The following is a 50,696-nucleotide window of genomic DNA, read 5'->3' as shown; positions in this document are numbered from 1 at the left end:
CCCCGGCGTCAAGTAGTCACCCGCAGTTTGCACACAGGGTGGGGGCACCGGGCTCACTGTGTTCAGTGTGCGCGGTGCCCCCACCCTGTGTGCAAACTGCGGGTGACTACTTGACGCCGGGGTACAGCGGGAACTTCTCGGCCAGCGCGGTGACGCGGGCCTTGAGGTCGTCGGCGTCGTACGCGGGCTTCAGCGCGGCCGCGATGATCTCGGCGACCTCCGTGAAGTCCTCGGCCTGGAAGCCGCGGGTGGCCAGGGCCGGCGTACCGATGCGCAGGCCGGAGGTGACCATCGGGGGCCGCGGGTCGTTCGGGATGGCGTTCCGGTTGACCGTGATGCCCAGCTCGTGGAGCCGGTCCTCGGCCTGCTGCCCGTCCAGCTCGGAGTTGCGCAGGTCGACCAGGACCAGGTGGACGTCAGTGCCGCCGGAGAGGACGGATACGCCCACCTCGGTGACGTCCGGCTGCACCAGGCGCTCGGCGAGGATGCGGGCGCCGTCCAGGGTGCGCTGCTGGCGCTCCTTGAACTCGTCGGTCGCCGCGATCTTGAAGGAGACGGCCTTGGCCGCGATCACGTGCTCCAGCGGGCCACCCTGCTGACCGGGGAAGACCGCCGAGTTGATCTTCTTGGCGAGCTCCTGCGTCGACAGGATCACACCGCCGCGCGGGCCACCGAGGGTCTTGTGCGTGGTGGTGGTGACGACGTGGGCGTGCGGCACCGGGTTGGGGTGCAGACCCGCGGCCACCAGGCCCGCGAAGTGCGCCATGTCGACCATCAGGTAGGCGCCGACCTCGTCCGCGACACGGCGGAAGGCGGCGAAGTCCAGCTGACGGGGGTAGGCGGACCAGCCGGCCACGATGAGCTTCGGCTTCGACTCCTTGGCGAGGCGCTCGACCTCGGCCATGTCCACGACACCGGTGTCGTCGACGTGGTACGGGACCACGTTGTAGAGCTTGCCGGAGAAGTTGATCTTCATGCCGTGGGTCAGGTGACCGCCGTGGGCCAGGTTGAGACCCATGATCGTGTCGCCCGGCTTCAGCAGCGCGAACATCGCGGCGGCGTTGGCCTGCGCACCGGAGTGCGGCTGGACGTTCGCGGCCTCGGCACCGAAGAGCGCCTTGATGCGGTCGATCGCGATCTGCTCGACCACGTCGACGTGCTCGCAGCCACCGTAGTAGCGGCGGCCGGGGTAGCCCTCGGCGTACTTGTTGGTGAGGACGGAGCCCTGCGCCTCCATGACCGCGACCGGAGCGAAGTTCTCCGAGGCGATCATCTCGAGGGTGGACTGCTGGCGGTGGAGCTCGGCGTCGACGGCGGCGGCGACGTCCGGGTCCAGCTCGTGGAGGGAGGAGTTGAGAAGCGACATCAGTGGGTCCCTAGGGTCTCAGTTGCCGGAGAACGCGTTGTACTCGTCGGCGGAGAGAAGATCCTTCGGCTCCTCCGCGACGCGCACCTTGAACAGCCAGCCGCCCTCGAAGGGGGCGGAGTTCACCAGCGACGGGTCGTCCACGACGTCCTGGTTGGCCGCGGTCACCTCGCCGGTCACCGGCGAGTACAGGTCGCTGACCGACTTGGTCGACTCCAGCTCACCGCAGGTCTCGCCCGCGGTCACCGTGTCACCGACCTCCGGGAGCTGGGCGTAGACGACGTCACCGAGCGCGTTGGCCGCGAACTCGGTGATGCCGATCGTGGCCACGCCGTCCTCGAGGGCCGACAGCCACTCGTGCTCCTTGCTGTACCGCAGCTGCTGGGGGTTGCTCATGACCTGAATTCTCCTGTACGCGGGGGAGTGCTGATGAACGGTGGTCTTACGGTGTGAGACACGAATGCGTCACGTGCGGGGCGCTCCGTGACGCTCACGGCGTCACTTACGGCGCTTGTAGAACGGCAGCGCCACGACCTCGTACGGCTCGTGCGTGCCCCGGATGTCGACCCCGACACCCTCGGTGCCGGGCGTGGCGTGCGCCGCGTCCACGTAGGCCATGGCGATCGGCTTGCCCAGGGTGGGCGACGGGGCACCGGAGGTGACCTCGCCGACGACCTCCCCGCCGACGACGACGGAGAAGCCCGCGCGCGGCACCCGGCGACCCCCGGCGACCAGGCCGACGAGCTTGCGGGGCGGGGCGGTCTCCGCGCGGGCGGCCGCGGCGGACAGCGCCTCGCGCCCGACGAAGTCGCCCTCCTTCTCGAACTTCACGACCCTGCCCAGGCCCGCGTCGAACGGCGTCAGCGCGGTGGTCAGCTCGTGCCCGTACAGCGGCATGCCCGCCTCCAGGCGGAGCGTGTCACGGCAGGAGAGACCGCAGGGGATCAGGCCGTACGGCGCGCCGGCCTCGGTCAGTGCCTTCCACAGCTGCTCGGCGTGGCCCGGGGCCACGAAGAGCTCGAAGCCGTCCTCGCCGGTGTAGCCGGTGCGGGCGATCAGCGCGGGGACTCCGGCGACCGTGCCGGGGAGCCCGGCGTAGTACTTCAGTCCGTCCAGATCGGCGTCAGTGACCGACTTCAGTACGGCGGGGGAGTCGGGGCCCTGTACGGCGATCAGCGCGTAGGCCTCGCGGTCGTCCCGCACCTCGGTGTCGAAGCCCCCGGCGCGCTCGGTGAGGGTGTCGAGGACCAGCTGGGCGTTGCCCGCGTTGGCGACGACCATGTACTCCGCGTCCGCCAGCCGGTAGACGATCAGGTCGTCGAGGATCCCGCCGTCCTCCGCGACGATCATCGTGTAGCGGGCCCGGCCCACGCCCACGGTGGCGATGTTGCCGACCAGCGCGTAGTTCAGGAAGGCCGCCGCCTGCGGGCCGGTGACGGTGATCTCGCCCATGTGCGACAGGTCGAAGAGACCGGCCCGGGTGCGTACGGCGTTGTGCTCGTCGCGCTCGCTGGCGTACCGCAGCGGCATGTCCCAGCCGGCGAAGTCGGTCATGGTGGCGCCCAGCGACCGGTGCAGGGCGTCGAGGGCGGTGAGTCGGGGGGCGGCGCTCGGGGCAGTGCTCATGGACTTGGCTCCAGGGCATGACGACAGAGGGTTGATCCCTCCCCATCTGTCATCGGAACCTGAGAGGTTCGCCGAGAGCCCCTGAAAGGGTCCTGACCGGGTCAGCCCTGTCAGGGTCGGCTTGCACCTTGGGTGGGACCGCGGAGCGGCCCGCTTTTCAGATCTGCCTCATCCACGCGGTACGGGGCCTGAGAGATTCAAGGGAGGAACTTGCTCCTTCGGCGCCCGGCGCACACAGTGACCGGGACTCTCCCGCGCGGATTCAAACGGCCGGTATGCAGTTGGCGGGGTCATCATCGCACGCATTGGGGGAGAGTGGGGCGCCCCGGCCGCACCGGCGCCGGACGCGACACGTGCGGACGGAAGCGGTTGTGCCGCATTACCTTTTCTTTACACTTCATGGGCAGGTCAGTGGGTGGAATCGGCAGGGGGAAGGCGATGACGTTGCAGCGCTACGCGACTACCGCGGGGGCGGCAAGCGGTGCGATGCCCCAGCAGCCGGGCGTGCCCGCCCGGGAGGCGACGGGCGGGCACGCTCCGGTGGTGCGTGATCTGCGGGGTGGGGGCGGGCCGGACGGCCTGGACTTCGCGGCGGGTGACGTGGTGGTGGTCTCCGGGCTGCCCGGCAGCGGTAAGTCCACGCTGATCCGGCGCGCGGTCGAGGAACACGCGATCGACTCCCAGGACACCAGGGACCGCTGGGAGGCCGCCCTGCCCGGATTACTCCCGTACGCGGTGTACCGGCCCCTGGTGCGCGCCGCGCACTACGCGGGGCTGTGGCGGGCTCTGCGGTCGGGCGCATCGGTCGTCGTGCACGACTGCGGCACGCAGGCCTGGGTGCGGCGCTGGCTGGCGCGTGAGGCCGGACGCCGGGGCACTGCCCTCCACCTCCTCCTGCTCGACGTGACCCCCCTGGTGGCCAGGCAGGGGCAGCGCGAGCGGGGGCGCGGCGTGTCCGGATACGCGTTCGCCCGGCACAGGCGTGCGGTCGGCCGGCTGCTGCGCGACACCGAGAGCGGTCTGCTGCCGCCGGGGTGTTCCTCGGCGGTGCTGCTCGACCGGGAGACGGCGGCGGCGATCGGACGGATCTCGTTCCCGGAGGCACGGATCCCGCGCGAGTAGCCGCGAGTGGTCCCGTAGGGGTTCCCCGGGCTCGGTCGCGGGCGTCACCGTTCGCATACGCACAGTTCGCGCCCCTCCGGCAGGCTGTCCGGAATCTGGACGGTCCGGTGGGCCCGGACGACGCTCCAGCCTGCGGCACTGCCCTCGCGGCCCGAGCCGGTCTAAGGTTTCTGCCGCACAGCATGGCGAGAAAGGGACACAGACACGTGGACATTCCGGCTCAGGCGCAGGCACCGTCGTATCCGTCGCAGGGATGGCCGGCCAACGAGCTCGAGGAAGTGCTCAGCGCCTCGCTGGGCGTAGCCGGGGCGGGCGGACGGCTGGTCGAGGTGCTCGGCCGCAGTCATGTCTGGGTGCCCCTGCCGAACGGCGGCGGCCCCGACAGCGCGGACCTCGACCTGCCGACGGTCGACATCGGCGGCGGCGCGTACGTCCCCGTGTTCAGCTCCGAGGCGCAGTTCCTGCAGTGCGTCGGTTCGCATCTCTCCTTCACCGTCGCACCCGCACGCGAGTTCGCCCGGGGGCTGCCCCCGCAGCTCGGGATAGCCGTCAACCCGGGCGGTGCCGTCGGGGTCCCTCTGCCGCCCCCGGCCGTCGCCGAGCTCTGCCGGGCAGGGCGCACCCCGCTGGACGGCCCCGCGAGCGGTGGCCGGGTGCGGCTGTACGAACCGGACTGGAAGGAGGACCCCGTGGACTTCCTCTCAGCGGTGTCCGCCGAGTTCCAGGAGTCCGGTGTGGTGGGCACCGCGCGCCGGGCGCTGGCCAGCATCGAGGGCGACAGCCCGGTCCTCTTCGTCGGCGTCGAGTTCGCCGTGCCGGAGGCCGCGGGGCAGAGCGCGCCGATGGACGCCCTGGGCCGCGCGCTGGGGCAGGTCCAGGTTCCCTGGCCGGTCAACCTCCTCCTGCTCGACGTCGCCCAGGACCCGGTCGGCGACTGGATGCTGGAGAAAGTGCGCCCGTTCTACCGGCGCGACGGGCACTGAGGGCAAAAGCCCTCCTGTCACGTGGCGTCGAGCCGGTGTCAGGGGCGGCGCATAAGCTGGTTGGATGACGAGGCCGCCCCGTGTGCCCGGGAGTGGCACGACAAGCACCGTGAAGCATGCGGAACAGCGGATCGAAGAGGGGCGGGACCCAGGGTGAGTGCGTCAGGCACCGCGGCGGCCGGGCAAGTCGAGCACATGCTGCGCCAAGTGACCCCCGGGCGCCTCGACGCCTACGAGGCGCTGCTGCGGTCCCTCGCGGACGGACAGGTCTGGATGCTGCTCTGGCACGGCACGGCGGGCTCCCCCGAGGCCCAGTACGGCAACATGGAGGTCGAGGGCCTGGGTTACGCCCCGTGCGTGACCTCGGCCCAGGAGCTCTCGGCCAGCGGGTGGAACAGGGCCCACGAGGTGACCACGGGCCGCGACATCGCCCGCGCCCTCTTCCCCGACCGCTGGGGCATCTGGCTGAACCCGCACGCCCCCGACGGCGGTGTGGGTATCCCCTGGCTGGACCTGCGCCGCATCGCCACCGGACTCGACCGGATGCCCGCGGGGCCGCTGAGGCTCTCCGAACCCGCCATCCCGATCCCGCAGTTCTACGCCCTGCTGTCGCAGAACGCCCACCGCACCCCGGCCGTCCGCGCGCTGCGCCGCGCCTGGGTGCAGCCCGCGCTCGGTGTCCCGTACCTCGCTATCGGGCTCGACCTCTACGACACGGGCCGGCCGTCCGTCGACGCGGTCCGCGCGATGATGCAGCAGTCGATCGGTGTGGTTCCCGACGGACTGCCCGTCTCCACGGTCTCGTTGTCCGACGAGTACGACCCGGTCGCCATGTGGCTCAACGCCAACTCCAGGCCGTTCTACGACCGCGAGGCACACGCCCCGGCCCCCGCGGCTCCCGGTTACGGCTACCCGCCGGCGACCGGTACGGCCCCGCAGGCGTACTGAGGGCCCGTCAGCCGACGCCGGTCGCCGAGGGGTGATTGGTGATCAGTTCTGATCAGTTGTGCGCCATGTCCGGTATCGGGGATTAGTGACCGAGAGGTCCGCTCAGAAAGCACAGCTGTCCGGATAACGGAAGCCCCTTGGCAGCATCACGTTTGAGCAAACATTCCCCGTCAGGTCTGGCGGGTGATCGCAAAGTGGTTGAAGACTCCCTACAGCAGGTCCTCCATGCCCGGAGAAACCCTCTTTCAAACAGGGTCGGTTCGGTCGTACATGGTCACACCTGTCATGTTTTGTAAGAGCCGCTACAGCGGCGGTCACAGGCCGGCCACCGTCGGCCGAGAGGGGTCTCCAGCGCAATGACGGCACCGATCGAGACCACCGGGGCGGACGCGCGGCCCGAAACGGTGCTGGAAGGCGCCGGGCGCAAGGAGATCGAGGGCCGTTCGCTCGGCCGCATCGCCTGGACGCGCTTCAAGCGGGACAAGGCTGCGATGGCCGGTGGCATCGTTGTCGTGCTGCTCATCCTCACGGCGGTGCTGTCCAAGCCGCTCCAGTCGCTCCTCGGGCTCGACCCCAACGCGTTCAACCAGAGCCTGGTCGACCCCGTCCTGCTGGCACCCAAGGGCGCCCTCGGCGGAATCAGCTGGGACCACCCCCTCGGAGTCGAACCGCAGACCGGGCGAGACATCCTGGCGCGCATCCTCGAAGGCTCCTGGGTCTCCCTCGTGGTGGCCGTCGGCTCCACGCTGCTCTCCGTCGTCATCGGCGTCGTGATGGGTGTCGTGGCCGGGTTCTACGGTGGCTGGGTGGACAGCTTCATCAGCCGGATGATGGACACCTTCCTCGCCTTCCCGCTGCTGCTCTTCGCGATCTCCATCTCCGCCTCCCTGCAGGGTGAAGCGTTCGGAATGCAGGGGCTCACGCTGCGGATCGCGGTCCTGATCTTCGTGATCGGTTTCTTCAGCTGGCCCTACATCGGCCGCATCGTCCGCGCGCAGACCCTGTCGCTGCGTGAGCGCGAGTTCGTCGAGGCCGCCAGGTCGCTGGGCGCACGCGGACCGTTCATCCTCTTCCGCGAACTGCTGCCCAACCTGATCGCGCCGATCCTCGTGTACGCGACGCTGCTGATCCCCACGAACATCCTCTTCGAGGCATCCCTGTCCTTCCTCGGCGTCGGTATCGCTCCGCCGCAGGCGTCGTGGGGCGGCATGCTCACGCAGGCGGTCGACCTCTACGAGGTGGACCCGATGTTCATGGTCATCCCCGGCATGGCGATCTTCATCACCGTGCTGGCCTTCAATCTGCTGGGGGACGGGCTGCGCGACGCACTCGACCCTCGTGGCAAGTAATCGCGGCAGTGCCGCACCGGACTAGCGAGGGGGCTTTCCTCAGCATGCAGAACAGAAAGACAGCAGCGGCGATAGCCGTGGCCGTAGCGGTTTCGCTCGGCGCATCGGCGTGCAGCGGCAGCGAATCGGGCGGTGACAGCAACGGCGGTGGGGGCAACGCCAAGGCTGACGCGGCGATGTCTGCCATCGTCAACCCGACCGACAAGAAGGGGGGGACGGTCACGTACGAGCACTCCAGTGGCCCGGACTCCCTGGACCCGGGTAACACGTACTACGGCTGGGTGCAGAACTTCTCCCGCCTGTACGCCCGTTCCCTGGTGACCTTCAAGCCGGCCGCCGGCAAGGAGAGCCTGGAGGTCGTCCCCGACCTCGCCACCGGCCTCGGCAAGGCCAGCGAGGACGCCAAGACCTGGACGTACACGCTCCGCAAGGGCGTGAAGTTCGAGGACGGCACCGAGATCACCTCGAAGGACGTCAAGTACGCCGTCGAGCGCTCCAACTTCGCGCCGGAGGCACTCTCCAACGGCCCGACGTACTTCAAGGCGTACCTCGAGGGCGGCGACAAGTACAAGGGCCCGTACAAGGACAAGTCGGCCGAGGGTCTCAAGTCCATCGAGACGCCGGACGACCACACGATCGTCTTCAAGCTGAACAAGCCGTTCGCGGACATGGACTACCTCGCCGCCTTCTCGCAGACCGCTCCGGTCCCGAAGAAGTCCGACACGGGTGCCAGCTACGTCCAGAAGATGGTCTCCTCGGGCCCGTACAAGTTCTCGGCGTACGACGAGAGCAAGGGCGCGACCCTCGTCCGCAACCCGGAGTGGGACCCGAAGACGGACCCGATCCGCAAGGCACTGCCGGACAAGGTCGAGCTGAAGCTCAACGTCAACCCCACCACGGTCGACGACCACCTCCTCAACGACGTCAGCACCGCGGACATCGCCGGTACGGGTCTGCAGTCCAAGACCCAGCCGAAGGTCCTGGTCAAGGCCGCGGAGAAGGCGAAGACGGACAACCCGTACGCCGGTGCCCTGCAGTACATGGCACTGAACGTCAACGTGAAGCCGTTCGACAACATCGACTGCCGCAAGGCCGTCCAGTACGCCGTCGACAAGCAGAGCCTCATCGACTCGATCGGTGGCTCGGTCAAGGGCGACCCGGCCAGCACGGTCATCCCGCCGACCGTCGCCGGATACAAGAAGTTCGACCTGTACCCGACCGAGGGCAGCAAGGGTGACGTCGCCAAGGCGAAGGAGCACCTGACCAAGTGCGGTAAGCCCAAGGGCTTCAAGACCACGCTGACGGCCCGCTCCGACCGTCCTGACGAGATCACCGCCGCCACGCAGCTCCAGGGCAGCCTGAAGGCGATCGGTATCACCGCCGAGATCAAGCAGTTCCCGTCGGACAAGTACTTCACGGACTTCGCGGGTGTCCCCGAGTGGGTCCACAAGAACAACGCGGGCATGATGATGATGCAGTGGGGCGCCGACTGGCCCACCGGCTTCGGCTTCCTGGACCAGATCGTGAACGGCTCGGCGATCAAGCCGTCCGGTGGCACGAACCTCATGGAGCTCGACGACAAGGGCGTCAACGAGGCCCTCGTCAAGGGCATCGGCACCGTGGACACCACGGAGCGCAACGCCGCCTGGGGCGAGGTCGACCAGAAGGTCATGGAGAGCGCTTCGCTCGTTCCCCTCGTCTACCGCAAGAACCTGCTCTACCGCCCGGACTCCGCGGCGAACGTCACGGTCACGGACGCGTACCTCGGCATGTACGACTACGTGCTGATGACGTCCAGCAAGTAACACCTGTTCATCGACAGCATCCCTTGAAAGGCAGGTGAAGGCGCCGGGCCGGCGGGCGTACCCCGTCCGCCCGCCCGGCGCCGCACGGCTGTGGCTGCGTACATCATCCGACGCGTATTCGCCGCGGTGTTGCTGCTGCTGGTGGTCAGCGCAGTCACGTTCGCGATCTTCTTCCTCGTGCCCCGCCTCGGCGGGCAGACACTCGACTCGATGGCCGCCCAGTACGTCGGCAAGAGTCCCGACCCCGACGTCATCGCCGCGGTCAAGAAGAACCTGGGGCTCGACCAGCCCCTGTACCTTCAGTACTGGAACTTCGTCAAGGGCATCGTCGTCGGCGCCGACTACCAGTTCGGCCCCGACCCCGTCACCTGCAGCGCCCCGTGCTTCGGTTACTCCTTCAAGACCCACACCGAGATCTGGCCGCAGCTCGTGGACCGTGTCCCGGTCACGCTGTCGCTGGCCGTCGGTGCCGCGGTCATCTGGGTCATCTCCGGTGTCGCGATCGGCGTCCTCTCGGCTCTGAAGCGGGGCTCGTTCTTCGACCGCGTCTCCATGGGCGTCGCTCTCGCGGGCGTCTCGCTCCCCATGTTCTTCACCGGTCTCGTCGTCCTGGCGCTGTTCGGCAACGGTGAGTACGTCCCGTTCGCCGACGATCCGGTCGCGTGGGCGAGCAGCCTGGTCCTGCCCTGGTGCACCCTGGCCCTGCTGTACTCCGCGCTCTACGCCCGGCTCACCCGGGCCGGGATGCTGGAGACGATGGGTGAGGACTACATCAGAACCGCGCGGGCCAAGGGCCTCAAGGAACGCAAGGTGGTCGTCAAACACGGGCTGCGCTCGGCGCTCACCCCGCTCGTCACGATCTTCGGCATGGACTTCGCGCTGCTGCTCGGCGGCGCGGTCATCACCGAACGGGTCTTCTCCTTCCAGGGGCTGGGTGCGTTCGCCATCCAGGGTGTGACCACCGCCGACCTGCCCAAGGTGATGGGCGTGACCCTGGTCGCCGCCTTCTTCATCGTCATCTGCAACCTGCTGGTGGACCTCGTGTACGCCGCGATCGACCCCCGGGTGAGGCTCTCATGAGCGACGCAATCAAGAAGGACTCCCCGGCTGCGGCCGCCGTCCCGGCCCCGCGCGCCGGTGACGACAAGGAATTCCTGTCGGTACGCAACCTCAGCGTCCACTTCGACACCGACGACGGTCTGGTCAAGTCCGTCGACGGCGTCAGCTTCGACCTGAAGGCCGGCCAGACCCTCGGCATCGTCGGCGAGTCCGGCTCCGGCAAGTCCGTGACCTCCCTGGGCATCATGGGGCTGCACACCTCGGAGCGCGCACGGATCGGCGGTGAGATCTGGCTCGACGGCGAGGAGCTCATCGGCGCCGGCCCCGAGCGGGTACGCCGGCTGCGCGGCCAGAAGATGGCCATGATCTTCCAGGACCCGCTGTCCGCCCTGCACCCGTACTACACCATCGGCGCGCAGATCGTGGAGGCCCACCGGGTCCACAACAAGGTCGACAAGAAGACCGCGAAGAAGCGCGCGATCGAGATGCTCGACCGCGTGGGTATCCCCGAGCCGCACCGCCGGTACGAGGACTATCCGCACCAGTTCTCCGGCGGTATGCGCCAGCGCGCCATGATCGCGATGGCCCTGGTCAACAACCCGCAGCTGCTCATCGCCGACGAGCCGACGACCGCCCTCGACGTCACCGTCCAGGCGCAGATCCTCGACCTCATCCGCGACCTGCAGAAGGAGTTCGGCTCCGCGGTCGTCATGATCACCCACGACCTCGGTGTCGTCGCCGAGATCGCGGACAACCTGCTCGTCATGTACGCGGGACGCTGCATCGAGCGCGGCAGCGCCGAGAAGGTGTTCTACGAGCCCCAGCACCCCTACACCTGGGGCCTGCTCGGCTCGATGCCGCGCATCGACCGGGAGCAGACCGAGCGGCTCATCCCGGTCAAGGGCTCGCCACCCAGCCTCATCAACGTCCCGTCGGGCTGCGCCTTCCACCCGCGCTGCCCGTACGCCGACGTCCCGCCGGACAACATCACCCGTACCGAGCGTCCGGAGCTGCAACAGGTCAGCGACGGGCACTACTCCGCGTGCCACATGTCGCGTGAGAAGCGCGACCGGATCTGGACCGAAGAGATTGCGCCGAAGCTGTGACTGATCGAGACAAGAAGACTCCCGCGCCCGCCGCGGCCGGGTCGGACGGGTCCGGGTCCGAGCCGCTCCTCAAGGTCGAAGGACTGGTCAAGCACTTCCCGATCACCAAGGGCGTGCTGAAGCGCAAGGTCGGCGCGGTCCAGGCGGTGGACGGGCTGACCTTCGACGTGCGTCCCGGGGAGACCCTCGGTGTCGTCGGCGAGTCGGGCTGCGGCAAGTCGACCATGGGCCGGCTCGTGACCCGGCTCCTGGAGCCGACCGGCGGCAAGGTCGAGTTCCAGGGCCGCGACATCACCCACATGTCCGCGGGGCGGCTGCGGCCGATGCGCCGTGACATCCAGATGATCTTCCAGGACCCGTACGGCTCGCTGAACCCGCGCCACACGGTCGGCGGGATCGTCGGCACCCCGTTCCGGCTCCAGGGCGTCAAGCCCGAGGGCGGTGTGAAGGCGGAGGTCCAGCGGCTGCTGGAACTGGTGGGGCTCAACCCCGAGCACTACAACCGCTATCCGCACGAGTTCTCCGGCGGCCAGCGCCAGCGCATCGGCATCGCGCGGGCGCTCGCACTGAAGCCGAAGCTCGTCGTCGCGGACGAGCCGGTCTCGGCGCTGGACGTGTCGATCCAGGCGCAGGTGGTGAACCTGCTGGACGACCTCCAGGACGAGCTCGGGCTCACGTACATGATCATCGCGCACGACCTGTCGGTCATCCGCCATGTCTCGGACCGGATCGCGGTCATGTACCTCGGCAAGATCGTCGAGCTCGCGGACCGCAACTCGCTGTACGAGGCGCCCATGCACCCGTACACCACGGCGCTGATGTCCGCGGTGCCGGTGCCCGACCCGCGCCGGCGCGGTGCCAAGAGCGAGCGCATCCTGCTCAAGGGCGATGTGCCGTCGCCGATCTCGCCGCCGACCGGCTGCCGTTTCCACACCCGGTGCTGGAAGGCGACGCAGGTCTGCAAGACGACTGAGCCGCCGCTGCTCCAGCTGAAGACCGGGCACCAGGTGGCGTGCCACCACCCGGAGAACGGCGAGGACCAGGCACCGGGGGACGCGCCGCTCGTCGCGGACGTCATCACGGTGAAGTCCGCGGGTGCCGCTGAGCCGGTCGCCGAGCCGGTGGCCGAGCCGGTCGCGCCGGTCGCGAGTGACGAGCCCGGCGGGCCGGACGCGTCCCCGGAGGCGCCCGGTTCCGTGGCGTCGGAAGGGCCGGAGAAGTCCGCCGTGCCCGCCACCGACGACGAGGGCGACGGCTCCGCCGCACCGTCCACGGGTGCGGAGGGCAAGCCGAAGGAGTAGTACCGGCACAATTGCCCGGTGCTCAACGAACTCTTCACCCCCTCCGTCCAGCATGCACTCGACATCGTCGGAATCTTCGTCTTCGCGATCTCGGGCGCCCTGCTCGCCGTACGCAAGAACTTCGATGTCTTCGGCATCGCGGTCCTCGCCGAGGTGACAGCGCTGGGCGGAGGGATCTTCCGTGACGTGATGATCGGCGCGATCCCTCCGGCGGCCTTCACCGATCTCGGCTACTTCCTGACTCCGCTGCTCGCCGCCGGCCTGGTCTTTTTCCTGCACCCGCACGTGGAGCGGATCCAGGTCGGCGTCAACGTCTTCGACGCGGCGGGGCTCGGCCTCTTCTGCGTATCGGGAACGATCAAGGCCTACGAGTACGGCCTCGGCCTCACCTCGTCCGCCGCCCTCGGGCTGGCCACCGCGGTCGGCGGCGGTGTCCTGCGTGACGTTCTGGCCAACGAGGTTCCCTCGCTGCTGCGCTGGGACCGCGATCTGTACGCCGTGCCCGCGATCGTCGGGGCCGTGACGGTGGTGCTCTGTATCCGCTTCGAGGTGCTCAACGCCTACACCAGCGGCACGGCCGTGGTCACGGCGTTCGTCCTGCGCCTGCTGGCCATGCGCTTCCACTGGCGGGCCCCGCGCGCGTACAACAGGCGCTCGGCGACGGCCGAGGAGAGCCCGTCCGTCATCTGACGGCAACAAAAAGCTACCGCTCAGTAATACGATCGGTGTAGCGTGCAGGCCATGGCACAGGCAGCAGCGCAGGAGTCGCACGCAGTACAGGCGACCATCGGTGACAGCGAGTTCGACCGCGACACCGCGGTCACTCTCCGCGAGGAGGGTGTCTACGACGCGGAACTCTCCGCGGGCTGGACGATCATCCACGCGGTCAACGGCGGCTATCTGCTCGCCATGCTCGGACGCGCGCTCGGCGAGGCGCTCCCGCACTCCGACCCCTTCTCCGTCTCCGCGCACTACCTCACGGCCTCCGTCCCCGGACCTGCCGTGATCCGCACCCAGGTCGTCCGCACCGGCCGCACGCTCTCCACCGGCCAGGCCTCGCTCTTCCAGTTCGCGGAGGACGGCGCGGAGGTCGAACGCATCCGGGTGCTGGCCACCTACGGCGACCTTGACGGCCTGACCGGCGAGATCCGTACCTCGGCGGAGCCGCCGGCCATGCCGCCCCTGGAGGAGTGCCTCGGGACGAGCGACGGGGCCCCGGCGATCCCGGGCAGCTCCGCGATCACCGAACGGCTGGACATCAAGCTCGACCCCGCGACGGTCGGCTGGGCCGTCGGCGCACCGTCCGGCAAGGGCGAGATGCGGGGCTGGTTCGGTCTCGCGGACGGACGTGACGCGGACCCGCTCTCGCTGCTCCTCACCGTGGACGCCCTGCCGCCGACCTCCTTCGAGCTCGGTCTGAAGGGCTGGACGCCCACCATCGAGCTCACCACCCACATCCGCTGCCGCCCGGCCCCCGGGCCGCTGCGTGTCTCCATCACCACCCGCAACCTCGCGGGCGGTTTCCTGGAGGAGGACGCGGACGTCTGGGACAGCGCCGGCCGTCTCGTCGCGCAGTCCCGCCAGCTGGCCCGCGCCCCCCGCGGCTGACTCCCGCCGGCAGGCCGGCCGAGCGCCTCGAAGTCTCCGTACGCACTCTCTGCCGGGACGCCGAGGCGCCGGGACGCCGAGGCGCCCCCGGTCGCCGATGGTGCCGGACCCTACGGCCTGTCCAGCCAGTGGGTCCGGCCGAGCGTGACCAGGCGGAGCCTGCGCCGTGCCACCCGGACGACCTCCCGTTCGCCCTCCGGGCCGGCGTCCAGCAGTGCCGATGCCGTGAGCACCATGTGGTCGACGTACAGCCCGCCCAGCATCAGCAGGTCGTCCCGGTCCCAGCCCGCCGACTCCGGCTCCGAGCCGAGGACGTGGGCGACCTCCTCCGCGAAGCCGCGCAACTGTGCGGCGATGGCCGCGCGGACCTGCCCGACACCGCCGTGCTGCTCACGGGCGATGAAGCGGAAGTGGGCCGGCTGCGCCGTGACGTGACGGGCTATCAGCCCGACGCTCCGGTCGAGCCGCTCCTCGCTGTCCCCGGTGTCGGCGAGGATCGCGCCGATCATGCCGTGCAGGCTCCCCAGGGTCTCCTCGACGAGGGCGACGCCCAGTGCCGCCGTGCCGTCGAAGTGCCGGTAGAAGGCCGTCGGGGTCACGCCCGCGGCCCGTGTCACCTCGCGCAGGCCCAGGCTGCTGAGGCTCTGGTGCTCCAGCAGCTCCAGGGCCGCGTCGAGCAGTGCCTGACGCGTCTTCAGCTTCTGGGCCTGGCGGATGCCGATGGTGTGACTCATGCCATTCAGTAAACAACCGTTCTCCGAGCCCTGGAAGGGATGAAGGGTCTAGACTCAAAAGTCAGTGAACAGTTGTGCTCTCAAAGCTCGCAGAAAGGCCGGACATGTTCGTCCTCGTCGCCGCCCTGCTCCTGCTGGGGGTCGTCCTCGGAGCGGTCGCACACCTCCCGCTCCCCGTGGTCCTGGCCGCCGCGGCCGTGATCGGCCTCTGGCTGGCGCTCTTCGGTGTCCGTGAACGCCTCTCCCACCGCACCCGCTGACGAAGGAGCCGCACGATGACACTCACCACTGCACGCACCGCACGCACCGCACCGCGCGAGGTCCGCTCCGACGCCCGGGAGGCCGACGGGCTGGCCGTCGCCTCGTTCGTGCTCGGCCTGCTCGGCCTCCTGGTGATGAACATCCTGCTCGGCCCGGTCGCCATCGTCATGGCGATCGTCGCCCTCGCCCGCTCCACCACCCGCAGGGGTCGCGCCCTCCTGGGCCTGGCGCTCGGCGTCGCCGACCTGGTGGTCCTCGCCGTCCTGGTCACGAGCAACGGAACGGTCTCCTGGAGCCTGACCGGCTGACCCCGCGCCTGCCGCCGCACGGGCCGGCGCCCGCGCGCGAACCTACGCGCGAACCGACCGCCAGATCTGCTCCGGCAGCAGACGCGCTGCCTCGTCGAGGCCGACGTCGTCGATGCCCGACAGCACCCGGCGGGCGACGGCGACGACGGGGCCCATGACCAGGGACTCGATCAGGGGCGGCGGGAGCGGAGCGAGCTCCCCGGAATCGATGCCGAGCTGGATCCAGAGGCCCACTTCCGAGACCCTGGCCTCCTGGGCGTCACGGAACTCCCTGCCGCGTGCCATGCCCTTGCGGTCGGCGAGGGGCGAGTGCAGGAGCAGGGCGGGCCCGCGGTGCTCCTGGACGAAGTGCAGATACGCCCCTACGGCCCCGGCGATGCCCGCGCGCGCCGTTTCCGCGCCCTGCAGGGCCTTCGTCAGCTCGCTCAGCAGCCTGTTCAGCCAGCGGTGGCTGAGGGCGCCGATCAGGCCGTCGAGGCTGCCGAAGTGGTGGTAGAGGCTGCCCAGGCTGACGCCACTGGTCCGGACGACTGCGCTGACCGTGAGGCCCTGCTCGCCCGATTCGACGAACACGCGCAGCGCGGCGTCCAGAAGCAGATCGGAAGTGACCTCGCCGCGACGCTGCTTGGGGCTCATCGAGTGGCCGTCCCTGTGGTTCGTGCCTGTGGTCCGTGACGCGGGCTCCTGCGCGGTGAACTCCAGGAGTGATCTTCCGGAAACGCTTCCGCCCCAGTATCCACTGGTCAGATTTCCCGTGAACGGTACAGGCGTGGCACAGGGGACGGTGCGGGCGTGTGGGACGGGATCGGCAGTGCGGCCGGTGCCTGTCCGGCAGGGCCGGCGCTGCCCGCGCGGCCGGTCCTGGAGCGGCCGCGCGGCTCGTGGCGCCATGCGCCCGGCACGCGCCGCTCCACGGGCTCGTAGAATCGTCACCACCATGGCCTACCTCGACCACGCCGCGACCACGCCGATGCTGCCGGAGGCGATCGCGGCGATGACCGCGCAGCTCGCCGTCACCGGCAACGCGTCCTCACTGCACGCCGCCGGCCGCCGGGCCCGCCGTACCGTCGAGGAGTCCAGAGAGACCCTCGCCGACGCGCTCGGAGCACGCCCCAGCGAGGTGGTCCTGACCTCCGGCGGCACCGAGGCCGACAACCTCGCCGTGAAGGGCCTCTACTGGGCCCGCCGCGACGCCGACCCACGCCGCACCCGGGTCCTCGCCAGCCCGGTGGAGCACCACGCCGTCCTGGACGCCGTGGACTGGCTCGCCGAGCACGAGGGCGCCACCGTCGACTACCTCCCGGTCGACTCGTACGGACGTGTGCACCCTGACGCGCTGCGCGAGGCGCTCGTCCGCAACCCCGACGACGTCGCGCTGGTCACAGTGATGTGGGCGAACAACGAGATCGGCACCATCATGCCGATACGTGAACTCGCCGAGGTGGCAAGTGAGTTCGGCGTCCCCATGCATTCCGACGCCGTGCAGGCGTTCGGGCAGCTGGAGGTCGACTTCGCCCGCTCCGGGCTGGCCGCCATGACGGTCAGCGCGCACAAGATCGGCGGGCCGTTCGGTATCGGCGCTCTGCTGCTCGGCCGTGACCAGAGTCCCGTACCCGTCCTGCACGGCGGCGGCCAGGAGCGGCACGTGCGCTCCGGCACGCTCGACGTACCCGCCGTGGCCGCGTTCGCCGTGGCCGGACGGCACGCCGCCGACGGTCGCGAGAACTTCGCCCGCAGCATCGGTGCACTCCGGGACGAGCTGGCGGGCGCCGTGCTGAAGGCCGTCCCCGACGCCCTTCTCGGTGGCGACCCGGCCCCCGGCGGACGGCTTCCCGCCAACGCCCACTTCACCTTCCCCGGCTGCGAGGGCGACTCCCTCCTCCTGCTGCTCGACGCCCAGGGCATCGAGTGCTCCACCGGTTCGGCGTGCACCGCGGGCATCGCCCAGCCCAGTCACGTGCTGCTGGCCACCGGCACCGACCCCGCGCTGGCCCGGGGCACGCTGCGCTTCTCGCTGGGCCACACCTCGACGGGCCAGGACGTCGAGGAGCTCGCCCGGGCGATCGGCCCCGCGGTCGAGCGGGCCAGGACGGCTGGGCTCAGCTAGCCTGCGCCCCCTCGGCCGCCGCCGTGGACGCCGCGCGGACCAGCTTCATGTAGCGGGTCCAGTCCCAGTGCGGTCCGGGGTCGGTGTGGTCCGTGCCGGGCACCTCGACGTGCCCGATGATGTGCTCGCGGTCCACCGGAATCCCGTACCGCTTGCATATCGCCGCCGTCAGCCGCGCGGAGGACTCGTACATCTCCGCCGTGAAGTCCTGCGGGCGGTCCACGAAGCCTTCGTGCTCGATGCCGACGCTGCGCTCGTTGAACGAGCGGTTGCCCGCGTGGTACGCCACGTCGAGCTCCCGGATCATCTGCGTCACCCGGCCGTTCTGCCCGACGATGTAGTGCGTCGCCGCCTGGTGCGCCGGGTCCTGGAAGACCTTGACCGCGCTGGCGTAACTGCCCTGGGTGACGTGGATGATCACCCGGTCCACGCCGAAGTCGTCGGGGCGGTCGGCCCGCCGCCAGTTCCCCTCGGAGGCCGCGATCCAGCGCGCCGGGGTGTAGTCGAGCTCACCTTCTTTGCGCGGCTTCTCCACACCCGGCATCCGCCACCAGACCCGCCGGACGTCGTCCACGGCCAAGGCGGCCGTGCCCGCCGCGGCGACCCCGCCGCCGATCAGCAGCGTGCGCCGGCTGATGCCGCGGCCAGGACCTTTCCCCGGCGATCCGGCACTCCCGTTGTTCCCCATGTGCTGCTCAACGCATATCCGCGAGCATTCGGTTCCCGGCGCCCCGTACTCTGGATGAGCTATGACTCAGACCTCCCAGCGCCCCCTCCGTGTGCTCGCCGCCATGTCCGGCGGAGTCGACTCCGCCGTCGCGGCGGCACGAGCCGCCGAGGCAGGCCACGACGTGACCGGTGTGCACCTCGCCCTCTCCGCGAACCCGCAGTCCTTCCGTACGGGCGCGCGCGGCTGTTGCACCATCGAGGACTCCCGGGACGCCCGCCGTGCGGCGGACGTCATCGGTATCCCGTTCTACGTCTGGGACCTCGCGGAACGCTTCCGTGAGGACGTCGTGGACGACTTCGTCGCGGAGTACGAGGCCGGGCGCACGCCCAACCCCTGCCTGCGGTGCAACGAGAAGATCAAGTTCGCCGCCCTGCTCGACAAGGCGCTGGCCCTCGGCTTCGACGCCGTCTGCACCGGCCACTACGCCACCGTCGTGCTGAACGAGGACGGCACCCGGGAGATGCACCGCGCCTCGGACATGGCCAAGGACCAGAGCTACGTCCTCGGCGTCCTGGACGAGAAGCAGCTCGCCCATGCCATGTTCCCGCTCGGCGACACCCTCACCACCAAGGACGAGATCAGGGCCGAGGCCGAGCGCCGGGGCCTGGCGGTCGCCAAGAAGCCCGACAGCCACGACATCTGCTTCATCGCGGACGGCGACACCCAGGGCTTCCTGGCGGGCCGCCTCGGCGGCCCGGCGGAGGGCGACATCCTCGACGAGTCGGGGTCGAAGGTGGGCACCCACGAGGGCGTGTTCGGCTTCACCATCGGCCAGCGCAAGGGGCTGCGCATCGGGCACCCCGCCCCTGACGGCAAGCCGCGCTACGTCCTGGACATCTCCCCGGTGAACAACACGGTCACGGTCGGCCCGGTGGAGGCCCTCGACGTCACCGCCCTCACCGCCATCAAGCCCCGCTGGTGCGGCACCGCCCCGTCCGGGCCCGGGACGTACACGGCGCAGCTCCGTGCCCACGGCGGCGAGACCGAGGTGACGGCGGAGCTGGTGGACGGCACCCTGACCGTCACCTTCGCCGAGCCCGTGCGGGGCGTGGCCCCGGGCCAGGCCGTCGTGCTGTACGACGGCACGCGGGTCGTGGGCTCGGCCACCATCGCGACGACGGTGCGCAAGGAGAGGGCCGTGGCGTCCGGCTGACCCCCTGGGCCGAAGAGCCGGGGCGATGACCGCCTCGGTGCCATGCTCCCGGTCGGCAGGGCCATGAAGCCCCGCCCGTCCGTACCCGTCCCCCGAATGGCGCGGCCCGGGTGCATGCCGGTCGCACAGCTCCAACACTGAAGCGGCCCGCCGCCGAGAGAAACGGGGCCGCTCATGAGGACGATGCTCGTGATCCACATGGACACGCAGAAGGCCAGCCGGATGATCGACAACAACGAGATGGCGCAGTTCATGCAATCCGCGCTGGAGCGGCTGCGGCCGGAGGCAGCGTACTTCGGGCCGCACGGTGGAGCACGTACCGCGTTCGTCGTCATCGACCTGGAAGAGCCTTCGCAGCTCCCCAGCATCACCGAGCCGTTCTTCTCGCAGCTCGGCGCCACGATCGAGATGTTCCCGGTGATGACCGCCGACGACGTGCGGACGGGCCTGCAGCAGCTCGCCTCGTCCTGAACCGGGAAGGCACCGGAGTGTGCCCCGCGCGGTCACGTCCGACCCCTGTACGGGCGTGGCCGCGCGGGGTGGTTCAGGACGCCTGGCGTGCGAACACGTGCTTGCCGAAGAAGTCCGCCAGGACCGGTGCGATCACATGCGGTGCCAGTTCACGGTTCTGGCCCGTCAGGGTCCGGTGCCGGGCACGTGGGACCGCGGCGGCCAGGGCCACGGCCGTCGCGCGCGCCTGTGCGGTGCTGAACCCCCCGGTCACCACCAGCGTGCGCGCGGTGACGGACGCGAGTCTCCCGGCGGGCACCGAGCCGTCGCCCAGCAGGGCGTCGTCGTAGGCGAGGGTGTGCGCCACCGTTTCGAGACCTGACCACAGCGGTGCCCGGCGCATGCGGGCGATCGTCTCCTCAGGGACTCCGGTCCGGGACAAGTACAGCTCCACGGCGCCACCCCTGTCACCGCTCGCCAACAGCCGGTGCAGCAGCGTCGTGCAGCGCGACTTGTACAGCAGGCCGGCGGTGCCCGGGGTGTACGGCGGCTCGTAGACCGCGAGCAGGGCCACGGGCAGCCCCGCGGCCTGCGCCTCCAGCGCCAGTGCCCCGCCCGACAGCATGCCGAACAGTGAGACGTGCTCACCCGCCACCGCCGCGACCGCCGCCAGGTCCTCGATCTCGCGGCGGGGCGTGTACGGCCCGCCGTCGCCGCTCTCCCCGCGGCCCCGGCGGTCGTACGTGACGACCGAGAAGCGCGGGGCCAGCAGAGCGGCCAGCGGCGCCAGGTCCGCAGCGGTGCTCAGGGCCCCGCCGACCAGGACCACCGGCGGCCCGTCGCCGTGGCGGCGATACGCGATCGACGTGCCGTCACGGGAGAGAGTCTTGTCCATGTGAGGGTGGACCGCCGAGCCGCACAGAACTCATCGCCGGTGCCGGGAAAAGTTTCTGATGGTCATCCGGATACGACGTCGGTCGCGTAGAAGCAGAAGTGGCCCTCGATCGCCGCGACCTGTTCCTTCGGTTCCGGATAGGCCCAGACGAGGTCCGCCGCACCGGGCAGCGACCAGTACGAGGCGTCCCCCTTGAAGGGACAGTGTGTACGGGTCTCCGAGGGCGTCAGCAGCTCGGTACGGACATCCTCGGGCGGCAGGTAGTAACGGTCGGGGCAGCCCGTCTCGCGCAGCACCAGCGGGCGGTGGCTCTCGGCGAGCACCTGCCCGTCGTGCACCGCGCGCACATGCACGGCGGCGGGTTCGACGGTGATGGTGTGTCCTGCGGTGGAGGTCATACACGGTTCAGCCGTGCGGGAGGCCGGTTTCTTCCCGCGCCCCGGACCGGTCGTACGGTGTCCGCATGAACATCTGTGTCTTCCTCTCCGCCGCCGACCTCGACGACCGCTACACCGTGCCCGCGCGCGAGTTCGCCGAGCTGCTGGGCAGGGGCGGACACACCCTGGTCTGGGGCGGGTCGGAGAGCGGGCTGATGAAGGTCGTCGCCGACGGTGTCCAGGAGTCCGGCGGCAGGCTCGTCGGGGTGTCGGTGGACTTCCTGGCGGCGAAGGCGCGGACGAACGCCGACGAGATGGTGATCGCCGGAGACCTGGCCGAGCGCAAGGCGCTGCTCCTGGAGAAGTCCGACGCCGTCGTGATCATGGTCGGCGGTACGGGGACGCTCGACGAGGCGACGGAGATCCTGGAGCTGAAGAAGCACGGCAAGCACGCCAAGCCCGTCGTGCTGCTGAACACCGCCGGGTTCTACGACGGCCTGCGCCAGCAGTTCCAGCGCATGGAGGACGAGGGCTTCCTGCCGCTCCCGCTGACCGAGCTGGTCTTCTTCGCCAAGGACGGCGTCGGCGCGATGGCGTACCTGGAGGAGTCGGCCGGCCTGCGGTGACCGGGGCGCCGGGCCGCCCGGAGGAGTCGGCCCGCCCGCGGTGATGCGAGCATGAGCGCATGCCTACTCATCTCATCACCGGCGCCGGTTCCGGCATCGGCGCGGCCGTCGCCCGTCGTCTGCTGGAGCGCGGCGACGAGCTCGTGCTGCTCGCCCGGGACGCGGGACGCGCCAGGGAACTGGCCGCGCTCCACCCCGGGGCCCGCACGCTCGTCGGCGACCTCGGCAACCCCGACCGGCTCTCGTGGGCGTTCGGGCAGCAGCCGATGCCCGAACGCCTCGACTCACTGCTGCACATCGCGGGCGTCGTCGAGCTCGGCACGGTCGGCGACCTCACTCCCAAGGCCTGGCACTTCCAGCTCAACGCCAATCTGGTCTCGCCGGCCGAGCTGACGCGGCTGCTGCTCCCGCAGCTGCGTGTCGGCCAGGGGCACGTCGTCTTCGTGAACTCCGGCGCCGGGCTCGCGGCGCACGCCGGATGGGGCGCGTACGCCGCGAGCAAGCACGGGCTCAAGGCTCTCGCCGACTCGCTGCGCCACGAGGAGCACGGCAACGGCGTCAGGGTCACCTCCGTCTACCCGGGCCGCACAGCAAGCCCCATGCAGGCCAAGGTCCATCAGCAGGAGGGCAAGGACTACGACGCCTCGCGCTGGATCGACCCGGAGTCGGTGGCCACCACGATCCTGCTGGCGCTGGATCTTCCGCGCGACGCGGAGATCAACGACCTGACGGTCCGCCCGGGCCGCTGAGAGCCCGCGTCAGGCCCGTAGGCTTTCCGCGTGAGCGAGAAGAGCGGGTTCAGCGCGAGTGCAGCCACCGGGATCGGGTCCATGCCGGGGGGAGACGCCCGGGAGGCGGCCAAGACCGTCACCGGGTCGTTCGCCGACGGGCAGGGCATGCCGTATCTGGCGGAACTGCCCGCCCGGGGCCCCGGCGCGGACATGACCGGGCGGACCGTCGGTCTGCTCGTCGAGATGTACGGCCATGTCGAGCCCAGCGGCTGGCGGATCAGCGACCGCCCCGGCCGCGACACCCGCCGCGCCCGCTCCTGGCTCGGGGAGGACCTCGACGCCCTGGAGGAGTTCACCCAGGGCTACGAGGGACTGCTCAAGGTCCAGGCCGTCGGCCCCTGGACCCTGGCCGCGGGACTGGAACTGCGGGGCGGCGAGGCCATGCTCGGCGACCCGGGAGCCTGCCGCGACCTGGCGGGCTCGCTGGCCGAGGGACTGCGCTCCCACCTCGCGGAGGTACGGCGCAGGATCCCCGGCGCCGAGGTCGTGCTCCAGCTCGACGAACCCTCCCTGACCGCCGTACTGCAGGGGCGTATCAGGTCGGCGAGCGGCTACCGCACCTACCGTGCCGTGGACCGTCAGGTCGTCGAGGGGGCACTGCGCGACCTGCTGGCGGTGAACGGTGAAAGCCCGACGGTCGTCCACTCCTGCGCCCCCGAGGTGCCCTTCGCGCTGCTGCGCCGCGCCGGGGCGGACGCGGTCTCCTTCGACTTCTCCCTGATCACCGAGCGTGAGGAGGAGGCGATCGGGGAAGCCGTCGAAGGCGGGACCCAGCTCTTCCTCGGCATGATTCCCGGTCTCGACGCCGCCTCGGCCGCATTGTCGGACCCGGGCGGTAGCGTCAAGGAGGTCAGGACGTTGTGGAGCAGGCTGGGGCTGAATCCGGGGACTCTGAGCGAGTCCGTCGTGGTCACCCCGTCCTGCGGGCTGGCGGGAGCGTCACCCGCGTACGCGCGCGCCGCGCTCGCCCACTGCGCCCGGGCCGCGAGGTCGCTCGCGGACAACCCTGAGTAACGGGTCGAAGAGTCAACGGGGCAACGGAGGAACACGCGATGGCCGGCGAACAGCAGGCGCAGCAGCTGACCGGTGTGCCGGCGGAGGTGCGGGAGGAGCACGCACTGCTCGCCGAGCAGATCGAGGAGCACCGCTTCCGGTATTACGTGAAGGACCAGCCGGTCATCGACGACGCCGAGTTCGACCGCCAGATGCGGGCGCTGGAGGCCATCGAGGACGAGCATCCGGAGCTGCGCACACCGGACTCGCCGACCCAGAAGGTCGCGGGCCCCTACACCACGGAATTCACCTCCGTCGAGCACCGTGAGCGTCTGCTCTCCCTCGACAACGCCTTCGACGACGCCGAGCTCGCGGCCTGGGCCGAGCGCGTGGCCAGGGACGTGGGCGGAGGCGCGTACCACTTCCTGTGCGAGCTCAAGGTCGACGGCCTCGCCGTCAACCTCACCTACGAACACGGCAGACTGACCCGCGCGGCGACCCGCGGCGACGGGCGCACGGGGGAGGACATCACCCCCAACGTCCGCACGATCACCGACATCCCGCTCCGCCTCAAGGGCGAGCGCGTGCCCGCGCTCGTCGAGATCCGCGGCGAGGTCTTCTTCCCCATGGAGGCGTTCGAGGGGCTCAACGCCCGGCTGGTCGAGGCCGGGGACAAACCCTTCGCCAACCCGCGCAACGCGGCGGCCGGATCGCTGCGGCAGAAGGACCCCAAGGTCACCGCGACCCGTCCGCTCCACATGGTGGTGCACGGCATCGGCGCCCGTGAGGGCTTCGACATCGACCGGCTCTCCCAGGCGTACGACCTGCTGAGGGAGTGGGGCCTGCCGACCGCCAAGCACAACAAGGTGGTCGATTCCCTCGATGAGGCAAGGGAGTTCATCAGCTACTTCGGTGAGAACCGCCAGTCCGTCGAGCACGAGATCGACGGTGTCGTCATCAAGCTCGACGAGATCCCCCTCCAGGGCAGGCTGGGCGCCACCTCACGCGCACCGCGCTGGGCGATCGCCTGGAAGTACGCGCCGCAGGAGGTCAACACCAAGCTGGTCAACATCCGGGTCGGAGTCGGCCGCACCGGCCGCGTCACGCCGTACGCCCAGGTCGAGCCGGTCGAGGTGGCGGGATCGGAGGTCGAATTCGCCACCCTGCACAACCAGAACGTGGTCAAGGCCAAGGGCGTCCTCATCGGCGACACGGTGGTGCTCCGCAAGGCGGGCGACGTCATCCCGGAGATCCTCGGGCCGGTCGTCGACCTGCGGGACGGCGGCGAGCGCGAGTTCGTCATGCCTTCCGAGTGCCCCGAGTGCGGGACGGCGCTGCGCCCCATGAAGGAGGCCGACATCGACCTCCGCTGTCCCAACGCCCGCTCCTGCCCGGCCCAGTTGCGGGAGCGCCTGGCCTATCTCGCGGGCCGTAAGTGCCTCGACATCGACCACTTCGGCTATGTGGCCGCCGCGGCCCTGACCAAGCCTCTGGAGCCCGCCGAGCCGCCGCTGCTGGACGAGGGGGACCTCTTCGGGCTGACGGTGGAGCAGCTGCTGCCGATCCGGGCGTACGTCCTGGACGCGGACAGCGGACTGCCCAAGCGAGACCCGAAGACCGGCGAGGAGAAGATCGCCACGGTCTTCGCCAACCAGCAGGGCGAGCCGAAGAAGAACGCCCTCGGCATGCTGGAGGGCATCGCGGCGGCCAGACAGGCCCCGCTCGCCCGGATCCTGACCGGGCTCTCGATCCGTCACGTGGGGCCGGTGGCAGCCGTCGAGCTCGCCCGGCAGTTCCGGTCCGTCGACCGGATCGACGAGGCGTCCGAGGAGGAGCTCGCCGCGGCGGACGGGGTGGGGCCCATCATCGCGGCCTCGGTCAAGCAGTGGTTCGCCGAGGACTGGCACCGGGAGATCCTGCGCAAATGGCGGGAGGCCGGGGTCCGGATGGAGGACGAGGGCGCGGGTGAGGACGAGGGGCCGCGGCCGCTGGAGGGACTCACCGTCGTCGTCACCGGCACGCTCACCGCACACACCAGGGACGGCGCCAAGGACGCCCTCCAGAGCCGCGGGGCCAAGGTCACCGGATCCGTCTCGAAGAAGACCTCCTTCGTGGTGGTGGGCGACAACCCGGGGTCGAAGTACGACAAGGCGATGCAGCTGAAGGTGCCCGTCCTCGACGAGGACGGCTTCGCCGTTCTCCTCGGACAGGGGCCGGACGCGGCCCGGGAGGCCGCTGTGCCCTCCGAGGCGTGATCGAGGCGTTATCGAGGCGCGATCGAGACGCGGGCGACGCATGGGGGCATCACTGAGGGGGGAATAAGCGGACGAGCGGGCACCGGGAGGCCCGGTCCGGCCCACCCGTATCACCCGTCCGGCGCATATCAGACCGTCAGGGGTGTCAGAGCCCCATTCGGGCAAGACCTGCAGAGCGCCGCCCGTGGGGGCCCTCGTCGGCCTACTGTTGAACGAGCACCCGTCGTGCCCGGCCGCGTGGTGGGATTCGGGCCGTGGTGGCATGGGAGCGGGGCCACCGTGGGACATCGACACCGCCGGCTGTGAGAGGGACGGAATGAAACCGACCGAGAGCGCCGCACCGGTGTCGCGGCTGCAAGGTTTCGTGGGCCTCACGTCCAGAGTGGGCGCCGTCGTCGTGGCGGTCGCCGCCGCGCAGCTCGCGGCCGGGTTATACCGGGCGGTCCAGGACGGCCACGCGCTCTTCCCCGCCGGGACCTCCGGCTGGTCGCTCGCCCTGCTCACCGGAATCGTCGTCGGCCATCTGGTCGCCCTCGGACGTGACCGGTGGTGGGGTGGCACCGGCTCCGGTGCCGCGCTCACCCTCGCCGTCCTGCTGCTCTACGGCTGGGTCGCCGCCGGGCTGGTCAGCCTCGTCGTGGTGGTGCTCGTCGGTACGGCCAGGCGGCACCGCTGGTGGCAGGGGCTGCTGCACGGGGCGGTGGACATACTGGGCATCGGGGCGGCCGCGCTCGTCCTGGCCGCCTTCGGTGAGGTGCCGAGCGTCGAGGCACCCTGGCGGCCACTCGACTGGGGCATCGACGCCGTGCCGACCGTGCTGTTCGCCGCCGGCACGTATCTCCTCGTCACCCGCGTCCTGTTGTGGTACGCGAGGGCGTCCCAGAGCGGCGGGTTGCCGACGGTCGCCCGCACCGCTCTGCTGCGCCAGGGCCTCGTCGCGGTCGCACTGCTCGGGATCGCCCCGCTGATCTGCGTCGTGGCATCCGCCAAGCCCGTGCTGCTGCCGCTCTTCGCCGTCCCGCTGATCGCCCTGGACTCCACGCTCTGGATCGCCCGCGCACGTGCCGAGGAGCAGTTGAGGGATCCCCTCACCGGTCTGCCCAACCGGCAGTGGCTCCTGGAGAGGACGTGGACGGCGCTGGAGGAGGCCGACGGCACCGGCGCGAGATCCGCCCTCGTCCTCATCGACCTCGACCGCTTCCGGGCCGTCAACGACACCCTCGGCCATCTCGCCGGGGACCGGCTCCTGCTCCAGATAGCGGAGCGGCTGCGCCTCGCCCTGCCGCGCGGTGCGGAGGCAGCGCGCCTCGGCGGGGACGAGTTCGCGGTCCTGCTGCCGTCCGCGGGCTCTGCCACCAGCGCCCAGCGCGTCGCCCGCCACCTCGTCGCCGAGCTCTCCTCGCCCCTCGACCTGGACGGGCTCACGCTGGTGCTGGAGGCGAGCGCCGGCGTCGCCGTCCACCCCGACCACGCACTGGACGCCGAAGGGCTGCTCAGACGGGCCGACGTGGCGATGTACCAGGCCAAGCGGGACCGTACGGGCGTGGAGGTCTACGAGTCCAAGCGCGACAGCAACACCCCGGACCGGCTTGGCCTGTTGGGCGATCTGCGCCGTGCCCTGGACGCCGGCGAGGTCGAACTGCACTACCAGCCCAAGGTGCGCTTCGACGGCCAGGTGGCCGGGCTGGAGGCGCTCGTGCGCTGGGTGCATCCGGAGCGCGGCCGGGTTCCCCCGGACGAGTTCATCGCGATCGCGGAGTCCTCCGGGCTGATGCCCCACCTCACCGAGTACGTACTGGAGACCGCGCTCGCCCAGGTGGCCCGCTGGCGGGCCCAGGGGCTGTTCGTCCCCGTAGCGGTCAACGTCTCGCCGCGTGACGTCCACACCCCCGGCTTCGCGGGCAGTGTCGCCGCACGGCTCGCCCGGCACGGGGTCCCCGCCGGTGCGCTGCAGCTGGAGATAACCGAACACGTGCTGCTGGAGGACCCCCAGCGGGCCGCCGACACCCTGGCGGGGCTGACCGGGCACGGGGTGAAGATGTCCCTCGACGACTTCGGTACCGGCTACTCCTCCCTCGTCCACCTCCGGAAGCTGCCGGTCAGCGAGCTCAAGATCGACCGTTCGTTCGTGGCGCGGCTGGCCGTGGACCACGAGGACGCCGAGATCGTCCGCTGCACCATCGACCTGGCCCACTCGCTCGGGCTGATCGTCGTCGCCGAGGGCGTCGAGGACGACGAGACCTGGGAGCGGCTTCGGGACCTGCACTGCGACGCGGTGCAGGGGTGGCTCGTCGCCGCGGCGATGCCGCCCCAGGAGACGACGGCCTGGCTGCGGGCGCGGGGCGAGCACGGATGGCGACGGCCCTCGGAGCTGGAGGCCGCGGCCGCGCCGGCGGTGGCACCCGAGCCTGCGCCCAGGTCCGCGGGGCGCGCGCTGAACCCCGGTCCGGCCACCACCTGAGGTCCGGTCTACGCCCCGTCGTGGTCCGGTGCGGCGCGGTGAACGCCCGCCCGGTGGCCGTTTTGTCCTCAATCGGCGGGCGGGCTCCGTCCGCCCGCCGCAGACGCCTCCGGCGACCCCATAGGATTGGGCCAAAACCACACACCAACCCCTGAGGATCGCTGCATGCCTGGCATCACGCGCGAGGAGGTCGCCCACCTCGCCCGGCTGGCGCGTCTGGAGCTGAAGGGCGAAGAGCTCGAGCACTTCGCCGGTCAGCTCGACGACATCATCGGCGCGGTCGCCCGCGTCTCCGAGGTCGCCGACCAAGACGTACCGCCGACCTCCCACCCGCTGCCGCTGACCAACGTCATGCGCGCGGACGAGGTCCGTCCGTCGCTCACCCCCGAGCAGGCGCTCTCCGGCGCCCCGGCCCAGGAGCAGCAGCGTTTCAAGGTGCCGCAGATCCTGGGGGAGGACTAACAGCCATGACGGACATCAGCACCATCATCAAGCTCACCGCGGCCCAGATCGCCGCGAGGATCGCCTCCGGCGAGCTGACGGCCGTCGAGGTCACCGAGGCCCACCTGGCCCGGATCGACGCCGTCGACGAGAAGGTCCACGCCTTCCTGCACATCGACCGCGAGGGCGCGCTCGCGCAGGCCCGCGCCGTCGACGCCAAGCGTGAGGCGGGCGAGAAGCTCGGCCCGCTGGCCGGCGTCCCGCTCGCGCTCAAGGACATCTTCACCACGAAGGACATGCCGACCACCGTCGGCTCGAAGATCCTCGAGGGCTGGGTCCCGCCGTACGACGCGACCCTCACGAGGAAGCTGAAGGCGGCCGACGTCGTCATCCTCGGCAAGACCAACATGGACGAGTTCGCCATGGGGTCCTCCACCGAGAACAGCGCCTACGGGCCGACCGGGAACCCCTGGGACCTCACCCGTATCCCGGGCGGTTCCGGCGGCGGCTCCTCCGCCGCGCTGGCCTCCTTCGAGGCCCCGCTCGCCATCGGCACGGACACCGGCGGCTCCATCCGCCAGCCCGCGGCCGTCACCGGCACCGTCGGCGTCAAGCCGACCTACGGCGGCGTCTCCCGCTACGGCATGGTCGCCTTCTCGTCCTCCCTCGACCAGGGCGGCCCCTGCGCCCGTACGGTCCTGGACGCGGCGCTGCTGCACGAGGTCATCGGCGGCCACGACCCGCTCGACTCGACGTCCATCGACTCACCGGTCCCGCCGGTCGTCGAGGCCGCGCGCAACGGCTCCGTACAGGGCATGCGCGTCGGTGTGGTCAAGCAGTTCTCCGGCGAGGGCTACCAGGCCGGGGTCGTCCAGCGGTTCAACGAGTCGGTCGAGCTGCTGAAGTCCCTCGGCGCCACGGTCGTCGAGCTGGACTGCCCGTCCTTCGACCTCGCTCTTTCGGCGTACTACCTGATCGCGCCGTCCGAGTGCTCCTCGAACCTGGCGCGCTTCGACGCCATGCGTTACGGCCTGAGGGTCGGCGACGACGGCACACGGTCCGCCGAGGACGTCACCGCCCTCACCCGCGAGGCCGGTTTCGGCGACGAGGTGAAGCGCCGCATCATCCTCGGTACGTACGCGCTGAGCTCCGGCTACTACGACGCCTACTACGGCTCGGCACAGAAGGTCCGCACCCTCATCACCCAGGACTTCGAGAAGGCGTTCGAGCAGGTGGACGTCATCGTCTCGCCGACGACGCCCACCACCGCCTTCCCGATCGGCGAGCGCGCCGACGACCCGATGGCGATGTACCTCGCGGACCTGTGCACCATTCCGACCAACCTCGCCGGCAACTCCGCCATGTCGCTGCCCTGCGGCCTGGCCCCGGAGGACGGCCTGCCGGTCGGGCTGCAGATCATCGCCCCCGCCATGAAGGACGACCGGCTCTACAAGGTCGGAGCCGCCGTCGAGGCCGCTTTCGTGGAAAAGTGGGGGCACCCGCTGCTTGAGGAGGCTCCGTCACTGTGAGTGCAATGGCAAAGAAGGCCAAGAACTTCAAGAAGTCCAAGTCCGGCGTCTACGTGTCCCTGGGCAGCACCGCCTTCGGTGCGCTCAGCGTCGTCAAGCAGGCGAGGATGGCCCGCCAGGACAAGGACACGCTGCGGCTGATCGACGCCGCCGTATCCGCCGCCGCGATCGTGACCGGACTCGCGATCCTCTACCGCGAGCTCAAGCGTCTCGGCGACGACGACGTCCTGCTGGGCTGAGAGGGAAAGTTTCATAGTGACTGTCATCGACCTGGAGTCGTACGAGGATGCCCTCGCGACGTACGACCCCGTCATGGGCCTCGAGGTCCATGTGGAGCTGGGCACCAGGACCAAGATGTTCTGCGGCTGCTCCACCGAGCTCAAGCAGGACGCGAACTCGCAGACCTGCCCGGTCTGCCTCGGGCTGCCGGGCGCGCTTCCGGTCGTCAACGAGATCGGCGTCGAGTCCGCCATCAAGATCGGGCTCGCGCTGAACTGCGAGATCGCCGAGTGGTGCCGCTTCGCCCGGAAGAACTACTTCTATCCGGACATGCCGAAGAACTTCCAGACCTCCCAGTACGACGAGCCGATCGCCTTCGACGGCTATCTGGACGTCCAGCTGGAGGACGGTGAGATCTTCCGCGTGCAGATCGAGCGCGCCCACATGGAGGAGGACACCGGCAAGTCGACACACGTCGGCGGTGCCACCGGCCGTATCCACGGCGCCTCCCACTCGCTGCTCGACTACAACCGTGCGGGCATCCCCCTCATCGAGATCGTCACCAAGCCGATCGAGGGGGCCGGTGCACGCGCCCCCGAGGTCGCCAAGGCGTACGTCGCCGAGCTCCGCGAGCTCATCAAGGCGCTCGGCGTCTCGGAGGCCCGGATGGAAATGGGCCAGATGCGCTGCGACGTCAACCTGTCGCTGCGCCCGCACGGCCGCGAGCAGTTCGGTACGCGCTCCGAGACGAAGAACGTCAACTCGCTGCGTTCCGTCGAGCGCGCCGCCCGCTTCGAGATCCAGCGCCATGCCGCGGTGCTGAACTCCGGCGGGACGATCGTGCAGGAGACCCGGCACTTCCACGAGGAGGACGGCTCCACCACGGCCGGCCGCATCAAGGACAACGCCGAGGACTACCGCTACTTCCCCGAGCCGGACCTGGTGCCGGTCGCACCCGCCCGCGACTGGGTCGAGGAGCTCCGCAAGGGACTTCCCGAGCTGCCCCGGCTGCGCCGCAAGCGGCTGAAGGAGGAGTGGGGTGTCAACGAGCACGACATGCAGTCCATCCTCAACGCCGGCGCGGTCGACCTGATCGTCGCCACGACGGACGCGGGCGCCCCTTCGGACCAGGCCCGCAAGTGGTGGATGGGCGAGCTCGCCCGTAACGCCAACGAGACCGGCCGAAGCCTGGACGAGCTGCCGGTCACCCCGGCGCAGGTCGCCCGGGTGGCGGAGCTCGTCACCTCCGGCGATCTCAACGACAAGCTGGCGCGCCAGGTCCTCGAGGGTGTCCTCGCGGGCGAGGGCGACCCGGACACCGTCGTCGAGAAGCGCGGCCTGAAGGTCGTCTCGGACGAGGGTGCGCTCGGCACCGCCGTCGACGAGGCCATCGCGGCCAACGCGGCGATCGCCGACAAGATCCGCGGCGGCAAGGTCGCCGCGGCCGGCGCGCTCGTGGGCGCGGTCATGAAGGCCACCCGCGGCCAGGCGGACGCGGCGCGCGTGCGTGAGCTGATCCTGGAGAAGCTCGGCGTCGAGGGCTGATTGCCGGCACGCCCCGAAAGGGGGCGGTGCACCCGTAGTACAGGGTGTGCCGCCCCCTTTCCCGCTGCTGGTGCCGCTCGCGGCGTCGTCATGTACCAGGGGTGCCCCGGGTGCGGCGGGGACGTTCACCGGCAGGCCGTTCGGCGGTCTTCCCGTAGCCACCCGGCCTGAATAGCTTCCCCCGTAGATACGGAACCGGGAGGCTCAATTGACCACGGACATGTCACGGCGGCGGCTCTTCGCGCTCGGGGGCGGCGCACTCGGCGCCGCGGCGGTGGGGTCGTTCCTGCCCCCGTCGCTCCAGGCGGCGATCGCCGCACAGCCCGCTGCCGACCGGTCCGGCGGTGCGGGTCTGGAGGCCGTCGAACACGTGGTGATCCTGATGCAGGAGAATCGCTCTTTCGATCACTACTTCGGGATGCTGCGCGGTGTACGCGGCTTCGGTGACCGCAACGCGATCGAACTTCCCTCGGGCAGGCCCGTCTTCGAACAGCCGGGCCCGCTGGGCGCCCCTGTGCTGCCGTTCCCCGTCCGCGAGGCGGCGGAGGCCCAGAAGAAGGACCTGCAGTACATCGGCGCCCTCGACCACTCCTGGAACGGCGGCGCCAAGGCATGGGCCGACGGCTGGATGAACGGCTGGGTCACCGCGAAGACCGCCGCGACCATGGCCTACTACGACCGCGGTGACATCCCGCTGCACTACGAACTCGCCGACACCTTCACGGTCTGCGACGCCTACCACTCCTCGATCCACACCTCCACCAGCCCCAACCGCAACCATCTGTGGAGCGGGACGACCGGCACCGAGGCGAACGGCAGGAGGGCCGTGGGCAACGACGCGTACGACGAGGGCAGCCACCCCGGATACGACTGGGGCACCTACGCCGAGCGTCTGGAGAAGGCCGGGCGGAGCTGGAAGACGTACACCGAGTGGGAGAACTTCACCGACAACCAGATCGAGTTCTTCGCCACCTTCAAGGCCGTCGCCCGCAAAGCCCTGGCGAGGACCGGCGGCCACACCTACATGGAGTCCTTCTACGCCGCCGTGCGTGAGGCGGACACGGAGGGGGAGCGGGAGCGGCTGCTGGGGCTGCTCGACGAGGGTGTCGCGGCCCTGACGGCTGCCGATCGCAGTCTTTTCGACCGGGGGCTGCGCCGGGTCCGGACGGGCACACTCGCCGACGAGTTCGCCGAGGACGTCGCGGCGGGGACGCTGCCCGAGGTCTCCTACCTGGTCCCGTCGGCGGTGGACTCCGAGCACCCGAGCGTCTCCTCGCCGGTGCACAGCGCGACGATCGTCTACAAGGTGCTGGACGCGCTCGGACGGCACCCCGATGTGTGGCGGCGCACCGTCGTCCTCATCAACTACGACGAGAACGACGGGTTCTTCGACCACGTGCCCCCGCCGGTCGCCCCCGCAGAGGTCACCGAGGAGCACTGGGAGGGCAGGCCCACGGGGCTGGGGGTGCGGGTGCCGCTGCTCGTCGTGTCCCCGTGGTCGGTCGGCGGATACGTCTGCTCCGAGGTCTTCGACCACACCTCGGTGATCCGCCTCCTGGAGCGCTGGACGGGGGTGGAGGAGCCCAACATCAGTGACTGGCGGCGCCAGGTCACCGGCGACCTCACCTCGGCCTTCGACTTCACCCGTGCGCGGCGGCAGCCGGAGACGGAGCAACCCGCCGCGATCCCGCCGTTCGGCGGACGATGGCAGCCGAAGCCGCCGGCCGTCCAGCACATGCCGCTCCAGGAGCCTGGCACCCGCCCGGCGCGGCCCCTGCCCTACCGGTGCGACGCGCAGGCGAAGCTCGTGGACGGGGAGCTGCGGGTGGATCTCAGCAACTCCGGCACATCCTCCGCGCACTTCGCGCTCTACCCCTACGCGGAGGAGTTCCCCGCTCCGCAGCACCGTGACGTCAGGGGCGGCGGGCGGTGGACGGTGCCGCTCGCCGGCGACGGGTACCGCTTCACGGTCACCGGCCCGAACGGCTTCCGGCGGGAGTTCGAAGGAGCCTCGGACGGGTCCGCCGAACTCTCCTCCCGCATCGACGCCCGCGAGCGGGACCTGCACCTCACACTGCGCAACAACGGCAGGCGGACGCTGACGTTCACCGTGCGGCCCCTCGGATACGTCGACGAGGACGACCTGCGGGACTGGAACCGGACGGTCAAGGTGAAGCCGGGGCGCAGCCGTACGGTCGTGCACTCCGCGGCCGACGCGCACGGCTGGTACGACCTCTCGGTGACGGCCGACGAAGCGGGGTCCTTCCGGCGCCGGCTGATGGGCCACATCGAGAACGGCAGGGCGAGCGTCTCCGGCTGAAAGGTTGAAAGGCTGAACGGCTGAACGGCTGAACGGCGGGACGGCGGGACGGTTGGCTCTGCCGGTGGAAAGCAGGTGTGAAGCGGTCGGGCGGTGCTCGGCAGGCGGTCGGAGAGGGGCCGGGCGGCGGGGCGTCGGTGAGACAGCGGTCCCGCGACGAGGGCGGAAGTCAAGCCATGTGACCATGGCCACGAAAGCCGCAAAAGATCTGGAATGGCTGACAGAGTGGGCCATTCAGGTCATGCGACTTCGTGGGATGTTCCGGTTATATCCCCCTACGGTCCACGAACCCCAGGAGCACGTCCGTTGGCCGCCATCGCACGCTGGTGCCTCAGGCACCGCCTCGTCGCCGTCCTCATCTGGTTGTTCGCCCTCGGGGGAGTGGCCACCGCAGCGGGGTTCGCGGGTTCCGCCTACTCCGCCGACTACGAGGTGCCGGGCACCGAATCCGGCCGCGCCGGCGAGCTCCTGCAGACGGGGTTCGACGAGATCGGCGGTGACACCGGCACCGTCGTCTGGCACACCGCGGACTCCACCGTCCGCGACGCCGACGTCGAGCGGACGATGACCGGGACGCTGCACGCGATCCGCGCACTGCCCGGAGTCGGCGGCGTCACCGGGCCCTACGGGGCGGCAGCCGAAGGACAGATCAGCGCGGACGGACGCACCGCCTACGCGACGGTCACCTTCGACCACCGGGCCGGCGAGATCCCGCCGGAACAGGCCCAGGCCGTCGTCGACACCGCACAGGAAGCCGCGGGAGAAGGGCTCCAGGTCGAGCTCGGCGGCACCGCCGTCGCCGCGACCGAGGCGCCCGCGCTCCATCTGAGCGAGGCCATCGGGGTGGCCGTCGCCGCGGTCGTCCTCTTCCTCGCGTTCGGCTCGCTGGCCGCGAGCCTGCTGCCCATCGCCACCGCCCTCGTCTCCGTCGGCACCGCGTACGCGGGCATCGTGCTGCTCGGCCACATCATGACCGTCGCCGACTTCGCACCGATGCTGGGCATGCTGATCGGGCTCGGCGTCGGCATCGACTACGCCCTCTTCATCGTCACCCGGCACCGGCGGGGACTGCGGCGCGGTCTGTCCGTGGACGAAGCGGCGCGGAACGCCGTCGCCACGACAGGGCGTGCCGTCGTCTTCGCCGGAGCGACCGTCTGCGTCGCCCTGCTGGGCATGCTGGTCCTGCGGCTCGGCTTCCTCAACGGCGTCGCGATCGCCGCCTCGCTCACCGTGGTGCTGACCGTCGCCGCGTCCGTGACCCTGCTGCCCGCGCTGCTCTCCTTCATCGGGACGCGGGCTCTGAGCCGGCGGGAACGCGGGCGGCTCGCCGAGCACGGGCCGCAGAGCGAACAGGCCACCGGCTTCGCCGTCCGCTGGTCGGCCTTCGTCGAGCGGCGTCCCCGGCTGCTGGGAGCCGTAGCCGCCGTTCTCATGGCAGTGCTCGCGGTGCCCACGCTCTCCCTGCATCTGGGCACCTCCGACCAGGGCAACAACCCCGCCACGGCCACCACCCGTCAGGCGTACGACCTGCTGGCCGAGGGGTTCGGCGCCGGCGTCAACGGGCCGCTGACGATAGCCGCCCACCTCGACGGAGCCGACGACCGGCTCGCCCTGGACGGCCTGCCCTCCGTGCTGCGGGCCACCGACGGTGTCACCTCGGTGAGTCCGCTGACGTACAACGGCAGCGGTGACACCGCGTTCCTCACCGTCGTCCCCGAGTCCGCGCCCCAGTCGCAGCGGACCAGCGAACTCGTCGACCGGCTGCGTCACGACGTCCTTCCACCGGTGGGGGAGAACACCTCGCTCCGGATGCACGTGGGCGGAGTGACGGCGAGTTACGACGACTTCGCGGGGATCATCATCGGCAAGCTGCCACTCTTCGTCGGGGTGGTCGTCGGGCTCGGCTGCCTGCTCCTGCTGCTGGCGTTCCGCTCCCTGGCCGTCCCCCTCAAGGCCGCCGTGATGAACGTGGCCGCCGTGGCCGCGTCCCTCGGCGTCGTCGTCGCCGTCTTCCAGTGGGGGTGGGGGAGCGAACTGCTGGGGCTCGGCAGCGCCGGTCCCATCGAACCGTTCCTCCCGGTGATCATGGTCTCGGTGCTCTTCGGGCTGTCGATGGACTACCAGGTCTTCCTCGTCGGCCGGATGTACGAGGAGTGGCTGGAGACCGGGGACAACCACCGATCGGTGAGCGTCGGCCTCGCGGAGACCGGCCGGGTGATCAACTCTGCCGCGGTGATCATGATCTCCGTCTTCCTCGCCTTCGTCCTCAGCGGCGACCGTGTCATCGCGATGTTCGGCATCGCACTGGCCGCAGCCGTCGCACTCGACGCCTTCGTCCTGCGCACCCTGCTGGTGCCCGCGCTGATGCACATGCTCGGGGGTGCGAACTGGTGGCTCCCCGCCTGGCTGGACCGGCTGATTCCGCGCATCAGCGTCGACCCGCCCGACCGCACCGCCCCGCATGCGAAAATCCCGGGGGAGCGCACCGGCGACGCCGACCGGCCCGTCGTGCAGCACCTCCACTGAGCTGTTACGAGGACCGAGGAGAGCCACTGTGTTCACGGTGTCACTGGGCGACGACGGGGCGGAGCTCCGCCCGCTGGAGCCCTGGCAGGCGGAGGAGTTCCTGGCCCACATGGACCGGGCGCGCGCCCTGGTCGACCCCTGGATCCCGTTCGCCGCGGCCGCCACGGACCTCACCTCCGCACGGGCCCTTCTCCAGCGGTACGCCGACAAGCAGGCGGCGGACACCGGCCGGCTCTACGGCATCTGGCTGGACGGCACGCTGGTCGGCGGCGTCCTGTTCCGGATATTCGAGGCCGGTACCGGCAACTGCGAGATCGGCTGCTGGCTGGAGGCCGCCGCGGAGGGCCGGGGCCTGGTGACCCGCGCCTCCCGGAAACTGATCGACTGGGCCATCGGCGTACGGGGGATGCACCGGGTGGAGTGGATCGCTTCCTCCGCCAACACCCGCAGCGTCGCCGTGGCCGCGCGCCTCGGCATGACGCGCGAAGGTGTACTGCGCGAGGCCTATCCGTACCGCGGCAAGCGTCACGACCATGAGATCTGGGCGGTCCTGGCCTCTGAATGGCGTACGGCACAGGGCTGAGGCTCTCAGTGTTAAGGAGGCTCTCATACGGGACCCCTAGCGTGCGGCGCATGAACACCTCCCCCTCCACTCCGACCACCGACGACACCGAGGAAAGGAAGGCGGCCGACACGACCGCCGCTACACCGGACGTGACGAAGAAGGCCGGCCCCGGGGACGACGCCGTCCCGGACGGTGTCGCACCGGGCGTGACCGCGTCGGACGTGACCGCCATGGACGTGGCCGCGACCGACGCCGCCGCGGAGGACGGCCTGGAGGTCGAGCCGGACCCCTACGCCGAAGCCGATGCCACCGCCGCCGCAGGAGTCGGGACCGGAGCCGCAGCCGTCGTGGCCGCCGGGCTCGGTATCGTCTCGCTCTCGGGCGCGTGGACCGGACGCGTCGCCGCCGAGCGCGAGACCCTCATGGGACAGATCAAGACCTCCGGCGGTGGCAGCGCAGCCCAGCAGATCTCCGAGATCTACGGTGACGCCTGGCACACCACGGCCCTCGTCAACGGGCTCTTCGCGCTGCTCGCGCTGATCGTCGGCGTCTTCGTCCTGGTCCGCCCCGCATTCGGCGCACCCTCCGTCCTTCCACAGGCGGGCTGGGTCCGCTCCGTCGCCGTGGCGGGCACGGCACTTGGCGTGCTCGGCCTGCTGATCTCCGTCGGCATGTACCTCGACCTCTTCGTCGCGCTGCCGTCCGCCGCCGGAGGCTGAGGCTCCGCAGGCCGTCGGCCGAGTCATCCGTCACCAGGATCCGGGCGCCCCGTCCGCAGCGATACGGCACCCGCCCGGTGCGGCACTGGCCCGGCGCGGCGGCATCCCTTGGGGCGGGAACGGGAGCGCGGCTTCCTGTCGTGCCCCTACTCCCGTCCGCAGCAGGGTGTGGACCGGGTGCGCCGGCACCCTGGCCGGGCCGCCGCCTCCGGCCGGAGGCGGCGGCCCGCACCGGCGCACCCGCTTCCGGCCGTGTCCGGCGGAGCGGGGACCCGGGAGACCCGGAGTCCGGGGGCTCGGCCCCCGGTTACCGCACCTTCAGGAGAAGGATCCGGTCGTCCCCCGACTTCACGTCGCCGCGCCCGTCCGTGTTGCTCGTGACCAGCCACAGCTTGTCGCCGCCCGCGGCGAGCACCGTGCGCAGACGGCCGTACTTCCCTTCCAGGAACGCCTGGGGGGCGGCCAGCGGCTCCCCGTCCGCCTTGCCCGAGAGCGGGATCCGCCAGAGCCGCTCGCCCCGCAGCCCCGCCATCCAGATCGACCCCTCCGCATACGCGATGCCGCTCGGCGAAGCCTCCGAGGTCTTCCACTGGGCGACCGGGTCGACGAACCCCGGCTCGCCCTCCTTGCCCTCGACATCGGGCCAGCCGTAATTCTTGCCCGGCTCGATCAGATTCAGCTCGTCCCAGGTGTTCTGGCCGAATTCGGCAGCCCAGAGCCGCTTACCACCGTCCCAGGCGAGACCCTGGACGTTGCGGTGCCCGTACGAATAGATCAGGGAGTCGGCCTCGGGATTGCCGTGCACCGGCTCGCCGTCGGGCGTCATCCGCAGGATCTTGCCCGAAGGGGACGACTTGTCCTGGGCGAGACCTGTGTCACCCGTCTCGCCCGTGCCTGCGTACAGCATGCGGTCCGGCCCGAACGCGATCCGCCCGCCGTTGTGGATGGAGCCCTTCGGGATGCCCCGGAGAATGGTGTCCGGGGCGCCCAGCTGCCGGCCCGCGGGCTTCTTCTCGTCGTACAGCATGCGGGCGATGCGGTTGTCCGACTCGGTGGTGAAGTAGGCGTAGACCAGATGGTCCGCGCCGAAGGTCGGGGCGACGGCGAGGCCCAGCAGGCCGCCCTCGCCCGCCGGCGCCACCCCCGGCACCGAGCCGAGCAGCGTCTTCTTGCCGCTCTCACTGTCGATGCGGGTGATCGTCGCTTCGTCGCGCGAGGCGACCAGCAGGTCGCCCCCCGGAAGTGCGGCGAGGCCCCAGGGAGACGCGAGGCCGTCCGTGAGCGTCTTCACCACTTCGGCCGAGCCCTTGGCCGGCGGTGGCTCCGCCGACGGGCTCCCTGAGGCCGGGGGAGCGGGCGTGGCGCTTGCCGGGGGCGAGGCGGCACCCTCACCGGCTGCCGGGCCGTCATCGGACGAGCAGGCGGACAGCAGGAGGGCGGCCGAGGCGAGCAGGGCCACTACCCCCTTGCGCAGCACGGGAGTTTGCACAGCACCGATCCTTTCGACGGTCGCACGACTACTGTTCTTACACCGCCACTCCGCCCCGGGTTCCCGATCTTCGCCGAATTCTCCCGCGACGGAGCCAGTGCCAGGCCATGGAGCAGGCTCCACCGGGCGGAGTCAGTCCCATGATCCGAGGGCCCGCGGCAGCCCGGCTATCTCCGCCAGATCCCGGTCCGTCAGGGCCAGCTCCGCCGCTCCCGCGTTCTCCACGGCCCATCGCTCCCGCTTCGCCCCGGGCACCGGCACCACATGGCGGCCCTGCCGCAGGACCCACGCCAGAGCCACCTGCGCCGGAGTGGCGCCGTGCCGCTCCGCGATCCTGCGCAGCCCCACCACCACCGGCTGGTTGGCCGCCATCATCTCCGCGGTGAAGCGGGGATGCCTGGCCCGCGGGTCATCGGGCTCGAAGCCCTGACCGGGTTTGAGGGTGCCCGTGAGATAGCCGTTGCCCAGCGGCATCGCGGCCAGCACACCCACACCGCGCGCCGCGCACCACGGAAGCAGGTCTTCCAGAGCCTCGGGCGACCACACCGAGAGCTCCGCCTGGACCGCGCTGACGGGAAACACCTGCTGCACCCGCTCCAACTGCCTGAGGGTGCCGTCGTGCATCCGCGCCCCCGGCCCACGGCCTGCCCGGGCACCCACGGCGCACAGCCCGAGGGCCCGCACCTTGCCGGCGGTCACCAGGTCCGCCATGGCGCCCCACGTCTCCTCCACCGGCACCTCGGGGTCCGCCCGGTGCAACTGGTAGAGGTCGATCACATCGGTCTGGAGCCGTCGCAGCGAGGCGTCACAGGCCCTGCGCACATAGCCGGGGCGTCCGTTGGCCACGATGTGCTGATCCCCCACCAGCAGACCGCACTTGGTGGAGAGGAAGGCTTCGGACCGGCGGCCCCTGAGCGCCCTTCCGACGAGCAGTTCGTTGGTGAACGGCCCGTACATGTCGGCGGTGTCGAGCAGTTGGACGCCCGCGTCCAGCGCGGCGTGCACGGTCCGCACCGAGCGGTCGCCTCGCTGCTCCGACGCGCTGTAGGCCCAGCTCATCGGCATACAGCCCAGCCCGACCGCGCCCACGGCGAGCGCCGCCGCACCGATAGTCCTGCGCTCCAACTCCCCGAACCCTCCCTCGGTCCCATGATCACGGGGCCTCCAGCACCCCAAAGTAACCTCTGCGGTTCCGCGCCTTTCGCATAGCCTCCTGACCATGACTTCTTCATCCGCCACCGACGTATGGCTGCCGTTCGCCGCCGATGAGGTCGAGGGCCTCCCCGAGGGTCTCGACTACCGTTTCTGGGACGGTGGCCCGGACTACCCGGCGGATCCCGCCGACTGCGTGTTCTACGTCGTCCCCTACATGAAGGGCCCGGAGGTCGCGGTCCGTCCGCTGAAGGGGATGAGCGCGGTGCAGGTCGTCCAGACCCTCTCCGCGGGCATAGACCACGTGGAGCCGGGGCTCGGTCTGCTGCCCGCAGGAGTGCGGCTGTGCAATGCCAAGGGCGTGCACGAGGCCTCGACGGCCGAGCTCGCACTCGCGCTGATCCTGGCCTCGCTCCGCGGGTTCCCCGGCTTCGTGCACGGCCAGGACGAGGAGGAGTGGCGGTCCGGCTTCTATCCGGCACTCGCCGACAAGTCCGTCCTCGTGGTGGGTTACGGATCGATCGGTGCGGCCATCGAGGACCGGCTCGAACCCTTCGAGTGCGCGCGGGTGGTACGCGTCGCACGCTCCGCACGGGCCACCGCACGCGGTCCCGTACACGCGATCGAGGAACTTCCCACGCTGCTCCCCGAGGCCGACGTCGTCATTCTGTCCACTCCGCTGAACCCCTCCACACAAGGGCTGGTGGGCCCGGGCTTCCTCTCCGCGATGCGGGACGGCGCCCTGCTCGTGAACGTCGCGCGGGGCGCCGTCGTCGACACCGCGGCCCTGCTGTCCGAACTGGAGTCGGGGCGGCTGCGTGCCGCGCTCGACGTGACCGACCCGGAACCGCTGCCCGCGGGTCACCCTCTCTGGCATGCTCCCAACACGCTGATCACTCCTCATGTGGGCGGCAGCACCTCCGCGTTCCTGCCCCGGGCCAAGCGGCTGCTGGCCGGACAGCTCACCCGTTTCGCCGCGGGAGAGGCGGTCGGCAACCTCGTCCTGACGACCGGCTGACGCGCTCCGAAGCGCTCCGGGCGCATCACGTTCCTCCAACACCCCAGGTCGTCACGGAGAGTAGAGGAGCTATATCCCTGAGTGACGACTCTGGTGTATCGTCCAGAAGAGGGCTGCGTCGTGGAAGGGACGGCGTCGGGGGAGGAAGCGCAACGCGAGGGGGCGATGGGCGATGTTCGGCCAATGGATAGACGAACCGGCGCGGCGGGGCGGGCGGAAGAGGTCGACTGCGGCGAGGGCGGCGGGGCGTGTTCGCGGAGATCTCCGGTGAGCGCGCTCGGTAGCCTTCTCGCCCGGCAGCCGGCTTCGGGACGGGTGACGGGGCTGCACGCCCAGCTCGTCCTCGCCGCCGTGTGCGCCGGGTACGCGGTGGGCGCCGCCTTCGGCTGGGGGTCACCCGAAGTAGCCATGTTCATGGGTGACTTCGGGCTCAGTGCCGCCGCCCTGATCGCCGCCGTGTCGTGTTTCCTCTACGCCCGCGTCGGCGGCGGCCGGTTCCGGTCCGCCTGGCTCCTCTTCTCGCTGTCCTCGGTCATGGCCGCCGGAGGCAACGCCGTATGGGGCTGGTACGAGGTGGTGCTGGGCCGTCCGGTGCCCACCCCCTCCCTCGCGGACCTCTTCTTCCTCTGTTTCGCTCCACCGGCCATCGTGGGGCTGCTCGTCCTGGCCAAGCGGCCCGTCACGCGGGCGGGCTGGGTCTGCCTGGTGCTGGACGCGTGGCTGATCGGCGGATCCCTGCTGACGCTGTCCTGGAGCCTCGCGCTCGCCCACACCGCGCACGTCGTGAACGCGGCGGGGGAGAGCGTGGCGAGGGCGGCGCTCTCGCTGGCCTACCCGCTGCTCGACATCGTGCTGGTCTCCATGGTGCTCGCGCTGCACTTCCGGCGGGTCAGCATGAACCGCTCCGCAGTGAACACCGCCATCGCCGGCCTCGCCCTGACCGTCCTGTGCGACGCCCTGTTCACCGCCCCGCTGCTGCGCTCGACGTACCACTCGGGCCAGCTGCTGGACGCGGGCTGGTTCGCCGGTTCCCTGCTCCTCGCCTACGCCCCCTGGGGGGCCGGCCGCGGTCAGGACAACGCTGTCGAGGCGCCCGGCGCGGGGCCGCGCGCCGTCAGCCGTCCGATCGCCGGATCGCTCGCCGCACTCACGCCCTACCTGGCCGCGGCGGTCTGCACCCTCGGCATCCTGTACAACGTGGTGGAGGGCCGCAGGGTCGACCGGGTCGTGGTCCTCACCGGCTGCACGGTGGTGCTCGCACTGGTCCTGCGGCAGGCCATCATGCTCCTCGACAACATCGCGCTCACCCAGGAACTCGCCCAGAAGGAGAACCACTTCCGCTCCCTGGTGCAGGGTTCCAGCGACGTCATCATGATCGCCGAGCCCAGCGGAGTGCTCCGCTACGTGAGCCCCGCGGCGGCCGGGGTCTACCGGCGTGAGGCCGAGGACCTGGTCGGTGCGGAGCTGTCGTCGATCATCCATCCCGATGACCTGGGGGGAGTTGTCCACGAGCTGCGGCGCTTCCTCGCCGCCCCGCCCGGGGAGGAGTCCACCACCCGGATCGAGTGCCGCTTCAGGTCGGGCACGGGTGACTGGCTCCACGTCGAGTCATCCGTCAACCGGCACGCGGGCGGCCTGCTGCTCAACAGCCGCGATGTGACCGAGAGGGTCAGGCTGCAGGCGCAGCTCCAGCACAACGCCGAACACGACTCGCTCACCGATCTGCCCAACCGTGCCCTGTTCACCACCCGGGTCGGTCAGACGCTGGGGGGCCGCCGGGCCGGGGACCCGGGTACCGCCGTGCTCTTCATCGACCTCGACGGCTTCAAGGCGGTCAACGACTCCATCGGCCATCAGGCGGGCGACGAGCTCCTGGTCCAGGCCGGGCGCCGCCTGCTGGAGTCCGTACGCACGTCGGACACCGCGGCACGCCTCGGGGGCGACGAGTTCGCCGCGCTCATCGTCGGCGACGGCACCCGGGACCAGGCCGCCCGGGAGTACCAGGTCCACGAGATCGCCGACCGGCTGCGCCTCAGGCTCTCCCAGCCGTACCGGATCGGCGCCGGCGAGGTCCGGGTCGCCGCCTCCATCGGGGTCGCCTTCGCCGAGCCCTCCATCACGCCGAAGGACCTCATGCGCAACGCCGACCTCGCCATGTACCGCGCGAAGGCGAACGGCAAGGGCCGGGTCGAGCTGTACGCCCCCCAGATGCAGGCGGACGTCGTGCGCCGCTCCGAGCTGGCCGCGCGGCTCCGCACGGCCCTGCGCGAGGGCGAGTTCGCCCTGCTCCACCAGCCCGTCGTCCATCTGGCCAGCGGCACGGTCGCGGCCGTCGCCGCCCAGGCCCGCTGGCGCTCCTCCCAGGGCATCCTCTTCACCCCGGCCGAGTTCCTCCGCGTCTCCGAGGACAACGAGCGCGCCGCCGAGCTGGGCACCTGGCTGCTGGAGGAGGCCGTCGAGCAGGCCGCCGACCGCTCCAGGGCCGGGCACCCGGTCGCCGTATCCGTGCGCGTGTCCGCCGCCCGGCTCCTGGACCGGGCCCTGCCGCCGGGTTCCGTGGAGGCGCTCCTGACCCGGCACGGGCTGCCCTCGGGCGCCCTCATGATCGAAGTGGCGGACAGTGACCCACGGGTCTCCTTCGACGAGCTGGAGCAGCGGCTGGTCGCACTGCGCAGACTGGGCGTCCGGATCGCGCTCGACGGCTTCGGCAGCGGCTACGCCGCGGTCAACGCCCTGCGCCGGCTTCCCATCGACGTACTGAAACTGGACCGGTGCCTCGTGGAGGGCGTCGTCGAATCGGCGAGGCTGCACAAGATCACCAGTGGGCTGCTGCGGATCGCCGGGGATCTCGGCATGCAGTCGGTGGCCGAGGGGGTGGACGTGCCCGAGCAGGTGCGCGCGCTGCGCGCGATGGGATGTACGCACGGCCAGGGAATGGCCTTCTCCGGGCCGCTGGACGAGTACCGGCTGCGGCGCACCCTCATCCGCGGGAAGTACCCCGTCCCGGCCGTCGGCCCGGCCCCTCGGCCGGTGCTCGCGGGCGGCGTGATCCCGCTCCAGAACCGCTCACATGATGAGACGACCGTCCCACCTACTTGACACCGTGCGCGTGCCGGAGAGAGGGTCAATGCCATGCGCACCCGAATTCTCGTACTTGGAAAGCGCGTCGGCTGAAGCAGGGTCACTCATGGACACCCCGCAGACCGCACCGGCGCGCTCCCCTCGCTTGCCTCACGGCACGAGGGGTTTTTTGTTGCACCGGGACCGTTCAAAACCCCGCAAAAACACCGCATAAACCCTCAGCTTCGAGAAGAGAATGCCGATGACCGAGCAGGCCACCGGGGCCCAGCACCCGCAGCCGCGGGCCCGTAACGGCGGACCGTCCTCCGCCTCCGTTGAGCACCTCACGGGCGCGCAGTCCCTCATCCGTTCTCTCGAGGAAGTCGGCGCCGACACCGTATTCGGCCTCCCCGGCGGCTGCATCCTTCCCGCGTACGACCCCCTGATGGACTCCACCCGGGTCCGTCACATCCTGGTCCGCCACGAGCAGGGTGCCGGTCACGCGGCCACCGGCTACGCACAGGCGACCGGCAAGGTCGGCGTGTGCATGGTCACCTCGGGTCCCGGTGCCACCAACCTGGTGACGCCCATCGCCGACGCGGCGATGGACTCCGTGCCGCTGGTCGCGATCACCGGCCAGGTCGCCTCCGGCGCCATCGGTACGGACGCCTTCCAGGAAGCCGACATCTGCGGCATCACGATGCCCATCACGAAGCACAACTTCCTGGTCACCCGCGCAGAGGACATCGCGCACACGGTCGCCGAGGCCTTCCACATCGCCTCCACCGGCCGCCCGGGACCGGTCCTCGTCGACATCGCCAAGGACGCCTTGCAGGCCAGGACGGCCTTCAGCTGGCCGCCGACGATGGACCTGCCCGGCTACCGCCCGGTCACCAAGCCGCACGCCAAGCAGATCCGCGAGGCCGCCAAGCTCATCACGCAGGCCAAGCGCCCCGTGCTCTACGTCGGCGGCGGCGTCATGAAGGCCGGCGCCACCGCCGAGCTGAAGGTCCTGGCCGAGCTCACCGGAGCGCCCGTCACCACCACCCTGATGGCGCTCGGCTCCTTCCCCGACAGCCACCCGCTGCACGTGGGGATGCCCGGCATGCACGGTTCGGTCACCGCCGTCACCGCGCTGCAGAAGGCCGACCTGATCGTCGCGCTCGGGGCAAGGTTCGACGACCGCGTCACCGGCAAGCTGGACAGCTTCGCGCCGTACGCCAAGATCGTCCACGCGGACATCGACCCGGCCGAGATCGGCAAGAACCGCGCCGCCGACGTCCCGATCGTCGGAGACGCCCGCGAGGTCATCGCCGACCTCGTCCAGGCGGTCCAGGCGGAGCACACCGACGGCAACACCGGCGACTACAGCGCCTGGTGGAAGGACCTCAACCGCTGGCGCGACACCTACCCGGTCGGCTACGACCTGCCGGAGGACGGCAGCCTCTCCCCGCAGCAGGTCATCCAGCGCATCGGCCAGCTCGCCCCCGAGGGCACGATCTTCGCGGCGGGCGTCGGCCAGCACCAGATGTGGGCCTCGCACTTCATCAACTACGAGCAGCCCTCCACCTGGCTCAACTCCGGCGGCGCCGGGACCATGGGGTACGCCGTCCCGGCCGCGATGGGTGCCAAGGCGGGCATGCCCGACCGCGCCGTCTGGGCGATCGACGGCGACGGCTGCTTCCAGATGACCAACCAGGAACTCACCACCTGCGCGCTCAACAACATCCCGATCAAGGTCGCGATCATCAACAACGGCGCGCTCGGGATGGTCCGCCAGTGGCAGACCCTGTTCTACAACCAGCGCTACTCCAACACCGTGCTGCACTCCGGCCCGGACGCGGACGGCAATGCCGCCAAGGGCACGCGCGTGCCGGACTTCGTCAAGCTGTCCGAGGCCATGGGCTGTTACGCGATCCGCTGCGAGGACCCGGCCGACCTGGACAAGGTCATCGCCGAGGCCAACGCGATCAACGACCGCCCGGTCGTCATCGACTTCATCGTCCACGAGGACGCCATGGTGTGGCCGATGGTCGCAGCCGGCACCTCCAACGACGAGGTCATGGCAGCGCGCGGCGTCCGCCCCGACTTCGGCGACAACGAAGACGACTGAGAGACAGAGAGAGACCGACTCCATGTCCAGTAAGCACACACTCTCCGTCCTGGTCGAGAACAAGCCGGGTGTCCTCGCCCGGATCACGGCCCTGTTCTCCCGGCGCGGCTTCAACATCGACTCGCTCGCGGTCGGTACCACCGAACATCCCGACATCTCACGCATCACCATTGTCGTGAACGTCGAGGGCCTGCCCCTGGAGCAGGTGACGAAGCAGCTCAACAAGCTGGTCAACGTCCTGAAGATCGTCGAACTCGAGCCCGCCGCAGCGATCCAGCGGGAGCTCGTCCTGGTGAAGGTCCGTGCCGACAACGAGACCCGCTCCCAGATCGTCGAGATCGTCCAGCTGTTCCGTGCCAAGACCGTCGACGTCTCCCCGGAGGCCGTCACGATCGAGGCGACCGGGGGAGCCGACAAGCTGGAGGCCATGCTCAAGATGCTGGAGCAGTTCGGCATCAAGGAGCTCGTCCAGTCCGGCACCATCGCCATAGGGCGCGGCGCGCGCTCGATCACCGACCGTTCCCTGCGCGCTCTCGACCGTACGGCGTAGCCCCATCCGGCCATCTCGCCGCTCGTATGGCGAGACCCGGCAACGTACCCCACGCACCCCGCCGTACGGTGGGACGCAACACCTGCACACCAAGGAGAAGACCCAGTGGCCGAGCTGTTCTACGACGACGATGCCGACCTGTCCATCATCCAGGGCCGTAAGGTCGCGGTCCTCGGTTACGGCAGCCAGGGGCACGCCCACGCGCTGTCGCTGCGTGACTCGGGTGTCGACGTCCGTGTCGGTCTGCACGAGGGTTCGAAGTCCAAGGCCAAGGCCGAGGAGCAGGGCCTGCGCGTGGTGACCCCGTCCGAGGCCGCCGCCGAGGCCGACGTCATCATGATCCTCGTCCCGGACCCGATCCAGGCCCAGGTCTACGAGGAGTCCGTCAAGGACAACCTCAAGGACGGCGACGCGCTGTTCTTCGGCCACGGCCTGAACATCCGCTTCGACTTCATCAAGCCGCCGGCCAACGTCGACGTCTGCATGGTCGCCCCGAAGGGCCCGGGCCACCTGGTCCGCCGCCAGTACGAGGAGGGCCGCGGCGTCCCGTGCATCGTGGCGGTCGAGCAGGACGCCTCGGGCAAGGGCCTGGAGCTCGCCCTCAGCTACGCGAAGGGCATCGGCGGCACCCGCGCCGGAGTCATCAAGACGACCTTCACCGAGGAGACCGAGACCGACCTGTTCGGTGAGCAGGCCGTCCTCTGCGGTGGCACGGCCGCCCTGGTGAAGGCCGGTTTCGAGACGCTGACCGAGGCCGGCTACCAGCCGGAGATCGCGTACTTCGAGTGCCTCCACGAGCTGAAGCTCATCGTGGACCTCATGTACGAGGGCGGCCTGGAGAAGATGCGCTGGTCCATCTCGGAGACCGCCGAGTGGGGCGACTACGTCACCGGCCCGCGCATCATCACCGACGCCACCAAGGCCGAGATGAAGAAGGTCCTCGCCGAGATCCAGGACGGCACCTTCGCCAAGGCGTGGATGGCCGAGTACCACAACGGTCTGCCCAAGTACAACGAGTACAAGAAGGCCGACAGCGAGTCCCTGCTGGAGACCACCGGCAAGGAGCTCCGCAAGCTCATGAGCTGGGTCGACAACGAGGACGCCTGAGTTCTCGCCGGGGGGCAGGTCCGCAAGGGCCCGCCCCCCGGCGCGAGGCCGGCCTCACACCCCGTGTCACTGCGGGGAGAGACGGGTGGCAGGAAGGCGGCACCGTACGCATGTACAGACCGCTCACCCCGTGCGGGTGATCCTTTCACCGGAGCGCAGACCGCGCCCGGCCGCATGACTACACTTCTCAACACATACACGCGTCAGGGCCCACAGTGTCGTGCGTCTTCCACGCGGCTAGCCCCTCCACCGCCTGCGGCCGTCGGGACGGCCGTCCGCACTGGACTTGTGAGGACACACGTGAGCTCGAAACCTGTCGTACTCATCGCCGAAGAGCTGTCGCCCGCCACGGTTGACGCCCTGGGTCCGGATTTCGAGATCCGGCACTGCAACGGCGCGGACCGCGCCGAACTCCTCCCCGCGATCGCGGACGTCGACGCGATCCTGGTGCGTTCCGCCACCAAGGTCGACGCCGAGGCCATCGCCGTGGCCAAGAAGCTCAAGGTCGTCGCCCGCGCGGGCGTCGGTCTGGACAACGTCGACGTCTCCTCGGCCACCAAGGCCGGTGTGATGGTCGTCAACGCGCCGACGTCCAACATCGTCACCGCCGCCGAGCTGGCCTGCGGCCTGCTCGTCGCCACCGCGCGCAACATCCCGCAGGCCAACACCGCCCTGAAGAACGGCGAGTGGAAGCGCTCCAAGTACACGGGTGTCGAGCTCAGCGAGAAGACCCTCGGAGTCGTCGGCCTCGGCCGCATCGGCGTGCTGGTCGCGCAGCGCATGTCGGCCTTCGGCATGAAGATCGTCGCGTACGACCCCTACGTGCAGCCGGCGCGCGCCGCGCAGATGGGCGTCAAGCTCCTCACGCTGGACGAGCTGCTCGAGGTCTCCGACTTCATCACGGTGCACCTGCCCAAGACCCCCGAGACGCTCGGCCTGATCGGCGACGAGGCGCTGCACAAGGTGAAGCCCTCGGTGCGCATCGTCAACGCCGCGCGCGGCGGCATCGTCGACGAGGAGGCGCTTGCCTCCGCCCTCAAGGAGGGCCGGGTCGCCGGCGCGGGACTGGACGTGTACACCAAGGAGCCCTGCACGGACTCCCCGCTGTTCCAGTTCGACCAGGTCGTCTGCACCCCGCACCTCGGTGCCTCCACCGACGAGGCGCAGGAGAAGGCGGGCATCGCGGTCGCCAAGTCCGTCCGCCTGGCCCTCGCCGGTGAGCTCGTGCCCGACGCCGTCAACGTCCAGGGCGGCGTCATCGCCGAGGACGTGCGCCCCGGACTGCCGCTCGCCGAGAAGCTCGGCCGGATCTTCACCGCGCTCGCGGGCGAGGTCGCAGCCCGTCTCGACGTCGAGGTCTACGGCGAGATCACGCAGCACGACGTGAAGGTGCTCGAACTCTCCGCGCTCAAGGGCGTCTTCGAGGACGTCGTCGACGAGACCGTGTCGTACGTCAACGCCCCGCTCTTCGCCCAGGAGCGCGGTGTCGAGGTCCGCCTCACCACCAGCTCCGAGTCGCCGGACCACCGCAACGTCGTCACCGTCCGCGGCACGCTGTCGAGTGGTGAGGAGGTCGCGGTCTCCGGCACGCTGGCCGGCCCCAAGCACCTCCAGAAGATCGTCGCGATCGGCGAGCACGACGTCGATCTGGCGCTCGCCGACCACATGGTCGTCCTGCGGTACGAGGACCGTCCGGGCGTCGTCGGCGCCGTCGGCAAGATCCTCGGCGAGGCCGGTCTGAACATCGCGGGCATGCAGGTCTCGCGGAAGGACGCGGGCGGCGAGGCGCTGGTCGTCCTCACCGTCGACGACACCATCCCGCAGTCGGTCCTCACCGAGATCGCCGACGAGATCGGTGCCGCCTCGGCCCGTTCGGTGAACCTCACCGACTGATCCCGCCCCCTCACGACGACCGCGCCCGGCGGACAG

44 protein-coding genes and 1 riboswitch are annotated in these 50,696 nt (G+C 70.4%); of the genes, 34 read left to right on the top strand and 10 right to left on the bottom strand.

Going from position 1 to position 50,696, the window contains the following annotated elements:
- Positions 1 to 106 precede the first annotated feature (106 nt).
- The 3 genes from glyA to gcvT all read right to left on the bottom strand — a co-directional run bounded on the left by glyA (position 107) and on the right by gcvT (position 2,992).
- On the bottom strand, positions 107 to 1,366 hold the full coding sequence (gene glyA / locus BFF76_RS21930) for a serine hydroxymethyltransferase (RefSeq protein ID WP_031091586.1): 1,260 nt from the start codon (positions 1,364 to 1,366) through the stop codon (positions 107 to 109).
- Between the two features lie 18 nt (positions 1,367 to 1,384).
- Positions 1,385 to 1,762 carry a glycine cleavage system protein GcvH gene (gcvH, locus tag BFF76_RS21925; protein WP_031091587.1) on the bottom strand — a complete coding sequence of 126 codons (378 nt, stop codon included), beginning with the start codon at positions 1,760 to 1,762 and terminating at the stop codon, positions 1,385 to 1,387.
- A gap of 102 nt (positions 1,763 to 1,864) precedes the next feature.
- Entirely contained in the window at positions 1,865 to 2,992 is a 1,128-nt protein-coding gene (gene gcvT / locus BFF76_RS21920) for a glycine cleavage system aminomethyltransferase GcvT (protein ID WP_065848890.1), read from the bottom strand.
- Between the two features lie 167 nt (positions 2,993 to 3,159).
- Positions 3,160 to 3,257: riboswitch (glycine riboswitch) on the bottom strand.
- A gap of 173 nt (positions 3,258 to 3,430) precedes the next feature.
- Here gcvT and BFF76_RS21915 point away from each other — a divergent pair.
- The 10 genes from BFF76_RS21915 (at position 3,431) to BFF76_RS21870 (ending at position 14,273) form a co-directional block, all read left to right on the top strand.
- Positions 3,431 to 4,114 (top strand): AAA family ATPase, encoded by a 684-nt coding sequence (locus BFF76_RS21915; RefSeq protein ID WP_031091589.1) that lies wholly within the window; start codon positions 3,431 to 3,433, stop codon positions 4,112 to 4,114.
- A 206-nt stretch (positions 4,115 to 4,320) separates the two neighbouring features.
- The gene (locus BFF76_RS21910) at positions 4,321 to 5,097 is read left to right on the top strand and encodes an enhanced serine sensitivity protein SseB (protein WP_053929783.1); all 777 of its coding nucleotides are present in this window, start codon (positions 4,321 to 4,323) and stop codon (positions 5,095 to 5,097) included.
- Between the two features lie 153 nt (positions 5,098 to 5,250).
- On the top strand, positions 5,251 to 6,045 hold the full coding sequence (locus BFF76_RS21905; RefSeq protein WP_053929782.1) for an enhanced serine sensitivity protein SseB C-terminal domain-containing protein: 795 nt from the start codon (positions 5,251 to 5,253) through the stop codon (positions 6,043 to 6,045).
- Positions 6,046 to 6,401: 356 nt separating this feature from the next.
- Positions 6,402 to 7,394, top strand: a complete 993-nt coding sequence (locus BFF76_RS21900) for an ABC transporter permease (protein WP_031091592.1) — start codon at positions 6,402 to 6,404, stop codon at positions 7,392 to 7,394.
- A gap of 44 nt (positions 7,395 to 7,438) precedes the next feature.
- Positions 7,439 to 9,199, top strand: coding sequence for an ABC transporter substrate-binding protein (locus BFF76_RS21895; protein WP_031091593.1), 1,761 nt, complete (start codon positions 7,439 to 7,441; stop codon positions 9,197 to 9,199).
- 90 nt (positions 9,200 to 9,289) lie between these two features.
- Positions 9,290 to 10,279: an ABC transporter permease gene (locus BFF76_RS21890; protein WP_031091594.1), complete on the top strand. Its 990-nt coding sequence runs from the start codon at positions 9,290 to 9,292 to the stop codon at positions 10,277 to 10,279.
- Positions 10,276 to 11,364, top strand: a complete 1,089-nt coding sequence (locus BFF76_RS21885) for an ABC transporter ATP-binding protein (protein ID WP_031091595.1) — start codon at positions 10,276 to 10,278, stop codon at positions 11,362 to 11,364. Before BFF76_RS21890 ends, BFF76_RS21885 begins: the two co-directional genes overlap by 4 nt.
- On the top strand, positions 11,361 to 12,665 hold the full coding sequence (locus tag BFF76_RS21880) for an ABC transporter ATP-binding protein (RefSeq protein WP_065848889.1): 1,305 nt from the start codon (positions 11,361 to 11,363) through the stop codon (positions 12,663 to 12,665). The genes BFF76_RS21885 and BFF76_RS21880 overlap by 4 nt, the downstream gene beginning before the upstream one ends.
- An 18-nt stretch (positions 12,666 to 12,683) precedes the next feature.
- Entirely contained in the window at positions 12,684 to 13,355 is a 672-nt protein-coding gene (locus tag BFF76_RS21875; RefSeq protein ID WP_031091597.1) for a trimeric intracellular cation channel family protein, read from the top strand.
- 51 nt (positions 13,356 to 13,406) lie between these two features.
- A complete protein-coding gene (locus BFF76_RS21870; RefSeq protein ID WP_053929786.1) occupies positions 13,407 to 14,273 on the top strand; it encodes a thioesterase family protein in 867 nt (288 codons plus the stop codon).
- 110 nt (positions 14,274 to 14,383) lie between these two features.
- On the opposite strand, the gene BFF76_RS21865 is transcribed toward BFF76_RS21870, so the two are convergent.
- Positions 14,384 to 15,007, bottom strand: a complete 624-nt coding sequence (locus BFF76_RS21865; protein WP_031091599.1) for a TetR family transcriptional regulator — start codon at positions 15,005 to 15,007, stop codon at positions 14,384 to 14,386.
- Between the two features lie 104 nt (positions 15,008 to 15,111).
- On the opposite strand from BFF76_RS21865, the gene BFF76_RS33050 reads away from it, so the two are divergent.
- Together BFF76_RS33050 and BFF76_RS21860 are read left to right on the top strand one after the other, a co-directional pair.
- Positions 15,112 to 15,267, top strand: coding sequence for a hypothetical protein (locus tag BFF76_RS33050; protein ID WP_031091600.1), 156 nt, complete (start codon positions 15,112 to 15,114; stop codon positions 15,265 to 15,267).
- A gap of 15 nt (positions 15,268 to 15,282) precedes the next feature.
- Positions 15,283 to 15,576: a hypothetical protein gene (locus BFF76_RS21860; protein WP_031091601.1), complete on the top strand. Its 294-nt coding sequence runs from the start codon at positions 15,283 to 15,285 to the stop codon at positions 15,574 to 15,576.
- A 42-nt stretch (positions 15,577 to 15,618) separates the two neighbouring features.
- Here BFF76_RS21860 and BFF76_RS21855 read toward each other — a convergent pair whose 3' ends face one another.
- Positions 15,619 to 16,212, bottom strand: a complete 594-nt coding sequence (locus tag BFF76_RS21855) for a TetR/AcrR family transcriptional regulator (protein WP_031091602.1) — start codon at positions 16,210 to 16,212, stop codon at positions 15,619 to 15,621.
- 301 nt (positions 16,213 to 16,513) lie between these two features.
- Here BFF76_RS21855 and BFF76_RS21850 point away from each other — a divergent pair, with 301 nt between their 5' ends.
- The gene (locus BFF76_RS21850; protein WP_053929778.1) at positions 16,514 to 17,683 is read left to right on the top strand and encodes a cysteine desulfurase family protein; all 1,170 of its coding nucleotides are present in this window, start codon (positions 16,514 to 16,516) and stop codon (positions 17,681 to 17,683) included.
- Here BFF76_RS21850 and BFF76_RS21845 read toward each other — a convergent pair.
- The gene (locus tag BFF76_RS21845; protein ID WP_031091604.1) at positions 17,676 to 18,371 is read right to left on the bottom strand and encodes an N-acetylmuramoyl-L-alanine amidase; all 696 of its coding nucleotides are present in this window, start codon (positions 18,369 to 18,371) and stop codon (positions 17,676 to 17,678) included. The two genes, BFF76_RS21850 and BFF76_RS21845, sit on opposite strands and share 8 nt — an antisense overlap.
- Positions 18,372 to 18,432: 61 nt before the next feature.
- On the opposite strand from BFF76_RS21845, the gene mnmA reads away from it, so the two are divergent.
- Positions 18,433 to 19,566: a tRNA 2-thiouridine(34) synthase MnmA gene (mnmA, locus tag BFF76_RS21840; RefSeq protein ID WP_065848888.1), complete on the top strand. Its 1,134-nt coding sequence runs from the start codon at positions 18,433 to 18,435 to the stop codon at positions 19,564 to 19,566.
- A 174-nt stretch (positions 19,567 to 19,740) separates the two neighbouring features.
- The gene (locus BFF76_RS21835) at positions 19,741 to 20,037 is read left to right on the top strand and encodes a DUF3303 family protein (protein WP_031091606.1); all 297 of its coding nucleotides are present in this window, start codon (positions 19,741 to 19,743) and stop codon (positions 20,035 to 20,037) included.
- Positions 20,038 to 20,110: 73 nt separating this feature from the next.
- Here BFF76_RS21835 and BFF76_RS21830 read toward each other — a convergent pair whose 3' ends face one another.
- Both BFF76_RS21830 and BFF76_RS21825 read right to left on the bottom strand, forming a co-directional pair.
- Positions 20,111 to 20,911 (bottom strand): alpha/beta fold hydrolase, encoded by an 801-nt coding sequence (locus tag BFF76_RS21830; RefSeq protein WP_065848887.1) that lies wholly within the window; start codon positions 20,909 to 20,911, stop codon positions 20,111 to 20,113.
- Positions 20,912 to 20,973: 62 nt separating this feature from the next.
- Complete coding sequence (locus tag BFF76_RS21825) at positions 20,974 to 21,309, bottom strand: DUF427 domain-containing protein (protein ID WP_031091607.1); 336 nt, start codon at positions 21,307 to 21,309, stop codon at positions 20,974 to 20,976.
- Positions 21,310 to 21,374: 65 nt separating this feature from the next.
- Between BFF76_RS21825 and BFF76_RS21820 the strand changes: the two genes are divergently transcribed.
- The 13 genes from BFF76_RS21820 (at position 21,375) to BFF76_RS21760 (ending at position 38,278) form a co-directional block, all read left to right on the top strand.
- Positions 21,375 to 21,914 (top strand): LOG family protein, encoded by a 540-nt coding sequence (locus BFF76_RS21820; protein ID WP_031091608.1) that lies wholly within the window; start codon positions 21,375 to 21,377, stop codon positions 21,912 to 21,914.
- Positions 21,915 to 21,973: 59 nt separating this feature from the next.
- Entirely contained in the window at positions 21,974 to 22,663 is a 690-nt protein-coding gene (locus tag BFF76_RS21815) for an SDR family oxidoreductase (RefSeq protein WP_031091609.1), read from the top strand.
- 30 nt (positions 22,664 to 22,693) lie between these two features.
- The gene (locus tag BFF76_RS21810; RefSeq protein WP_053929775.1) at positions 22,694 to 23,719 is read left to right on the top strand and encodes a methionine synthase; all 1,026 of its coding nucleotides are present in this window, start codon (positions 22,694 to 22,696) and stop codon (positions 23,717 to 23,719) included.
- Between the two features lie 38 nt (positions 23,720 to 23,757).
- Entirely contained in the window at positions 23,758 to 25,953 is a 2,196-nt protein-coding gene (ligA, locus tag BFF76_RS21805; RefSeq protein WP_031091613.1) for an NAD-dependent DNA ligase LigA, read from the top strand.
- Between the two features lie 316 nt (positions 25,954 to 26,269).
- Entirely contained in the window at positions 26,270 to 28,414 is a 2,145-nt protein-coding gene (locus tag BFF76_RS21800) for a putative bifunctional diguanylate cyclase/phosphodiesterase (protein ID WP_031091614.1), read from the top strand.
- A gap of 165 nt (positions 28,415 to 28,579) precedes the next feature.
- Entirely contained in the window at positions 28,580 to 28,876 is a 297-nt protein-coding gene (gene gatC, locus BFF76_RS21795; RefSeq protein ID WP_014153935.1) for an Asp-tRNA(Asn)/Glu-tRNA(Gln) amidotransferase subunit GatC, read from the top strand.
- A gap of 5 nt (positions 28,877 to 28,881) precedes the next feature.
- Positions 28,882 to 30,384 carry an Asp-tRNA(Asn)/Glu-tRNA(Gln) amidotransferase subunit GatA gene (gene gatA, locus BFF76_RS21790; protein WP_031091615.1) on the top strand — a complete coding sequence of 501 codons (1,503 nt, stop codon included), beginning with the start codon at positions 28,882 to 28,884 and terminating at the stop codon, positions 30,382 to 30,384.
- Between the two features lie 5 nt (positions 30,385 to 30,389).
- Positions 30,390 to 30,623, top strand: a complete 234-nt coding sequence (locus BFF76_RS21785; protein ID WP_053929772.1) for a hypothetical protein — start codon at positions 30,390 to 30,392, stop codon at positions 30,621 to 30,623.
- Positions 30,624 to 30,639: 16 nt separating this feature from the next.
- Entirely contained in the window at positions 30,640 to 32,148 is a 1,509-nt protein-coding gene (gene gatB / locus BFF76_RS21780) for an Asp-tRNA(Asn)/Glu-tRNA(Gln) amidotransferase subunit GatB (protein WP_031091618.1), read from the top strand.
- Positions 32,149 to 32,356: 208 nt separating this feature from the next.
- Positions 32,357 to 34,468 (top strand): phosphocholine-specific phospholipase C, encoded by a 2,112-nt coding sequence (locus tag BFF76_RS21775; RefSeq protein ID WP_053929771.1) that lies wholly within the window; start codon positions 32,357 to 32,359, stop codon positions 34,466 to 34,468.
- A 306-nt stretch (positions 34,469 to 34,774) separates the two neighbouring features.
- Complete coding sequence (locus BFF76_RS21770) at positions 34,775 to 36,994, top strand: MMPL family transporter (protein ID WP_065848886.1); 2,220 nt, start codon at positions 34,775 to 34,777, stop codon at positions 36,992 to 36,994.
- Positions 36,995 to 37,022: 28 nt separating this feature from the next.
- Positions 37,023 to 37,577 (top strand): GNAT family N-acetyltransferase, encoded by a 555-nt coding sequence (locus BFF76_RS21765; protein WP_031091622.1) that lies wholly within the window; start codon positions 37,023 to 37,025, stop codon positions 37,575 to 37,577.
- Positions 37,578 to 37,627: 50 nt separating this feature from the next.
- Entirely contained in the window at positions 37,628 to 38,278 is a 651-nt protein-coding gene (locus BFF76_RS21760; RefSeq protein ID WP_053929769.1) for a hypothetical protein, read from the top strand.
- 307 nt (positions 38,279 to 38,585) lie between these two features.
- Here BFF76_RS21760 and BFF76_RS21755 read toward each other — a convergent pair whose 3' ends face one another.
- Positions 38,586 to 39,767 (bottom strand): PQQ-dependent sugar dehydrogenase, encoded by a 1,182-nt coding sequence (locus BFF76_RS21755; RefSeq protein ID WP_031091626.1) that lies wholly within the window; start codon positions 39,765 to 39,767, stop codon positions 38,586 to 38,588.
- 132 nt (positions 39,768 to 39,899) lie between these two features.
- Positions 39,900 to 40,856 (bottom strand): aldo/keto reductase, encoded by a 957-nt coding sequence (locus BFF76_RS21750; protein ID WP_053929768.1) that lies wholly within the window; start codon positions 40,854 to 40,856, stop codon positions 39,900 to 39,902.
- A gap of 130 nt (positions 40,857 to 40,986) precedes the next feature.
- Here BFF76_RS21750 and BFF76_RS21745 point away from each other — a divergent pair, with 130 nt between their 5' ends.
- From BFF76_RS21745 to serA, 6 genes are all read left to right on the top strand, one after another.
- Positions 40,987 to 41,937, top strand: coding sequence for a 2-hydroxyacid dehydrogenase (locus BFF76_RS21745; RefSeq protein WP_031091628.1), 951 nt, complete (start codon positions 40,987 to 40,989; stop codon positions 41,935 to 41,937).
- A gap of 267 nt (positions 41,938 to 42,204) precedes the next feature.
- Positions 42,205 to 45,036: a putative bifunctional diguanylate cyclase/phosphodiesterase gene (locus BFF76_RS21740; protein WP_031091629.1), complete on the top strand. Its 2,832-nt coding sequence runs from the start codon at positions 42,205 to 42,207 to the stop codon at positions 45,034 to 45,036.
- Between the two features lie 217 nt (positions 45,037 to 45,253).
- Complete coding sequence (locus BFF76_RS21735; protein ID WP_065848885.1) at positions 45,254 to 47,110, top strand: acetolactate synthase large subunit; 1,857 nt, start codon at positions 45,254 to 45,256, stop codon at positions 47,108 to 47,110.
- Between the two features lie 22 nt (positions 47,111 to 47,132).
- Positions 47,133 to 47,660: an acetolactate synthase small subunit gene (ilvN, locus tag BFF76_RS21730; RefSeq protein ID WP_031091631.1), complete on the top strand. Its 528-nt coding sequence runs from the start codon at positions 47,133 to 47,135 to the stop codon at positions 47,658 to 47,660.
- 105 nt (positions 47,661 to 47,765) lie between these two features.
- Complete coding sequence (ilvC, locus tag BFF76_RS21725; protein WP_031091632.1) at positions 47,766 to 48,767, top strand: ketol-acid reductoisomerase; 1,002 nt, start codon at positions 47,766 to 47,768, stop codon at positions 48,765 to 48,767.
- Between the two features lie 300 nt (positions 48,768 to 49,067).
- On the top strand, positions 49,068 to 50,660 hold the full coding sequence (gene serA, locus BFF76_RS21720; RefSeq protein ID WP_031091633.1) for a phosphoglycerate dehydrogenase: 1,593 nt from the start codon (positions 49,068 to 49,070) through the stop codon (positions 50,658 to 50,660).
- Positions 50,661 to 50,696 lie beyond the last annotated feature (36 nt).

The sequence above is a fragment of the Streptomyces mutomycini genome (assembly GCF_001700505.1).
Taxonomy (GTDB): domain Bacteria; phylum Actinomycetota; class Actinomycetes; order Streptomycetales; family Streptomycetaceae; genus Streptomyces; species Streptomyces mutomycini.
Note: the sequence above shows the minus strand (reverse complement) of the source record. Positions and strands in the feature narration are given on the sequence as shown.

Coding starts and splice junctions, on each gene's coding strand:
- glyA (WP_031091586.1), bottom strand. CDS start 1,366: ATGTCGCTTCTCAACTCCTCCCTCCACGAGCTGGACCCGGACGTCGCC.
- gcvH (WP_031091587.1), bottom strand. CDS start 1,762: ATGAGCAACCCCCAGCAGCTGCGGTACAGCAAGGAGCACGAGTGGCTG.
- gcvT (WP_065848890.1), bottom strand. CDS start 2,992: ATGAGCACTGCCCCGAGCGCCGCCCCCCGACTCACCGCCCTCGACGCC.
- BFF76_RS21915 (WP_031091589.1), top strand. CDS start 3,431: ATGACGTTGCAGCGCTACGCGACTACCGCGGGGGCGGCAAGCGGTGCG.
- BFF76_RS21900 (WP_031091592.1), top strand. CDS start 6,402: ATGACGGCACCGATCGAGACCACCGGGGCGGACGCGCGGCCCGAAACG.
- BFF76_RS21895 (WP_031091593.1), top strand. CDS start 7,439: ATGCAGAACAGAAAGACAGCAGCGGCGATAGCCGTGGCCGTAGCGGTT.
- BFF76_RS21885 (WP_031091595.1), top strand. CDS start 10,276: ATGAGCGACGCAATCAAGAAGGACTCCCCGGCTGCGGCCGCCGTCCCG.
- BFF76_RS21870 (WP_053929786.1), top strand. CDS start 13,407: ATGGCACAGGCAGCAGCGCAGGAGTCGCACGCAGTACAGGCGACCATC.
- BFF76_RS21865 (WP_031091599.1), bottom strand. CDS start 15,007: ATGAGTCACACCATCGGCATCCGCCAGGCCCAGAAGCTGAAGACGCGT.
- BFF76_RS33050 (WP_031091600.1), top strand. CDS start 15,112: ATGTTCGTCCTCGTCGCCGCCCTGCTCCTGCTGGGGGTCGTCCTCGGA.
- BFF76_RS21860 (WP_031091601.1), top strand. CDS start 15,283: ATGACACTCACCACTGCACGCACCGCACGCACCGCACCGCGCGAGGTC.
- BFF76_RS21855 (WP_031091602.1), bottom strand. CDS start 16,212: ATGAGCCCCAAGCAGCGTCGCGGCGAGGTCACTTCCGATCTGCTTCTG.
- BFF76_RS21850 (WP_053929778.1), top strand. CDS start 16,514: ATGGCCTACCTCGACCACGCCGCGACCACGCCGATGCTGCCGGAGGCG.
- BFF76_RS21845 (WP_031091604.1), bottom strand. CDS start 18,371: ATGGGGAACAACGGGAGTGCCGGATCGCCGGGGAAAGGTCCTGGCCGC.
- mnmA (WP_065848888.1), top strand. CDS start 18,433: ATGACTCAGACCTCCCAGCGCCCCCTCCGTGTGCTCGCCGCCATGTCC.
- BFF76_RS21835 (WP_031091606.1), top strand. CDS start 19,741: ATGAGGACGATGCTCGTGATCCACATGGACACGCAGAAGGCCAGCCGG.
- BFF76_RS21830 (WP_065848887.1), bottom strand. CDS start 20,911: ATGGACAAGACTCTCTCCCGTGACGGCACGTCGATCGCGTATCGCCGC.
- BFF76_RS21825 (WP_031091607.1), bottom strand. CDS start 21,309: ATGACCTCCACCGCAGGACACACCATCACCGTCGAACCCGCCGCCGTG.
- BFF76_RS21820 (WP_031091608.1), top strand. CDS start 21,375: ATGAACATCTGTGTCTTCCTCTCCGCCGCCGACCTCGACGACCGCTAC.
- BFF76_RS21815 (WP_031091609.1), top strand. CDS start 21,974: ATGCCTACTCATCTCATCACCGGCGCCGGTTCCGGCATCGGCGCGGCC.
- ligA (WP_031091613.1), top strand. CDS start 23,758: ATGGCCGGCGAACAGCAGGCGCAGCAGCTGACCGGTGTGCCGGCGGAG.
- BFF76_RS21800 (WP_031091614.1), top strand. CDS start 26,270: ATGAAACCGACCGAGAGCGCCGCACCGGTGTCGCGGCTGCAAGGTTTC.
- gatC (WP_014153935.1), top strand. CDS start 28,580: ATGCCTGGCATCACGCGCGAGGAGGTCGCCCACCTCGCCCGGCTGGCG.
- gatA (WP_031091615.1), top strand. CDS start 28,882: ATGACGGACATCAGCACCATCATCAAGCTCACCGCGGCCCAGATCGCC.
- BFF76_RS21785 (WP_053929772.1), top strand. CDS start 30,390: ATGGCAAAGAAGGCCAAGAACTTCAAGAAGTCCAAGTCCGGCGTCTAC.
- BFF76_RS21760 (WP_053929769.1), top strand. CDS start 37,628: ATGAACACCTCCCCCTCCACTCCGACCACCGACGACACCGAGGAAAGG.
- BFF76_RS21745 (WP_031091628.1), top strand. CDS start 40,987: ATGACTTCTTCATCCGCCACCGACGTATGGCTGCCGTTCGCCGCCGAT.
- BFF76_RS21735 (WP_065848885.1), top strand. CDS start 45,254: ATGCCGATGACCGAGCAGGCCACCGGGGCCCAGCACCCGCAGCCGCGG.
- ilvN (WP_031091631.1), top strand. CDS start 47,133: ATGTCCAGTAAGCACACACTCTCCGTCCTGGTCGAGAACAAGCCGGGT.